The sequence below is a fragment of the Nonomuraea sp. NPDC051298 genome, assembly GCF_055586305.1.
Window position 1 is genome coordinate 47185 of the sequence record NZ_JBVJIM010000033.1, and the last position, 46647, is coordinate 93831.

Annotated in this window: 51 protein-coding genes, 2 tRNA genes and 1 CRISPR repeat array (1 of these 54 only partly in view); of the genes, 20 read left to right on the top strand and 33 right to left on the bottom strand. The window is 65.9% G+C overall.

The features are described from left to right. The 10 genes from ACZ6S0_RS47750 to ACZ6S0_RS47795 all read right to left on the bottom strand — a co-directional run. Positions 1-3 carry the beginning of a hypothetical protein gene (locus ACZ6S0_RS47750; RefSeq protein WP_465926827.1) on the bottom strand. 666 nt of this gene lie to the left of the window's left edge, so 3 of the gene's 669 nt are visible here — the first part of the coding sequence; its start codon is at positions 1-3; its stop codon lies off the left edge, out of view. Further along, positions 3-410, bottom strand: a complete 408-nt coding sequence (locus ACZ6S0_RS47755; RefSeq protein WP_465926829.1) for a hypothetical protein — start codon at positions 408-410, stop codon at positions 3-5. Before ACZ6S0_RS47755 ends, ACZ6S0_RS47750 begins: the two co-directional genes overlap by 1 nt. Further along, entirely contained in the window at positions 407-1006 is a 600-nt protein-coding gene (locus ACZ6S0_RS47760; protein WP_465926831.1) for a hypothetical protein, read from the bottom strand. The genes ACZ6S0_RS47755 and ACZ6S0_RS47760 overlap by 4 nt, the downstream gene beginning before the upstream one ends. Then, positions 999-1493 (bottom strand): hypothetical protein, encoded by a 495-nt coding sequence (locus ACZ6S0_RS47765; RefSeq protein ID WP_465926833.1) that lies wholly within the window; start codon positions 1491-1493, stop codon positions 999-1001. Before ACZ6S0_RS47765 ends, ACZ6S0_RS47760 begins: the two co-directional genes overlap by 8 nt. 93 nt (positions 1494-1586) lie before the next feature. After that, on the bottom strand, positions 1587-1733 hold the full coding sequence (locus ACZ6S0_RS47770; RefSeq protein WP_465926835.1) for a hypothetical protein: 147 nt from the start codon (positions 1731-1733) through the stop codon (positions 1587-1589). A gap of 16 nt (positions 1734-1749) precedes the next feature. After that, positions 1750-1905 (bottom strand): hypothetical protein, encoded by a 156-nt coding sequence (locus tag ACZ6S0_RS47775; protein WP_465926837.1) that lies wholly within the window; start codon positions 1903-1905, stop codon positions 1750-1752. Then, positions 1902-2189, bottom strand: a complete 288-nt coding sequence (locus tag ACZ6S0_RS47780; RefSeq protein ID WP_465926839.1) for a hypothetical protein — start codon at positions 2187-2189, stop codon at positions 1902-1904. Before ACZ6S0_RS47780 ends, ACZ6S0_RS47775 begins: the two co-directional genes overlap by 4 nt. Further along, a complete protein-coding gene (locus tag ACZ6S0_RS47785; RefSeq protein ID WP_465926841.1) occupies positions 2189-3034 on the bottom strand; it encodes a hypothetical protein in 846 nt (281 codons plus the stop codon). The genes ACZ6S0_RS47780 and ACZ6S0_RS47785 overlap by 1 nt, the downstream gene beginning before the upstream one ends. After that, positions 3031-3402, bottom strand: coding sequence for a helix-turn-helix domain-containing protein (locus ACZ6S0_RS47790; RefSeq protein ID WP_465926843.1), 372 nt, complete (start codon positions 3400-3402; stop codon positions 3031-3033). Before ACZ6S0_RS47790 ends, ACZ6S0_RS47785 begins: the two co-directional genes overlap by 4 nt. Before the next feature lie 91 nt (positions 3403-3493). Continuing rightward, positions 3494-3739 carry a helix-turn-helix transcriptional regulator gene (locus ACZ6S0_RS47795; RefSeq protein WP_465926845.1) on the bottom strand — a complete coding sequence of 82 codons (246 nt, stop codon included), beginning with the start codon at positions 3737-3739 and terminating at the stop codon, positions 3494-3496. A 194-nt stretch (positions 3740-3933) separates the two neighbouring features. Here ACZ6S0_RS47795 and ACZ6S0_RS47800 point away from each other — a divergent pair, with 194 nt between their 5' ends. The 3 genes from ACZ6S0_RS47800 (at position 3934) to ACZ6S0_RS47810 (ending at position 7430) form a co-directional block, all read left to right on the top strand. Next, the gene (locus tag ACZ6S0_RS47800) at positions 3934-4380 is read left to right on the top strand and encodes a helix-turn-helix domain-containing protein (RefSeq protein ID WP_465926847.1); all 447 of its coding nucleotides are present in this window, start codon (positions 3934-3936) and stop codon (positions 4378-4380) included. Positions 4381-4681: 301 nt separating this feature from the next. Beyond that, positions 4682-4924 carry a hypothetical protein gene (locus ACZ6S0_RS47805; RefSeq protein WP_465926849.1) on the top strand — a complete coding sequence of 81 codons (243 nt, stop codon included), beginning with the start codon at positions 4682-4684 and terminating at the stop codon, positions 4922-4924. An 832-nt stretch (positions 4925-5756) separates the two neighbouring features. Continuing rightward, on the top strand, positions 5757-7430 hold the full coding sequence (locus tag ACZ6S0_RS47810; protein ID WP_465926851.1) for a hypothetical protein: 1674 nt from the start codon (positions 5757-5759) through the stop codon (positions 7428-7430). A 103-nt stretch (positions 7431-7533) separates the two neighbouring features. On the opposite strand, the gene ACZ6S0_RS47815 is transcribed toward ACZ6S0_RS47810, so the two are convergent. From ACZ6S0_RS47815 to galU, 7 genes are all read right to left on the bottom strand, one after another. Further along, positions 7534-7610: transfer RNA gene (locus tag ACZ6S0_RS47815), tRNA-Ala, on the bottom strand. Between the two features lie 49 nt (positions 7611-7659). Next, a complete protein-coding gene (gene sepX / locus ACZ6S0_RS47820; RefSeq protein ID WP_465926853.1) occupies positions 7660-8247 on the bottom strand; it encodes a divisome protein SepX/GlpR in 588 nt (195 codons plus the stop codon). Between the two features lie 124 nt (positions 8248-8371). Then, positions 8372-9025 carry a GNAT family N-acetyltransferase gene (locus tag ACZ6S0_RS47825; RefSeq protein ID WP_344880761.1) on the bottom strand — a complete coding sequence of 218 codons (654 nt, stop codon included), beginning with the start codon at positions 9023-9025 and terminating at the stop codon, positions 8372-8374. Between the two features lie 71 nt (positions 9026-9096). Continuing rightward, entirely contained in the window at positions 9097-9573 is a 477-nt protein-coding gene (locus ACZ6S0_RS47830; RefSeq protein ID WP_465926855.1) for a MogA/MoaB family molybdenum cofactor biosynthesis protein, read from the bottom strand. Continuing rightward, complete coding sequence (gene moaC, locus ACZ6S0_RS47835) at positions 9573-10007, bottom strand: cyclic pyranopterin monophosphate synthase MoaC (protein WP_425568626.1); 435 nt, start codon at positions 10005-10007, stop codon at positions 9573-9575. Before moaC ends, ACZ6S0_RS47830 begins: the two co-directional genes overlap by 1 nt. A gap of 105 nt (positions 10008-10112) precedes the next feature. Then, positions 10113-11300: a molybdotransferase-like divisome protein Glp gene (gene glp / locus ACZ6S0_RS47840; protein ID WP_465926858.1), complete on the bottom strand. Its 1188-nt coding sequence runs from the start codon at positions 11298-11300 to the stop codon at positions 10113-10115. Next, on the bottom strand, positions 11287-12189 hold the full coding sequence (gene galU / locus ACZ6S0_RS47845) for a UTP--glucose-1-phosphate uridylyltransferase GalU (RefSeq protein WP_465926860.1): 903 nt from the start codon (positions 12187-12189) through the stop codon (positions 11287-11289). The genes glp and galU overlap by 14 nt, the downstream gene beginning before the upstream one ends. A 24-nt stretch (positions 12190-12213) precedes the next feature. On the opposite strand from galU, the gene ACZ6S0_RS47850 reads away from it, so the two are divergent. The 4 genes from ACZ6S0_RS47850 to ACZ6S0_RS47865 all read left to right on the top strand — a co-directional run bounded on the left by ACZ6S0_RS47850 (position 12214) and on the right by ACZ6S0_RS47865 (position 15622). Beyond that, entirely contained in the window at positions 12214-12783 is a 570-nt protein-coding gene (locus ACZ6S0_RS47850; protein WP_465926862.1) for a 5-formyltetrahydrofolate cyclo-ligase, read from the top strand. 24 nt (positions 12784-12807) lie between these two features. Next, positions 12808-14313 carry a potassium/proton antiporter gene (locus ACZ6S0_RS47855; protein ID WP_465926864.1) on the top strand — a complete coding sequence of 502 codons (1506 nt, stop codon included), beginning with the start codon at positions 12808-12810 and terminating at the stop codon, positions 14311-14313. A 79-nt stretch (positions 14314-14392) separates the two neighbouring features. Then, the gene (locus ACZ6S0_RS47860; protein ID WP_465926866.1) at positions 14393-14683 is read left to right on the top strand and encodes an FmdB family zinc ribbon protein; all 291 of its coding nucleotides are present in this window, start codon (positions 14393-14395) and stop codon (positions 14681-14683) included. 633 nt (positions 14684-15316) lie between these two features. Next, positions 15317-15622, top strand: a complete 306-nt coding sequence (locus ACZ6S0_RS47865) for a hypothetical protein (RefSeq protein WP_465926868.1) — start codon at positions 15317-15319, stop codon at positions 15620-15622. Positions 15623-15790: 168 nt separating this feature from the next. Here the strand turns inward: ACZ6S0_RS47865 and ACZ6S0_RS47870 are convergent, their stop codons facing one another. Next, the gene (locus ACZ6S0_RS47870) at positions 15791-17758 is read right to left on the bottom strand and encodes an MDR family MFS transporter (protein ID WP_465926870.1); all 1968 of its coding nucleotides are present in this window, start codon (positions 17756-17758) and stop codon (positions 15791-15793) included. Positions 17759-17868: 110 nt separating this feature from the next. On the opposite strand from ACZ6S0_RS47870, the gene ACZ6S0_RS47875 reads away from it, so the two are divergent. From ACZ6S0_RS47875 to mscL, 3 genes are read left to right on the top strand one after another with little or no spacing between them, the layout of a single operon-like run. Next, entirely contained in the window at positions 17869-18675 is an 807-nt protein-coding gene (locus ACZ6S0_RS47875) for an S-methyl-5'-thioadenosine phosphorylase (protein ID WP_465926872.1), read from the top strand. Then, positions 18672-19256, top strand: a complete 585-nt coding sequence (locus ACZ6S0_RS47880; RefSeq protein ID WP_465926874.1) for a CpaB family protein — start codon at positions 18672-18674, stop codon at positions 19254-19256. The genes ACZ6S0_RS47875 and ACZ6S0_RS47880 overlap by 4 nt, the downstream gene beginning before the upstream one ends. Before the next feature lie 29 nt (positions 19257-19285). Beyond that, complete coding sequence (mscL, locus tag ACZ6S0_RS47885; protein WP_465926877.1) at positions 19286-19684, top strand: large conductance mechanosensitive channel protein MscL; 399 nt, start codon at positions 19286-19288, stop codon at positions 19682-19684. A 9-nt stretch (positions 19685-19693) separates the two neighbouring features. Here mscL and ACZ6S0_RS47890 read toward each other — a convergent pair whose 3' ends face one another. Further along, positions 19694-20758 carry a D-alanyl-D-alanine carboxypeptidase family protein gene (locus tag ACZ6S0_RS47890; RefSeq protein ID WP_465926879.1) on the bottom strand — a complete coding sequence of 355 codons (1065 nt, stop codon included), beginning with the start codon at positions 20756-20758 and terminating at the stop codon, positions 19694-19696. A gap of 829 nt (positions 20759-21587) precedes the next feature. Between ACZ6S0_RS47890 and ACZ6S0_RS47895 the strand changes: the two genes are divergently transcribed. The 5 genes from ACZ6S0_RS47895 (at position 21588) to ACZ6S0_RS47915 (ending at position 25814) form a co-directional block, all read left to right on the top strand. Next, a tRNA-Arg gene (locus ACZ6S0_RS47895) sits at positions 21588-21660 on the top strand. A 209-nt stretch (positions 21661-21869) separates the two neighbouring features. Beyond that, positions 21870-22541 (top strand): HAD family hydrolase, encoded by a 672-nt coding sequence (locus tag ACZ6S0_RS47900; protein WP_465926881.1) that lies wholly within the window; start codon positions 21870-21872, stop codon positions 22539-22541. A gap of 327 nt (positions 22542-22868) precedes the next feature. Further along, on the top strand, positions 22869-23102 hold the full coding sequence (locus ACZ6S0_RS47905; RefSeq protein WP_465926883.1) for a hypothetical protein: 234 nt from the start codon (positions 22869-22871) through the stop codon (positions 23100-23102). Beyond that, positions 23099-25216, top strand: a complete 2118-nt coding sequence (locus ACZ6S0_RS47910; protein WP_465926885.1) for a hypothetical protein — start codon at positions 23099-23101, stop codon at positions 25214-25216. The genes ACZ6S0_RS47905 and ACZ6S0_RS47910 overlap by 4 nt, the downstream gene beginning before the upstream one ends. Positions 25217-25265: 49 nt before the next feature. After that, positions 25266-25814 carry a hypothetical protein gene (locus tag ACZ6S0_RS47915; protein ID WP_465926887.1) on the top strand — a complete coding sequence of 183 codons (549 nt, stop codon included), beginning with the start codon at positions 25266-25268 and terminating at the stop codon, positions 25812-25814. Between the two features lie 898 nt (positions 25815-26712). On the opposite strand, the gene ACZ6S0_RS47920 is transcribed toward ACZ6S0_RS47915, so the two are convergent. From ACZ6S0_RS47920 to ACZ6S0_RS47955, 8 genes are all read right to left on the bottom strand, one after another. Further along, on the bottom strand, positions 26713-28074 hold the full coding sequence (locus ACZ6S0_RS47920) for a tyrosine-type recombinase/integrase (RefSeq protein ID WP_465926890.1): 1362 nt from the start codon (positions 28072-28074) through the stop codon (positions 26713-26715). Then, positions 28071-28262, bottom strand: a complete 192-nt coding sequence (locus ACZ6S0_RS47925; RefSeq protein ID WP_465926892.1) for a helix-turn-helix transcriptional regulator — start codon at positions 28260-28262, stop codon at positions 28071-28073. Before ACZ6S0_RS47925 ends, ACZ6S0_RS47920 begins: the two co-directional genes overlap by 4 nt. Next, positions 28255-29589, bottom strand: coding sequence for a replication initiator (locus ACZ6S0_RS47930; RefSeq protein ID WP_465926894.1), 1335 nt, complete (start codon positions 29587-29589; stop codon positions 28255-28257). The genes ACZ6S0_RS47925 and ACZ6S0_RS47930 overlap by 8 nt, the downstream gene beginning before the upstream one ends. Before the next feature lie 250 nt (positions 29590-29839). Next, positions 29840-30001 carry a hypothetical protein gene (locus tag ACZ6S0_RS47935; RefSeq protein WP_465926896.1) on the bottom strand — a complete coding sequence of 54 codons (162 nt, stop codon included), beginning with the start codon at positions 29999-30001 and terminating at the stop codon, positions 29840-29842. 12 nt (positions 30002-30013) lie between these two features. After that, a complete protein-coding gene (locus tag ACZ6S0_RS47940; protein ID WP_465926898.1) occupies positions 30014-30343 on the bottom strand; it encodes a hypothetical protein in 330 nt (109 codons plus the stop codon). A 9-nt stretch (positions 30344-30352) separates the two neighbouring features. Then, positions 30353-31051, bottom strand: coding sequence for a DUF2637 domain-containing protein (locus tag ACZ6S0_RS47945; protein WP_465926900.1), 699 nt, complete (start codon positions 31049-31051; stop codon positions 30353-30355). A gap of 22 nt (positions 31052-31073) precedes the next feature. Next, positions 31074-32408, bottom strand: a complete 1335-nt coding sequence (locus ACZ6S0_RS47950; RefSeq protein WP_465926903.1) for an FtsK/SpoIIIE domain-containing protein — start codon at positions 32406-32408, stop codon at positions 31074-31076. After that, positions 32401-32730, bottom strand: a complete 330-nt coding sequence (locus ACZ6S0_RS47955) for an SCO3933 family regulatory protein (protein ID WP_465926905.1) — start codon at positions 32728-32730, stop codon at positions 32401-32403. Before ACZ6S0_RS47955 ends, ACZ6S0_RS47950 begins: the two co-directional genes overlap by 8 nt. A 148-nt stretch (positions 32731-32878) precedes the next feature. On the opposite strand from ACZ6S0_RS47955, the gene ACZ6S0_RS47960 reads away from it, so the two are divergent. The 3 genes from ACZ6S0_RS47960 (at position 32879) to ACZ6S0_RS47970 (ending at position 35077) form a co-directional block, all read left to right on the top strand. Further along, positions 32879-33250: a winged helix-turn-helix domain-containing protein gene (locus ACZ6S0_RS47960; RefSeq protein ID WP_465926907.1), complete on the top strand. Its 372-nt coding sequence runs from the start codon at positions 32879-32881 to the stop codon at positions 33248-33250. 544 nt (positions 33251-33794) lie between these two features. Continuing rightward, positions 33795-34526 carry a P-loop nucleotide/nucleoside kinase family protein gene (locus ACZ6S0_RS47965; protein WP_465926909.1) on the top strand — a complete coding sequence of 244 codons (732 nt, stop codon included), beginning with the start codon at positions 33795-33797 and terminating at the stop codon, positions 34524-34526. Beyond that, a complete protein-coding gene (locus tag ACZ6S0_RS47970) occupies positions 34523-35077 on the top strand; it encodes an AAA family ATPase (protein ID WP_465926911.1) in 555 nt (184 codons plus the stop codon). Before ACZ6S0_RS47965 ends, ACZ6S0_RS47970 begins: the two co-directional genes overlap by 4 nt. A gap of 299 nt (positions 35078-35376) precedes the next feature. Here ACZ6S0_RS47970 and ACZ6S0_RS47975 read toward each other — a convergent pair whose 3' ends face one another. The 6 genes from ACZ6S0_RS47975 to ACZ6S0_RS48000 form a co-directional block, all read right to left on the bottom strand. Continuing rightward, the gene (locus ACZ6S0_RS47975; RefSeq protein WP_465926914.1) at positions 35377-35610 is read right to left on the bottom strand and encodes a hypothetical protein; all 234 of its coding nucleotides are present in this window, start codon (positions 35608-35610) and stop codon (positions 35377-35379) included. 61 nt (positions 35611-35671) lie between these two features. Beyond that, positions 35672-36910: a helix-turn-helix domain-containing protein gene (locus ACZ6S0_RS47980; protein ID WP_465926916.1), complete on the bottom strand. Its 1239-nt coding sequence runs from the start codon at positions 36908-36910 to the stop codon at positions 35672-35674. An 850-nt stretch (positions 36911-37760) separates the two neighbouring features. Next, a complete protein-coding gene (locus ACZ6S0_RS47985; RefSeq protein WP_465926918.1) occupies positions 37761-39188 on the bottom strand; it encodes a DNA-methyltransferase in 1428 nt (475 codons plus the stop codon). 117 nt (positions 39189-39305) lie between these two features. Then, positions 39306-40454 carry a ParB N-terminal domain-containing protein gene (locus ACZ6S0_RS47990; protein WP_465926920.1) on the bottom strand — a complete coding sequence of 383 codons (1149 nt, stop codon included), beginning with the start codon at positions 40452-40454 and terminating at the stop codon, positions 39306-39308. Positions 40455-40484: 30 nt separating this feature from the next. Beyond that, positions 40485-41294 (bottom strand): hypothetical protein, encoded by an 810-nt coding sequence (locus tag ACZ6S0_RS47995; protein WP_465926922.1) that lies wholly within the window; start codon positions 41292-41294, stop codon positions 40485-40487. A gap of 214 nt (positions 41295-41508) precedes the next feature. Further along, a complete protein-coding gene (locus tag ACZ6S0_RS48000) occupies positions 41509-42558 on the bottom strand; it encodes a ParB N-terminal domain-containing protein (RefSeq protein WP_465926924.1) in 1050 nt (349 codons plus the stop codon). An 879-nt stretch (positions 42559-43437) separates the two neighbouring features. On the opposite strand from ACZ6S0_RS48000, the gene ACZ6S0_RS48005 reads away from it, so the two are divergent. Together ACZ6S0_RS48005 and ACZ6S0_RS48010 are read left to right on the top strand one after the other, a co-directional pair. Next, positions 43438-43896 carry a transposase gene (locus ACZ6S0_RS48005; protein WP_465926926.1) on the top strand — a complete coding sequence of 153 codons (459 nt, stop codon included), beginning with the start codon at positions 43438-43440 and terminating at the stop codon, positions 43894-43896. A gap of 8 nt (positions 43897-43904) precedes the next feature. Continuing rightward, the gene (locus tag ACZ6S0_RS48010; protein WP_465926928.1) at positions 43905-44933 is read left to right on the top strand and encodes an IS3 family transposase; all 1029 of its coding nucleotides are present in this window, start codon (positions 43905-43907) and stop codon (positions 44931-44933) included. A gap of 1184 nt (positions 44934-46117) precedes the next feature. Next, positions 46118-46511: a CRISPR direct-repeat array (repeat unit 28 nt; unit sequence CCGGTCCCCACGCCCGTGGGGGTGATCC). The last annotated feature ends 136 nt before the right edge of the window (positions 46512-46647 follow it).

Here is a 46647-nt window from a genome sequence, read left to right on the forward strand (position 1 = left end):
CATCAGTGCTCGTCTCCCTCGTCGTTGGGGGTGTCGTCGTAGTCGCCTCGATCGGCGAACGAGTCAGGTTCGTGGGCCCGGGTCCAGTGGCCCACGGTCGGCTTCGAGTCCTCCGCCGCCGGCCCGTTGCCGCTGACCGCCCCCGTCAGGAAGGCGATCAGCCACTCCGTGACGACCGGCGAGTAGTGGCGCATGTGCTCGACCTCATGGGCGGCCTTCTCCGCGCTCGGCCACGCCCCGTGGAGCGCTTTGAAGGAGCCGTCCGGCTCGTACCGGTAGGCGGCGAACGTGGTGTGCCGGTGGCCCTTGCGGCGGTAGGCGACGACCAGGTCGACCGCTCCCCCGCAGCGTTTCCGCTGTTCGACCACCGAGTAGGTGCCGTTCGGCCGAGTCAGGGTGTAGGCCGTCATGACGCCGCCTCAGCCTTCGGAGCGGCCTTCGCGGCGTCGTACTGCTGGATCCCCCACACGATCGCGTGGCAGCACCAGAGGAACGACCAGTCGTAGTCGTGGAGGTCCCACTCCCACGCGTCCTCGAAGGTGACACCCTCGTGTTCGAACTGCTGGATGGCCTCGCGCGCCTCGTCCTCGAAGTGGATGCCGTCGAAGATGTCCCGCTGAACGGCCAGGAACAGGCCGGGAGGACGCTCCTCCAAGTCGCTGATGTCCCGAAGGACCTGGGCCTTCGCGAACTTCTCCGAGTACGACATGCAGGCCCGTCTGCCGCCCTCGGTCTTCTCCGACCAGTAGTGCGGGTTGATCCGGCCCTTGTCGCTGCGGAAGAACTCGAACATGTCCGTGATCCGCGCGAACATGTAGCCGTCCACGTCGCCACGGATGGCGAGGCTGCCCGGCCAGGTGACGATGTCGAACCAGTAGAAGCTGGTCCCTGGCTTCTGGAAGCGCAGGTGGCGGTACGGGCCGTCATCGTGCAGGACGGTCATTTTGTGCTTGGCGGTCTCATTGGCGAACCGCTCGGCCATCTCTTGCTCGCGGCGCCTACGCATGTGCCGCTCCCGCCTTCTCAGCGAGACGGGCAGCCTCCGCCATCAGGGCAAACACATGCGAGTTCGCGGGCGGGCTGACGTATGACTTGGCGTCCTCGCTCAACGGACCGTCGTGCCAGTCGCCGATCACCGCGATCAGGTCCTCAGCGTCCAGATGGCCCGAAGCGGCGCCACCCCGAATCACGCTCGCCAGAGCACGCCCGGCCTGTAGAAGCTCTTCGTCGCCTGGCTCCAGCCAGTGCGGAAGCCGCCCTTGAAGCAGCTCCCAGTGGTCGGCGCCCTTGCCTATAGCCACCGCCATGGAGCCCAGGGCGCACACCTCGCCGTGCTGGGAGTCGTAGTCTCCGAACGACCGGCCACGCGCCTGCATGATGGTGATGGCGTCGGCGATGATCTCAGCCGGTTTGAGCGGTGTCCTCACTGCTCCCGCTGCGCGCTCCCCGAGTTCCAGAGAGTTCATCTCCGCTTCAGCGGTTATCGTGTCCATGACTGCCTGCTCCTGTCTGATCAGTCGTCGTCTTGAGCGGGTGGTTCATCGCGAGGTCAGCCCTGGACGGCTGGCCTCGCGGCATTCCTGGGGCTACTTGGCGCGCGGTGCGGCACCCTCGCGGTAGGCGCGGGTCCGCTCCTTCGGGGTGCGGGCGTTCCGCTCCTCCGCCTGGCGGCGCTTCTCGGCGCGGACGGTCTGCATGTAGCCCTTGCCGTGCTTGCCGTTCCAGCGGTACATGGGGGACCCCCTTAGGTCAGGTCTGGGGCTTACGGCTCGCGTTCTCCTGCCGCACCTCATCGGCGATCTCTTCGGCCAGGAGGGCGGCCAGCTCGATCAGGTCGGGTTCCCGCTTTCCGCTGTGCGGCTGGCGGGGAGTGAACGGCACCACGCGGGCGACCAGCGGCCTCATGACGCGCCACCAGTAGTGCGCCCGGACTCGGCGGCGAGGTAGTCGATGCATTCGTTCATCCCGGCCTCGTAGCCGAGGGCGGCCTGCACCTCTTTGCGGATCCGGTTGCCCTGGCGAGACCAGGCGCGCGGCATCCGAAACGAATCCGACCCAGGGTTCTCGGCCCGCTGGCGCTCGATCTCGGCCTTCACACGCTCGTACGGAACGCCGATGAGCAGGGCCATAGCTTCCGCCGACACCATCGGCTCGCCGTTGACGTTCGAGTAGAGGGGCTTGTCGGTCATCAGGAGTACGCCTCCTCGAACAGCCCGGCGTGCTCGTCCCGGGCATACTCGCCGGAGTAGTAGACGTCCCAGACCTCCTCGAACAGGCGAAGGTCCTTGCGGGTCCACGCGTACGTCTCACGAACGGAGCCGGAGGCGGTGTCCTCCGCACGCTTGTCCGGCAGCGTCCGCCCTTCGGCCTGCGCGACCTTCACCAAGCGGCGGCCGAACCAGGACTGCGCCGACTTGATCTGAGCCTGAGTGAGACCCTTCTCCTTCAGGAAGTCGGGCACGTACAGCGGCATCGCGGCGTGGTCCACCTCTGGCTCCTCGCCGAGGCCGATCGCGGTCTGGACGCGGATCTTCAGCCGCAGCCAGTCCGCATCGAGATAGCCGTCGCCAGCCTTGAGCATCTCGATCCGGGCCTTGGCGAGCTCGACACGGTCGATTGCCTCAGAGCGCTGCTCGTGGGTGGCGACCTCCTCCAGGTTGAGGAGGTAGGCGCGGACGTCCCTGGCCACCGTGGAGTCTTCGAGGAGTTGGCCGACGTTGAGGATGGCCTTGCGGGTGAAGAACGTGCCCGACCGCGACATAGAGTTTGTGATCTTCAGCGCGACGGTCGCAAATTCGCGATACGCCTCACCCTTGAGGACCTGCATGCCGTTCGCCTCAAGCTCGCGGCGGTTCCGCCGGATCAGGCTCTCGATCGTGCCGACGCCCACCTCGTAGTACGCGGCGACGCCCGGGATGTCGGCGTGGACGCTGTCAGGCAGCAGCGCCAACGCTTTAACCTTGTTGAGCACGTCGACCCGGTCGGCGTACTGAGCACGCAAGGACGGGGACTCCGTGAGGGCAAGCTCGTTCACACTGGCCTCCCGATGCGGTTGGGCCGGGGTTTGGCGACCAGTCGGCGGACGTTGCTGCCGGGCTGGATCGCAGGCGCGGGCGCCTGAGGGGTGCGGCGCTGCCGGGACTGCTTGACTGGCTGCGGCTTGGGCGCAGGCGCGGCCTTCGGCTCGTTGTTTGGCCAGCGCTCGTGCTGCTGGTCGATCCATGCGACCATCTCTTCGGTGAACCGGTACTCGCCGAGCACCTTCCGGGAGGGCCAGCGGCCGAGGGAGGCCATGCGGGCGATGGCTCGTCGCTCGCGGCCATAGCGTTCGGCGAGGTCGCGAGTGGTGTAGAGCTTCTCCATGGCGCTCATTTCGGCCTCTCCGTTCTGCAGGAGATGCACGTGGTGCGGTGGTCCTCGTTGCCCCTGCCGCACTTGGGGTTGGGGCACTTCCACAAGGGCTTCCGTGGCGGGTATGGGCTCATCGAGCTGGTCACTGTGCGACCGCTCGGGTGTTGGTGATCAGGAGTTCTTCGCGCTGGACGTTGAGAACGCGAGCGATGGCGTCGAGCAGGGTGGGGCTGGGCTGGGCGTGGCCCAGTTCAATGTTCCGGATGGTGTCCGGGTGACGCTGTACGTCTTCGCGCTCGGCGAGTGCCTTGACCAGCTCGTTCGTCGTGAGGTCCGCAGCCTCACGGAGGGCGCGAATCTTTTTTCCGTCGACTTTGGTGACCTGCATGCTCCGCAGATTAGTACAGATCTGTATGCAGAGTCTAGGGAGTGTTGGAGAAATCTGTACAGATCTGAGATGCAGCTCTGTACAGACCTGCTTGACAGGTTGGCCTTACCATCGGTAGACCTGTACAGGTCTGTAGTCCATGATGAGGGACCGTGAGCCCAGCACCACTTCCCCACGAGCGACTAGACGCCACCATGGACGAGCGGCGTCAGGCTCTCGGTATGACTTGGGCCGAAGTCGCCACCGAAGCAGACATCACAGTCGAGACTCTGCGCGCCGTCAGGCGCGGTAGAAACGACCCCAGCAGTCTCACCAAGCGCGGGCTTGACCGCGCCCTCCGGTGGGAGCCCGGCAGCGTGCAACGCGTGCTGTCCGGAAGCCAGCCGCGTCCCATCGACAGCCTCCCGGCTCCAGCCATCGAGATGCACGGCACCGTCAAGAAGGACGTGGGCGACGAAGAACACGAGTCGCCGATCACGGCTCACCTTGAGGCGCTTCTGGCGCAGGCTCAGCAGCGGACCGAAGAGAAGCTTGCTGAGCTGACCAGGAAATTCGACGAGGAACGCGCGATTCTGTCCCAGAAGGTCGACGAACAGCGCGAGATGATCCAGCAGCTTTTGGATGAGCGCAGAGGCGCGTAGCGCAAGGGCCCGCCATAGTTAGGCCGCCCCTATTTAGGACACCCTAAGATAACGGATTGATTTCACGGGGCCATAAGGTCTGTTCATACACGCCCAAAAAGCGTCTTATGTAGACCCGGCAGTCCCAAGGCGAGGGATCTGAACCGCACATCTCCAGCAGCACCAGGAGGCGTCCGGAATGGCATCCCCTAACAGCACCCCAGCTCAAACGCACCACGAAGGGAACAACAGCACGCCCAGCAAAAGAATGATCGCAAACGCGATCCGTTACGCCCGCGCAGAACTCAAGATCCGCGTTGTCATGCGGCAGCTCCTCAAGGAACTCGACCGGCACGCCGAGATCGAAGAAGGGTCCGCCGTACCGCCGCCAGCGTTCCGCACGGCGTTGCGCAGGCCCATCGGATCGCGCCGCAAGGTCATCGCCGTGATGATCGACGGCAAGCAGGTGCGACTCCTGCTCAACCCCCAAGGAAAGACCGACCCCGACCGCGAACAGTGGCTGTGGGACTACGTCCGCGCCCGCGTCCGCCAGGAGACGCCATGAACCGTGACGTGAGACCTCTGCCCGAGCGGGAGGAACTACCGACCGAGATCGCCGCCATGGCGATCCCTCACGACAACGAGGACCACCCGCTGGTGATCCTCAACTCCAGCGAAGAGGACGCCGCGCTCACCTACCGAGACTTCCGGCTCGGCGTCCTCATCCCGATGGTGACAGGTTGGGCCGTGGAACGGTCCCTTCGTGCGGCGCGGGACCACAAACTTGCCGCCGTTGCTGTGACGAGTTCGATCAGCGCCACACTCCTCGTCACCGGTTTACACGCCGTCCTGGACGGCGACCCCAGCCCTGTCGCCCAACCGGCCCCCGCCGTGGCCACCGTCACCGTGGCGGCGCCACCCACCTCCGCACCCCGTCCATCAGACACTTCCGAGCACAGCAACCCACCCGCCGAAACCCCCCGAGCGACCCACCCACCTGCCCGGCCGGTCGACTTCCGGGAAGTACGGGAAGCGGCACCGCCGCAACCGCGGCGGACACCCCCGCGTGCGGAGTCGTCCCGGCCGCCGGAACGACGTACCTCACCGCGACCCGAGCCCACCACCAGCTCCCCGCCGGAAGACCCAGGCGGCGACGCTGTCTCGGCACCACCCCCGCAAACCGCCGCGCCCAAGGAAGGGCCACCGGACGATCCCCCCACAACGAGCCCCACGGCCGCGACACCGCCACCACCACCAACCCCCGACCCCGGCGATGCGGTGCCAGCGAGAAACTGCGCCATCCGCGTGGATCTGGACCCGCTCATCGACGTTTGCGTGCTTTCCTAGTTGAACCCCTGCACCCCGGCTCCCAACCCTCACACTTCAGGAGGCCGCCTATGGGCTGGTCTGAGAAACGCGGCAAGTTCTGGCGGGCCCGTTGGCGCGACCCCGCAGGCAAGCTGCAGAGCCTGTCCGGGTTCCTCACCGAGAAGGCCGCGGACAAGTACTGGCAGCGGCAAGAGGCCGACATCGACGCCAACCGCTACGTCGATCCGAAGGCCGGCCAGATCCTTTTCGAGGACTGGGTGAACACCTGGTATCCGACGCTCGATCTTGAGCGGACGACGTTGGAGAACTACCGCTACCACCTCGAAACCTGGGCGCTGCCCGGCTTCGAAGGCCGCTCCTTGGCGGCGATCGCGAGCACGCCGGAAGAGGTCGACGCGTGGGAACTCGCCGTTGCGGCCGAGACGTCGAAGCGGACCGCCAAGGATGCCCGCTCAACCCTGGCCACCTGTTTGCAGGCGGCGATCCCGCACCGCATCCAGATCAACCCGGCCATCAGGAAGCGGGCCACCGGGAAGAAGGCCACCCGCCGCATCGCGCGCAAGCAAACCCGCCGCAAGGCGTGGGCGACCCCGCTGGAAGCCTTCCTCGTCGCCGAGCGGGCCGCCGTCCTGAGCGGGCGGGATGACGAGTTCGTCAAGCTCATCACAAAGGCGTACACGGGCGCTCGCTGGTCGGAGATCCTCGGCCTCGATCCCGGCCTGCTCCATGAGGGGAGCTGGGATCTCGACTGGAAGCTGTACGAGCTGAACGGCCGCTTCTACCGGCAGTACCCGAAAGACGGATCCATCCGGACGATCGACACCCCGCCTTTCCTGGACACGCTCGTCGGAAAGCACCTGGAGCGGATGGGGTCAACCAGGTGCGCGTGCGACCCGGAGACAGAGGAGCCGTTCTGCGCCGGCGGCGCCTTCACGTTCCTCGGCCCAGGCCGCACGCACGCACGCCGGTCGGACTTCTCGCGGCGGGTGTTCCGCCCAGCGGCAGACGGCCGGATCCCGGCACAGGGAGGCCAGCGGCCCCGCCCCGCAACCCCGGTACTCGCCGATGTGTCCACAACCTGGCCTGGGATCGCGGCGCCGGCCAAACACACGGACGGGGTGTTTGAGGTGCCGTCGCGGGGCGTGCTGCGCAGACCGGAGCGGCTGCCAGTGAACAGCCGGTCGAAGCGGGACGCGCTCATCCTGTACGCGGTCGATCGCGGGATGACGCTCGATGCGGCCGAGGCACTCACGCGGGAGCAGCTCCTTGACCGGTTCGTACGCGCCTCCTACCTTCCCGAAGATCCGGTGTGGGGTGCCATGTGGCTGCCGGTCAAACTCGGCCTGACCCCGCACGGTCTGCGCCGGAGTCACGAAACGTGGATGGCCGAGGACCGGATCGCCGACGTTCTCCGCGACGACCGGATGGGGCACGTCGGCGAGGACGACGACCCGGAGACCAAGCGCAGCATGCGGGATCGCTACACGGAGATATCCGACATGATGCGCGGCGAACTTGTGGACTCCCTCCAGAAGCGCTGGGAGCAATCACTCGTGGAGAGGGTGGCTCTTGAAGCGGTCTGGTTCCGCGACAGCGGGCAGACGCCGCGGTCTCCGGCGGGGATCGTGAACGAGGTCTTGGAACCGTACCGGGCTGAGAGCGTCAGCGGGATCGTACGACCGGCTCGGCGTCTGCGCGCTGCCCCTCACGGGCGGCGGCGGATCGCCTCCGCGGCGGGGTGAGCCGGGCTCACCTTTTCAAGGTCCACTCCCATTTCGCTCCCGCAATCGGACATTGATCTACCAAAAGAGGCCGTTTCCCGGCTGGGAAACGGCCTCTGACCTGTGGTGGAGATGAGGGGATTCGAACCCCTGACCCCTTCGATGCGAACGAAGTGCGCTACCGGACTGCGCTACATCCCCAAGGACTCGACCAGGTTAGCAAACTCCGGAGGGTCCTCGCGCCACCGATTCAGTCGCCCACTGCCCGCCTGGGCGGCTCGGCGTACTGATCGAACAGGACGTCCCGGTGGTGTGTCGTGAGATCGATGATCTCCGCCTCCGCCTCCGCCGCGGCCCGGCGCTGCTCACGTTGCCGCCGCAGGCGCTCAGCGCGCGCCTGGCGGCCGCGTTCGCGGCGTTCGCGGTCCACCTGTACGGCGATGCGGAGAAACGCCATGTACGCCAGCGTGATGACGACGGACGGCGCCACCCCCCACCACGGGATCATCTTCACAGCGGCCGTCACGATCGAGGCCAGCACCAGCAGGGCGGTGAAGAAGAGCAGACGCCGGCGGCGGGCCACGATGATGGCGCGGCGGCGCAGCCGGAAGAGGCGGACGTCTACCTTCTCGACCTCGACGGGCGGTGTCCCGTCGTCCTCGTCGGTCTCCGGAGGAGGCGCCAGGTTGTCGAGATCGGGCAACTGGTGCTCGCCGGTGTAATACTCTTCGAGCTCCGCCAGTTCGGCGAGATTCGTCTTGTCCCTGCGCAACCACATGGGAATCAGGACGCAGAGCCACATCACGACGATGGCCAGGTAGAGGAGGACGCTGCTCACGACCACCTCCGGGCAGCACAAAGACGCAGTTGTGCTCGTCGCGCCTTGAATGTGCTCACGTCACGCACCGTAAGACCGCGTGTCACTAATTGACGAGCATTCGGTGCGGTGTGTCGCGAGATCGTCAAACCTCTTCGACAGATGGCCCCCCGTGAGCCGCAGACTCACGCGCGCGACGCCACTGCACGAGCAGGCCGGCGGGGATGTCCTCGACGGTCAGCGCGTAGCAAATGTGGTCGCGCCAGGCTCCGTCGATGTGGAGTTGGCGCCGCCGAATGCCTTCTTCCCTGAATCCCAGCTTCTCAACCACTCTACGGCTGGCCTGGTTCTCGGGGCGGATGTTCGCTTCCAGCCGATGCAATCCGGTGGTGAAAAAGCAATGATCAACGGCCATGGCGAGCGCGGTGGGGATGATCCCTTTGCCCGCCAGCGCCCCGTCCACCCAGTAGCCGACCTGGGCCGAACGGGCGGATCCCCACACGATCGCACCCACGGTGAGCTGCCCCGCGAAGCGCCCGCCATACGTCACCACCCACGGCAGCGCCAGCCCCTGCCTGGCCTCGCGCCGCAGGGTGCCGACCATGGAGACGTACGGGCCGAGCCCCGTCCTGAACAGCGGTGTCTCCGGGTTGCTCGGCTCCCAGGGACGCAGCCAGTCGGCGTTGCGCAGCCGCGTCTCGCGCCACACGCGCACGTCGCTCAGCCGCAGCGGCCGGAGGGCGACCGGGCCTTCGTTCAGAGTCGCCGGCCAGCCACGAAGTCGATCCACGTCTCTCATCATCCCCCTATCGGGCACGATGTCGCCACGGATCAGCGAGGACCGCTGCGATCGGCGTCCGGTGGCGTCGCTCAGCGCGGGTGATCGCCGCCCCGAATCTGGTCGACCGCATGCCGCAGAATGGGCGCGAGTACGGCGACGCCATCCCTTACGCCACCGGACGAGCCAGGCAAATTTATGATCAAGGAATTTCCTGCCTGCCCCGCCAGCCCGCGGGACAACACAGCGGTCGGTACCTTGTCCCGATTCGCCAGCCGAATGGCTTCGGCAATACCGGGAATTTCCCGAGAAATCACTCGGGCCGTCATCTCGGGGGTCAGGTCCAGGGGGGTCAGCCCCGTCCCTCCGGTGGTGACGATCACGTCGTAGCCGTCCGCCACCCCGTCACGAAGCGCGCCCTCCACCGCCTCGCCGTCAGGCACCACCACGGGGCCCGCCACCTCGCACCCGGCGTCCTGGCGCAGCAGGTCGGCCAGCAAGGGCCCGGATTTGTCGGCATAAATCCCGGCGGAAGCCCGGTTCGACACCGTGATCACCAACGCGCGCATCAGGCCCCGTCCCGCGTCCACCGCCCGGTCTTGCCGCCCAGCTTCTCCTCCACCCGGACCTCGGTGATCACCGCGGCCGGGTCGACCGCCTTGACCATGTCGATCAGGGCCAGCGCCGCCACCGAGACCGCGGTCAGCGCCTCCATCTCCACCCCGGTACGGTCGGCCGTCTTCACCCGGCACGTGATCGCCACGCCCCAGTCTTCGACGTCGAGCGTGACCTTCACCCCGTGCAACGCGATCGGATGGCAGAGCGGAATCAGGTCGGGCGTACGTTTCGCCCCCATGATGCCCGCGACCCGCGCCACCCCCAGCGCGTCGCCCTTGGGCACCTCACCCGACCGCAGCAGCGCCACCGCCTCGGCCGACAGCAGCACCCGCCCGGTCGCCGTGGCCGTACGCGCCGAGACCTCCTTGGCCGACACGTCGACCATGCGCGCGGCCCCGCTCTCGTCGATGTGGGTCAGCTCGCTCACAGCCGGATCGCCTCCACCGGTCCGTTCGCTCACAGCCGGATCACCTCCACCCGGTCAGTTCGCTCACAGCCGGATCACTTCCACCGGCGCTCCGCCGGCCACCTCGGTCACGTCTTCCGGCACCACGATGAGCGCGTTCGCCGAGGCCAGCGCGGCGAGCTGGTGAGAGCCCTGCCCGTGCGCCGGCGTCACCGTGCCGTCGTCGGACAGCACCCCACGCAGGAACGACCTGCGCCCGAACGGCGACCGCAGCGCCCCCGTGGTGTAGGCGGTGACGGTCTCGGGCCCGCCGCCGGGAAGGCCGCGCATCTTGTCGAGCGCCGGGCGTACGAACAGCATGAACGACACGTACGACGACACCGGGTTGCCGGGCAGCGCGAAGATCGGCACCTGGTCGTCCCCCAGGACGCCGAACCCCTGCGGCATCCCCGGCTGCATCGCCACCTTCTCGAACCTGACCGTGCCCAGCGGCGCCAGCGCCTGCTTGACCGGCTCGTACGCGCCCATCGACACCCCACCGCTCGTGACGATCGCGTCGGCGCGCATCAGGTGGGTGTCGAGCAGGTCGAGCAGCACGCCCGGATCGTCACCGACCGAGCCGACGCGGAAGCCCTCGGCCCCCGCCTCCCGGACCGCCGCGGCGAGCGTGTAACTGTTGGACTCCCAGATCTGGCCGGGAGACAGAGTGTTGCCCGGCTCCACCAGTTCGGCGCCGGTGGAGATGACCACGACCCGGGGCCGCGGCCGGGCCCAGACGCGCCGACGCCCCACCCCGGCGATGATCCCGAGCTGCGCGGAGCCGATCAAGGTGCCCGACTTGAGGACGATCTCACCGGCCTGTACGTCTTCACCCGCGCGCCGGACCGCGTTGCCCGCCTCGGCGCGGCGGTCGATGCGGACGGAGACCGTCCCCCCGTCCGTCCACTCCACCGGCACCACCGCGTCGGCCCCGGCAGGCAGGGGCGCGCCGGTCATGATGCGTACGGAGTGACCCGGCCCCACCGCCCGCAGCTCCACGGACCCGGCCGCGACGTCGTCGATCACCGGCAACGTGACCGGGACCTCAGACAGGTCCTCGGCCCGCACGGCGTATCCGTCCATGGCCGAGTTGTCGAACGGCGGCAGCGGCACCGGCGACGACACGTCCTCCGCCAGCGTCGCGCCCAGAGCCTGCTCCAGCTCCAGCTCGAGCGGGGCCAGCGGACGTACAGTGGCCAGGATCTCGGCCAGATGCCCGTCAACTGATTTCATCGAGGAACTCCCGTAGCCACGGCACGAACTCCGGCGCCAGGTCCTTCCGATCCGCCGCGAACTTCACCACTGTCCGCAAGTAGTCCAACTTGTCACCCGTGTCATACCGCCGGCCCCTGAAGAGCACGCCGTGCACCGGTCCGCCGTCCTCGGAGCCGCGCCCGGCGAGCGTGCGCAGGGCGTCGGTGAGCTGGATCTCGTTGCCGCGCCCCGGCGGCGTGCTCTCCAGCACCTCGAACACCGCCGGGTCGATCACGTAGCGCCCGATGATCGCCCAGTTGGACGGTGCCTCGTCGGCCGGCGGCTTCTCGACGAGGTCGGTCACGCGGACGACGTCTTCCTCGTCGGTCGGCGCGATGGTCGCCACGCCGTACAGCGAGACCTGCTCCTTCGGCACCTCCATCAGCGCGATCACGCTTCCGCCGAACGTGTTGCGCACCTCGATCATGCGCCGCAGCAGGTGGTCGCGGTGGTCGATCAGGTCGTCGCCGAGCAGGCAGGCGAAGGGGTGGTCGCCGACATGGTGTTTGGCGCAGAGCACCGCGTGGCCGAGCCCCTTCGGCACGCCCTGGCGTACATAATGCAGGGTCGCCAGGGAGGCGGGCTCGCGAACCTGGGAGAGCCGGTGCTCGTCGCCCTTGGCCTCAAGGGCCTCCTCCAGCTCGAACGCCCGGTCGAAGTGGTCTTCGATAGAGCGTTTGTTCTTGCCGGTGACCATGAGAACGTCGAGCAGCCCGGCGGAGGCGGCCTCTTCGACGACATACTGGATCGCGGGCTTGTCGACAATGGGCAACATCTCTTTCGGTGTCGCCTTGGTCGCCGGAAGAAACCGGGTGCCCAGACCCGCGGCGGGCACGACGGCTTTCGTCACAGGGTCAAAGTCAGCCATGAGTAGACCCTAGTGGAGGGACCTGTGGACAAGCTGAACCTGCGCCGTCAACTGAATGAGGCACGCGCGGCCCTCTCCCCCGAACAACTACACGCGAACGCCGTCAAGGTTCGCGAAACTCTGCTCGAACAACCCTGGGTCCAGATGGCCGGCCTGGTGGCCTGCTACTGGTCAACGGGGTCGGAGCCGGAGACGCACGGGCTCGTGTTCGCTCTCTGGAAACATGGAGCCACAGTCATCCTCCCCGTCCTGAGGCAGGACAACGACCTGGATTGGGCGGTGTACGACGGACCTGACACGCTCGCCCCGGGACGCCACGGGATCATGGAGCCGGTGGACACCCGGCGGGGCGTGGACGCCGTACGCACGGCCGCCCTCGTGATCGTGCCCGCCCTGGCGGTGGACCGGCGGACGGGAGTACGCCTGGGGCGCGGCGGCGGCTCGTACGACCGGGCCCTCGCCCGGGTCGGGCCGAACGTTCCAACGGTGGCGTTGCTGCACGACGGCGAGCTGATCGACGGTGTTCCCCACGAGCCGCATGACCGGCAGATCCGCTATGCGATGACACCCTCGGGACTCACTAGGCTTATGTGAACGCGGGTACGAGAGGGGAGCCAGATGACGCTGAACGCCTGGCTCCTCGTCGGCGCCGGGATCGTCATCGCGGCCATCGCGTCCGTACGCCTCGCGCATCGCAGCGGCCTGCCCAGCCTGCTGGTGTTCCTGGGCTTCGGGCTGGCCGTGGGGCCTTCCGGGTTCGGCATCCCGTTCGAGAGCCCTGAGCTCGCGCAGCAGATCGGCCTGTCGGCGCTGGCGGTCATCCTGGCCGAGGGCGGTCTGACCACGAACTGGTCCCACGTGCGCCGTTCCGTCCCCTTGGCCCTGGTGCTGGCCACCGTGGGCGTGACGGTCAGCATCGTCGTGGTGGCGCTGGTCGTTCAGGGACTGCTCGGGATCGACGGCACGACGGCGCTCGTCCTCGGCGCGGTGCTGGCGTCCACCGACGCCGCGGCCGTCTTCTCCGTCCTGCGCCGGCTGCCGCTGCCGCCGCGCCTGGCGGGGGTGCTGGAAGCCGAGTCGGGCTTCAACGACGCGCCCACGGTCATCGCCGTGGTGCTGCTCAGCGGGGCGTCACGCTCCCAGGCGACGCTGGGAACGTTCCTGCTGGAGACCTCGATCGAGCTGATCATCGGCGCGGCGATCGGGCTCGCCGTCGGCCCCGCCGGCGCGTACGCCCTGCGCCGCGTCGCCCTGCCCGCCTCGGGCCTCTATCCCATCGCCGTGCTGGCGCTCACGTTCGTCTCGTACGGCGGCGCCGTCCTGCTGCACGGCTCGGGTTTCCTGGCCGTCTACCTGACGGCCCTCATCCTGGGCAATTCGCGCCTGCCTCACCGCGCCGCGACCAGGGGTTTCGCGGAGGGCGCAGCGTGGCTGGCGCAGATCGGCCTGTTCGTCATGCTCGGCATGCTGGCCGACGTCGTGGAGATGCCCTCGGCCATCGTCCCCGGCCTGATCACCGGAACGGTCCTGGTGCTCCTGGCCCGTCCGCTCTCGGTCGTGGTCAGCACGTTCTTCTCCTGGGCGCTGCGGCTGGGCTGGGTGAGCTGGCGCGACCAGGCGTTCCTGTCGTGGGCCGGGCTGCGTGGCGCCATCCCCATCGTCCTGGCCACCATCCCCTGGGCGGCCGGCGTCGAAGGCTCCAAAGCGCTGTTCAACCAGGTCTTCGTGATCGTCGTCGTGTTCACCCTGCTCCAGGGGCCGACGCTGCCGTTCGTGGCGCGCCTGCTGGGCGTCTCCGCGCCGGGCGAGGCCCACGACCTGTCGGTGGAGTCGGCGCCTCTGGAGGAGCTCAAGGCCGACCTGTTGCAGGTCAAGGTCCCGACCGGCTCGCGGCTGCACGGTGTGGAGGTCTTCGAGCTCCGCCTGCCGGCCGGCGCCGCGGTGACCCTGGTCGTACGCGACGGCAAATCCTTCGTACCGACCACCACCACCCGCATCCGCGTCGACGACCAACTCCTCCTCGTCACCACCGCCGCCTGCCGCGACCAGGTCGAACGCCGCCTGCGCGCCGTCAGCCGCAGCGGGAAGCTGGCCGGCTGGTACGGCGAGCGGGGTTTGGAATAGCTGTTTGACCCCATCGGTTACCATTAGCAGTCGCATCGCTCGAGTGCCAAAGCTGGTAAGTACTTGTAAGGAGGAGCGCGTGCCGACGTATCAGTACGCCTGCAACGACTGCGGTGAGCAGCTCGAAGTCGTTCAGAAGTTCACCGACGATGCGCTGACGGTCTGCCCGAACTGCCAGGGCAACCTGCGGAAGGTGTTCTCCGCGGTCGGCATCGTGTTCAAGGGCTCGGGCTTCTACCGGACCGACAACCGCTCGTCGTCCTCGGCCACCTCTTCTTCCACCTCGTCCGGGGAAGGCAAGTCAGGCGAGAGCAAGTCGACGGAGAGCAAGTCCACCACCGCCCCGGCGCCGGCGGCCGCCTCCAACTGAGGACAAGCCCCGGTCCGTACGCGGGAGACGCCACCTCGCCCCACCCGCGAACTCCACCGGGGCCCGCTCCCGGCGGCCCACCGCATCGGCACTGACGCCCCCCACCCGCGAACGCACAAGGCCCGCCGCGCCCGTTCCAGACCATCTAAGCGGGTCGGGGCGGTCAGGAGCGCCACGGCGGGCACCGTCGGGCTTCCAGGCCCCGCAACGGCCCATCCAACGATCGGCCGGAACCCGCACCGCGCCGCACTTCCGCCGTCTCTGCCGTCTCTGCCGCCTCCCGCGACTACGCACGCCGGTCACCCGGCAGCAGGCTGCGACTCCGTCAGGATCCGCGGACACCGCCGCCAGGCCCGCACTCGGCACTCCCCGGCAACTCCGCCTCAAAGAATCACACCCAGGGGATTGCTTTCCTCCCCCAGACAAAGGCGGACCCATCCGCGCCGCACCGGACATTTCCCCGCATCGCGGCAACAACCCGGTGGAGAAAACCTCACCCGCCCGACGGCGGTCCTCTCAACCCCCGCCCACACATGGCCCCGAGCTTGCCATCATGTGCTCGCACACCTGTGGAGACCAGGGAAGATCAACAGCCCGGCCTCCCTCCCAGCTAATGCAAAGGCACAGTTGTCCGTGGACGTAGAGGCAGAGCTTCTCGACCTGAAGCGTCGTATGCAAGCAATCGAAGCAATCATGCACTCCGGTGACGCCACCCCGGCCTCGGTCATCACCGAGCTGAAGAAGATGATCACAGCCATCGAGACAGGGGTCAACGACGACCTGGCGGCTCACGGCGTGGAGATCGCAGGTCTTCGCCATCAGATCAACGACTGCTTCACCTCCGCGCACAACCAGGTACTCGAACGATTCGACTCCCTCAGAATCGACCTCATGCACCTCAAGCTCATACTCGAACAACAGCTCAAGAGCAGCGCATAGAGCCGCTCACCGGCAGCGCCCTCGACACCACGTCAGAGGGCGCAGCCCGCCCCCGCCGAACGTCGAACGTGCCACCCGCCTTCACCCCACAACACCACCCCGGCCACCCATAGCCACTCCAAGAACGGCCGCCCCAAGAGCCACCCCTCAGAACGGCCACCCACCCCGCTACCGAGGCCGATCAACCTCCGCCCCCAGCAGCTCCTCCGCGATCCGATCCGCGAGCCGCGCGAGCTGCGGATGCGCCCCCCAATCCGCCACCAACAACCTCAACCCCTCACACGCGCAGTGCAAAAGCCGCGAAGCCGCCCGTTCTCCCGCCTCCGTGAGCCGCAACGCCTCCCCGTCGTCCGACCGCCGCACCAGCCCCACGTCCACCAGTTGATCGACGTACGGCCGCCCGTATTCCTTGCTCACCCTGGCCCGCGCGGCCAGCTCCGCGCAGCGCACCCATCCCTCCCCGCCCAGCCTGGCGACGATCCACACGCCCTGCGGCGCGATCCCGCCCAACCCCGCCACCTCCCCGAGCCGGTCGTAGTAGCCCCGCCGCAGGTCGGCGTCGGCCAGCCGGACGAGCCCCCGCTCCACCTCCGCCAGCGAGGACCGCTCCGCGGACGTCGCCCCCAGCCCCTCCCCCAGATCGGCCGCCTTGGTCGTCTCCCTGAGCCGCGCCTGCGGGATGAACCAACTGAGGAGGAACGCCCCGAACATCACAGGCGCCGCGACCCGGAAGACGGCCACGATCGCGTCCGCGTAGACATGCAGGAACCCGTGCGCGAGCCCCCGCGGCAACCGCTGGATGACGGTCGGATCCTCCCGGACCCCCGCGGGATCGAACCCGGGAGGCAACCTGGCCCCGCGGAGCACCCGCCGCAGATGGTCGTCCAGCGTGGCGGCGAACACCGCCCCCAACGCCGCCACCCCGAACGACCCTCCGATCGACCGGAAGAACGTCGCCCCCGACGTGGCCACGCCGAGATCCTTGAAGTCGACCGCGTTCTGCACCACGATCACCAGCACCTGCATGGTCATCCCCAGCCCGGCCCCGAGCACCAGCAGGAAGCAGCCCATGACCAGCAGACTGCTGTCCTCCGTCATCGTGGACAGCAGGAACATCCCCACACTCGCGGCAGCGGTCCCCCCGATGGGCAGGAACCGGTATCTCCCGGTCTTGGAGATGATCTGCCCGCTCACGATCGACATGCTCAGCATGCCCGCCATCATCGGCAGCAGGTACACCCCCGACAGGGTCGGACTGACCCCGTGCACCACCTGCAGGTAGAGCGGCAGATAGGTGAGCGCCCCGAACATCCCGAACCCCACCACGAACCCCACCGCCGACGACATCGCGAACGCCCTGACCCCGAACAGCCCGAGCGGCAACACCGGCTCGGCCACCCGCCGTGCGGCGATCACCCATCCGGCCAGCAGCGCGACCGCCGCTCCTGCCAGCCCCACGATCACCGGATCGTTCCATCGGTACGTCACCCCGCCCCATGTCGTGATCAGCACCAGGCACGAGGTCGCCCCGCCGAGCAGCACCACCCCCGCGTAGTCGATCGTGTGCCTGGTACGCGAGCCGTCCCCCGGCAGCACCGTCACGATCACGAACAACGCGACGGCCCCCAGCGGCAGGTTGACGTAGAACACCCAGTGCCACGACAGATGATCGACGAACAGCCCGCCGAGCAACGGCCCGACGATGCTGGACACGGCGAAGACCGCGCCGAAGAACCCTTGGTACCTCCCTCTCTCCCTGGCCGAGACGACGTCGCCCACGATGGCCTGGGCCAGCACCATCAGCCCGCCCCCGCCCAGGCCCTGAAGGGCGCGGAACGCGATCAGCTCCCCCATGTTCTGACTCAGCCCGCAAAGGGCCGACCCGACCAGGAAGATGCAGATGGCGCCGATGAAGAGCCGCTTGCGCCCGTACTGGTCGCCCAGCTTCCCCCACAGCGGCGTGGAGACGGTCGAGGCGAGCAGGTAGGCGGTGACGACCCACGACAACTCCTCCAGCCCGCCGAGGTCTCCCACGATCGTCGGCAGGGCCGTGGACACGATCGTCTGATCGAGCGCCGCCAGCAGCATGCCGAGCATGAGCGCGACGATGACGAGGGTGAGGCCCTGTTGCCGCATGCGGCGATCCTACTCTTCGTACTGGTGTGCCCACGCAGCGCAATCGAGTTATCCACAGAACGCCATTCGGGTTTCCCTGCCCTCACACCACTCCGGCTACCCTCAGCGCCATGGTCACTCGCGCAGACATCGGCGTCATCGGCGGTTCAGGCTTCTACTCCCTGCTCGACGACGCGGAGGAGATCGAGCTCGCCACGCCTTACGGCCCCCCGAGCGATGTCGTCACGGTCGGACGCATCGGCTCGCGCTCCGTGGCGTTCATCCCCAGACACGGGCGGGATCACCGCTTCCCGCCACACCGTATCCCCTATCGCGCCAACCTCTGGGCCCTGCGCTCGCTCGGCGTCCGCCAGGTGCTCGCACCAAGCGCCGTAGGCTCGCTGAGAGCCGAGTACGGGCCGGGCGCCATCGTCGTCCCCGACCAGCTCGTCGACCGCACGTCAGGGCGCGTACAGACTTACTACGACATCGACGGCGCGGTCCATGTCTCCTTCGCCGACCCCTACTGCCCGTCCGGCCGCTCCACCGCCGTCCGGACGGCCCGCGAAACCGGCTGGGAGACCGTCGACGGCGGCACGCTGGTGATCATCGAGGGCCCCCGGTTCTCGACGCGGGCCGAGTCGCAGTGGTTCGCGGGCAACGGCTGGTCGATCGTCGGCATGACCGGCTTCCCCGAGGCCATCCTGGCCCGTGAGCTGGCCCTCTGCTACACCTCCGTCTCCCTGGTCACCGACCACGACGCCGGGGTCGAGGCGGGCCAGGGCGTCACCCACGACGAGGTCCTGGAGTTCTTCGCCCAAAACGTGACACGCATGCGCACCCTGGTCTCCGAGGCCGTCCAGTCGCTCCCGGAAGAACGCACGTGCCCCTGCGGCCAGGCCCTCGACGGCATCAAGCTCCCCTTCGAGCTGCCGTGATCCGATCCTGGCTGTCGCGCTACGGCCGTCGCCGCCGCCTCATCGCGGCGGCGCTCGCCGCCCTGGCCGTCATCTCCGCGTTCATGGCCACCCGTCCCGCCGCCTCCGCGCCCACGGTCCTGGTCGCCTCCCGTGACCTGTCTCCCGGCCCCCTGCGACCGGGAGACTTCCGCCTGGCCGCGCTCAACCTCCCGCCGAAAGGAGCGATACGCACCCTCGCCGCCGGCCAGACCCTGGCCGCCCCCATGCGCATGGGCGAGCCGCTGACCGACGTCCGCCTCCTGGCCTCCTACCCGATGCCGCCGGGCATGGTCGCCACCCCCGTACGCATAGCCGACGCCGCCACCGCCTCGCTCCTCGCCCCCGGCTCCACCATCACCGTCCTCGCCAGCCACGACCCGACCGGCCCGGCCCACGCGATCGTCACGGACACGAAGGTCATCACCATCCCCACCCCCCCGGCCCGATCCTCGTCGGCCGACGGCACTCTCCTCGTCCTCGCCGCGACCCCGTCCCAGGCCACCGAGCTGGCCACCGCCCAGGCCCACGCCCGCCTTTCCATCACGATCACAACTAACTAAAGGTAATCGTTCGGCTACGATCTCTTTCCGTGAACGGATTCAAGAAATTCCTCATGCAGGGCAACGTCATCGACCTGGCCGTGGCCGTGGTCATCGGGGCCGCTTTCAACGCGATCGTGCAGTCGTTCGTGGCCGATCTCCTGACGCCGCTGATCTCGGCGTTCGGCGGCCTGCCCGACTTCTCCTCACTCAAGATCACCGTCGGTCAGTCCAACTTCATGTACGGCAACTTCATCAACGCGGTCATCTCGTTCCTGATGGTCGCCGGGGTGGTCTACTTCCTGGTGGTCAAGCCGTACACGCATTTCCGCGACCGCACCGCCGCCAAGATCGAGTCGACGACCCGCGAATGTCCCGAATGCCTGTCGGAGATCCCCAAGGCCGCCTCCCGCTGCGCCTTCTGCAGCTCAGAGGTGGTCACGGTCTGACCGCCGGCCTCAGAGCGGCGAATCGAGCTTGGGGTCGTATTCCCAGTGCCAGGGCTCGAACGGGCCGCTGTAGGCCCAGGCGGGGTGGAACCACCCGTACCGCTTGGAGTTCTTCTCCATCCACACGAACTCCGCCGACCCCGACCTCTCCACCCCGCCACACAGGTCCACCGCCAGCCCGAGCCCGTGGTTGCTCCGCCCCGGCACCGCCGCGAACCCAGGCCGCCGATAGTAGACGGACTGCTGCTCGGCAAGGCTCCGATACGCGTCCGTCACGCACATCGCCTTCCCGAACCGCTGCCGGTAGGCCTCGTTCAGGCTCACGAAGGCGATCGTGGCGTCCGCCCTGAGACTGTGGCCCTTCTGCTGCAGCGGACACAGCATGCCCTTGGGAATCAGCCCATTGGGGTAGCTGTCGGCCGTCGCCGCCCGCAGCGGATTACACCCGAGCGCATCCCGTCCGACCTTGTCGATCTTGATCCCCAGCTTCACGAGCGCCTCGGTCAACGACTTCACGATCTTGTCCGAACGCTGCCGCAACGTGTCGACCTCGGCCGCGAGCTGCGCCTCCCCCAGCAGATTGCCGGCCCGAAGCTCCTGCGCCTCACCGGCCAGCCGCTCGGCCTCTTCGTACAGGGCGCTGGTCTGCTCGACGGCGTGCTGGCGATCGGACACCATCTGGTTCGCGTCCATCATGGCCCGCAGGGTCTTCTCATCGGCGCTGCCCGACAGGAACGGGATGATCCCCCCGCCCATGAGCGGCTGCTGATACATCAGCTCGGCCATCTGCGACACGGGCTGCCGCATCACCGCAAGCCGCCGCTCGAGCTCCTGCAACGCGGCCAGCTTGGTCTTGAGTTCCTTCTCGGAGGCGGCGATGTCGGCCCGCCGCTTCTCCAGAGCCTTGGTGGCGTCCTCGAGTTCCTTGGCCGACCGCTCGGCCTCTTTCCGCAACTCGGTCAGATCCGCCGGATCCTGCCGCTCGAGCGCGTACCGGCCGTCCTGCGCCCGTACGAACGCCTGAGCCTGCACCGGCGCCTGCCCACAGGACACGAAGAGAGAAGCCACCGCCATGACAACCGCGATCAGACCCGCTGATCGAGGGGCTGGCACGTTCGACTCCTCCGTTTGCAAACTCGTTACCCAGGTCAGGCACGCACGTTACTACAGCCCCCCGCATGCCCGGACCGAACTCCGAAGAGCTGCTATGAGACAAATAGCCCACTTTGCCAACCCAGCCACATCCGCAAACCCGCCAACCCACCCTCAAGAGGAGGTACGCCACACAGACCCCCCAAGTTCACATCCCCGGCACCAAACTCTCCCCAGCCATCCCCTCCTGCTCCCGATCCCGACACAACTCCCACAACCACGTATCCACCCACTCCCCCGGACACCCATCCTGAGTACGCACAGGAACCGGCGTAACAGGCTCCTCCACCACCTCCGGACGAACCTCCTCATCAACCACTTCCCGCTCCTGCTCTCGCCCCCGCTCCTGCGGCATCGATCGCACCGGAGCAGGCACAACCCCCGCATACCGCCGATCAGGCCGCGCCGGCGCAGGCACGATCACCGGCTCGAACGCCACACTCGCCGCCCCACCACCCACCGCGCCACCCCGCTGGCGCCCCTCCTCGAACCCACGGATCTCCCCCGCCAACAACCCACCCGCAAGAATCGCCGGCGCCAGCAACGCACCGAACAACACCACGGGCCGCCGACGGGCTTGCGTGCTTCGCCTCCTGCTCACAGGCAGACGCTATCCACGCACGATGCCCACGAATCTGATCACTTGTCATGCCTTTACCGCAGCTCAGACCACCCATAACCAACCCCGCCCAACAGATCGCGCCCCCAGGTCCCACACAGTGCCAGACTTTCGCTAGGCTTACGAGAGTCCGCCTCCGTAGCTCAGGGGATAGAGCACCGCTCTCCTAAAGCGGGTGCCGCAGGTTCGAATCCTGCCGGGGGCACGCATCTCAACCAGGCATTTTGGCCTCTGACCTGCGGTTTCTCTGCCGCAGGTCTTTTGCTTTCCAGACCCCTGTCAGGCCGCCAGAGGCACCCGAATGCAGCCGTAGGACAGTGTTCTGGGGACATACGGGGGATGATCTTGAAGGCGTTTCCCGAGGTCAGCCGCAGATAGATAGAGGTGGCTGGCACGGCCGAATCGCTGCTTTCTATGATCGACGGCGTGCAGCGCCTCGCCCTCTTTGACCTCGACAGAACACTCATCGACCTTGATACCGCGTTCCGCCGGTGGACCGAGGAGTTCGCCGAGCAACACCACCTGGACTCCGAGGACGTCGCCTGGCTTGCCTCCCAGGATCGAGTGACACAGCCGCACCGAGAAACCTTCTTCACCAAGGTCCGCGAGCACTTCGCCCTGCCCGAGCCGGTCGAGGAACTATGGGCCGGCTACCGCCACCGCATGCCTCACCTCGTGCAGTGCTACCCCGGCGTCCTCGCCGGGTTGGCCGGCCTGCGCGCCGCGGGATGGCGGGTGGGGATCGTCACCAACGGCATGGCGGACAATCAACTCGGCAAGCTCCGCCGAACCGGCCTCGCCGACGCAGTCGACGGCTACGCCGTGTCGGGAGTCGAGGGCATCAGGAAACCCGAGACCGGCCTGTTCGAGATCGCCGCCCAGCGATGCGGAGCCAACCTGGCTCAGGGCGGCTGGGTGATCGGCGACAGTCTCATCGCCGACATCGAAGGGGGACAGGCGGCCGGACTTCGCACGATTTGGATCGACCGGGGGGCATGGCCAGACCGCGAGCACCATGCCGACCACGTGGTCGCCGACGTCGTAGAGGCAATCGCGATCATGCACGAGGCTATGCCGCTTCAGTAGTTCGACTCGGCCAAGGTTCTTTCCGAGGGTGACTGCGCGCGCAGGTGCCTACGTCGGACGCGGCCGCGCGAGCAGCGTCGACGATATCGCGGTTGAGCCAGGGTGAGAGCAGACGAGCCACTGGGATCGGGTTCGAGATGGCCGGCTGTGCACGGCGGCTATTTCCAGTGGTGGGCGTCTGCAGCTCTTCGTACGTGTACGTGCGGGGCATGCCGTCTGGGTCGACATCTCGGGAAGAATCGCAAATTGGTTGGTTCGCGGGGTAATCCATTCGACCGGGGTTATCGTCAGTGGGGGACCTTAAGAGCTGCACGAGGAGAGATCGGCATGCCTGGTCTTGATCGCGAGGCGATGCAGGCAGCGATGTTACGCATCCAGAAGCTGTCCGACGACAACTGGTGGGCCCTGCACGCTTCCTGCACCTTGATGGAAGCCCAAGCATGGGTGGGGCCGACCGGGGACCGCTTCGGTGACGCGGTTCACCAAAGTCAGCGGGAGTTACACGCGATGCTGGCCCAAGCCGTCACTATGGCCAAGGACGAGCTGACGAGGGCGAAATGAGTTTCACCGGGGTCAAGCTGCCGGAGTTCGACACCCTCGTCACCCGCCACACGGCAGCCGCCCTGCAAATCGAGGAACTGGCCTCGCTGCTATACGGGGAACTCACCAGTGCAGGTCTGGACACCGCTCCGGCGGAACGGATCAGGCGATTAGCAGCGCAGATCGGCCAGGAGGCCGAGGACTTGCGCAAGCGGCAGGGCATCGTCCGGGAGATCGAGCGGCTCAAGGTCTCCATCGGCCTGTCCGCGGCGACGGGAACTCTCATCGCGATGCCGGACTCTCTCCCACAGGCTCAAGGGTTACTCGATGGCACGGTCGCAGCCAGGGCAGCCAAAGCCGCGGCGGCCGGGGACAAGAACGCGTTGAAGCAGTTGCAGGCGTACGCATCGAAGGCTCGTGACGCCGAGTTCGTCAAGAATTTCCTCTCCCAGTTAGGCGCCAAGGGAGTCACGGAGTTGCCCGCCGCAATCGCCGCTCAACTCCGTGCAGCAGCCTCCGCAGATGACACCGGCCAGACGGCCAAAGAAGCCCGGGAGGCGATGCGGCTACTCGCCACAGCGGTGGCCAAGGGAACCAACCCCCGCGATCCCGCGTACATGGGCGACGACTTCCTCACCGACTTGGTGAAGCACGGGCGCAGCGAGTTCAAGGTGAACGACACGTCCTACTTCGGATACCAGGCACAGGCGATGATCTGGCGGGCGAGCGAGGGCAACCCGCCGTTCTCCGAGAAGTTCATGCAGGTGGTAGGTCGAGACGCCATCGTGTTCGAGAAGGAGACGTTTGGGGACCGCTGGAAGGCGTCCAAGGACGCGATCGGGAGCGCTCTGGGCAGCCAGCAGGTGCCCATGGCCGACCTCGCCACCGTGCTCGGCGTCACCCAATGGATGACTCCCGGAACGCCCTCGGCGGGACCTGCGAAGCAGCCTGTCGACGAGTCAAGCAAGGGGCGCGGCTCGGCGGTCATCGATGACCTGTTCCATGCGGCGGCGAGTGATGCGAAAGCCTCGCAGGCCCTGCTCAACTACAAGCCGACCGGATGGAAGCAGTCGGTCCTCTCCTACATGCTGACCGAGCGCCTCGCCGCATTCCAGTTCCACGGCAACACCGACCCGTTCGGCCAGGCGCTGCAAAAGGCGCTGGCCGGCAAGGACCCCGTCTCACTAGCCCTGACCACGGAGGCCCTGAACACCCTCAAGGAACCCGTCAAGAAGGTCTTCGCGAAGGACAGCAACGAGAGACTCTCCATCGCCGATCGAAAGCTGTTCGATCAACTGACCTTCCTCAGACATCCCATGGGCAGCGCCATGGCCGCCCATATCGACCAGGTATACGGCACGTTCGAGACGAAGACCGAAGGCTTCTCAGGACTCGACAAGAAGGACATGGATCGACTGCTCGTCCTGGTCAGCGGTGATAGGAACGCCGCCACGGAACTTCAGGCCGCTGAAGCAGCGCACATGCTTGGGACGATCAATGCCTCCTTCAAGGCGAACGGCGGGGAGAACGTGGATTCTGCTCTACGCCCCGAGGCCAGGGTCTTCGGGCACCTGGTGGAGGCCCGCAGGCTGGCCTTACTCGCCAACGCGTGGAGCGATGAGCAGGCCAAAAAGGATGCGAAAGACACGGTTAACGCCGCGCTTTCCTTCCTTGTAGGACCAACCGGCCAGCTTGGCACCAGGATGGCGGGAGGCATCGGCGCGCAAGTCACCGAGAAGGGCGCCGCAGCAGGGTTCGACAAAATTGCTGCGCTGGCCGCCGAGCACTTGATTAAGGTAGGAGTTACCTCAGGTGAGGCGTTGAAGACCTCCAACGACCAAAGCGAGATGATCGCGTGGCTGATGAAGAGCGGACTTACGAGTGCGAAGATCGCCACCGGGGATTGGTCTGACGCAGCCATGAAGGGCGCCGAGAACGCCCGCTTCGTCACTAACGGACAACCACCCACCATCAAACCGATACAGGAAATTGCCGCCGATCCCGTGACGTTTGATCACTTTATGAAGTGGGCGCTCCGGTACACCAACATCGAAGAGATCACAAGCAACGCGCACAACACCATGAACACGGAAATGGACAACGTGCACGGCAACTTAGGAATCACCAGGTACTGACATGCCGCTTCCATCTGTCCGGCACCCCCCGGGTGCCTTCGTCGGGCTATTGCTTACCTTCGTGCTGGTGACCGGTTGCGCTGGTACGGCCTCGCAGCCATCACAGAGCCCGGGCAACAAGACCACCCCCAGCCCGGTCTTCGACTCCTCGCCCTACTGGTGCGATTTCCTCCCTCAACAAGCGGTACGCACGATCAGTGGTCTCACGCTCCCACTGGAGGAGAACAAGAGCGGGGTGCCAACAACCCACGGGTTATGCACGCTTCGCAATGAATACACCCGGCTCTCCGTCGTGTGGTCTGTGCGGGACGGCGATGGCACCATGGAGCTTGCGCGCAAGAACTTCGGCGAACATCAACTGGCCGCGTTGCCGACGGACCTCGGCACAGGACTCATCGCGTACACCGGCCGATTGCCGCGTACCAACCCGTACTACACCATGATGTTGTTCCGGTGCGGCGACGAGCGACCGTGGATCAGCGTTGATCTGTCCGAGGTGGGCACGGGGCGTGACCCGGTGGGCGACTTGACGCAATTGCTCAGCATCGCCCGCAAACGGTACGGCGAACTCCACAAATGTACCCCGAAGCCGAGCTAACAATCGCTGCCACGATTCGAGCTGTTTGATCACGTATCACAGGCACCGATCACGGGCCATCCAGCTCGTAGCTCGCCCCTTCCGACCTGAAAGTTGCCGCGTTATCCGTAAATCAGGTGGCAGGCACGGTTGCGGATTCGGAACTCGGGATGGGAAGGTGGGAACAGTTCGTCACACTTCGCGGCGATCAACGGGACTGTCCCTCTCCTGTCTCTGGCTTGTGAGCCGTTGTCCCCGATCTTGCTCCCGCGGTCAGCAGGGACCACAGTTCTCGTAGACGCAGCAGGCGGCTGGTTCCGATGACGCTGCCGCGGCGGAGCCGAAAGCACTGATCGACGCTGGGACCTTGGCGCTTTCACCAGCCCCTTCGACGCATTGGGGGTCGAGCTGGGCGTCGTCGAGGGCAGTGCCCGGGGCGAGGGCGTCGGCGACGAACTGGGCACGAGCGGACGTCCGACAACGCTCGCGGCGGGCGGCATCGTAGGGGCGCTGGATCGTGACGCAGCGCTGTTCGTTCCTGAGGAACTCAGCCACGTGCCGACAGCCACGCAGGCCAACAGACCGGTGACCAGCGCTGGCCGGGCAAGCCGTGCTCGGCCTCGACGGAATGGCCGATCGGGTGGGGTTGGGGTCGAGTACCTCCGCCAGCCGAAGGAGTCGGAATCGGCGCGAAGCCGGGGCCGGTCCCGGGGCGGCGTTCCGTATGGCGGGCGCCGCATCGGACGGAGTTCTTGAGGTGTCAGATGGTCCCGGTCTTCACGCATGATCCTCCCTACTCCGCTGTCCGTGCCTGTCAGCGTGCCGCAGGGCACCCACATCCAGCGGAACGACTCGGCAAAGACAGCGGTACAAGACGAACCGGCCCCGGGGATACTCGGGGCCGGAGTGGATGAAGTGGCTAGGTATCGAGGGCGTCGTTGATCTTCCCGTTGATGTGCTCCTGCTGGCCGTCCATGCACTTGGCATAGACCCGCAGCAGGACGTCAACACTGTGCCCGGCCCTCTTGGCGACTTCCGGGGCCGGAACGCTCGCGTTCAGCCAGAGGGACACCGCCGCGTGCCGGAGGTCGTACGGCCGGGCGGCCAGCGACGAGGCGACCTGCGCCGGGGTGAGAGCCAGTTTCCGGGCCTCCTGCCAGACGTACGAGTGCGCTGAGCTGGAGTAGGTGCCGCCGGTTGCGGTGCTGAAGATCCTCCCGTCCTTGGCGGTGCCGAACTCGGCGACGTGCTCGTGGAGCATGGCGACCAGGACAGGCGGGATCGGGATCTCTCGTGTCTCCTTGTCCGCGCGGTGCTTCAGACTGCGCGACTCGTGGGTCTGACCCGAGTCGGTCCAGCGCTTCGTTGCCTGGGGTCGTGCCCTCTCCAGGACGATCAGGCCCCAGCCCGTCTCAGGGAGCGTGCAGTTCGTGAGCCGCAGGTCCGCAGCCTCCTCTGGACGGAGCGCCGCGTAGTAGATACAGGCGAACAGCGCCTTGAGCCGCCGACCGCGCTTGCGCCCCACCTTGGGCACGGCGTCAAGAAGTTGCCAGGCTTGGGCCGGGTTGACGACGGTGCGCGGATCGACGACGGTCACGGCTTTCGGTGCCGTCCATTTGATCTCGTCCAGCGGGTTGCTGCCGAATACCTTCTGCTCTACGGCGTGTTCCAGCAGGTGATGGAGGATGGCGCGCTTGCGCCGTACCGTGTTCGCTCCGGCTGGAGTGCCGGCGAAGGTGACCGAGATGGCGTCGAGCGCCGTACGAAGAACATGCGACTCCTTCAGCGCGGACAGCGGAAGAGAAGCCCGCTCCAGCCAGCCCAACGTCGCGGTCTGAGCCGGGGTCAGGGCCGGGCGCCTCCTCTCGGGAATGAGTGCGTAGGTGCGGAGGACTTCCCGCAGTTGCTCGGCAGTCGGACGCCGCGGCGCGTCGGTGACCAGGGCGGGGACCAGCGACAGGAGCGCGTAGGCGTCCGTCTCTCGGGTGCGGGCCGCCGAGGTGTTCCAGCGGCGAAGGACGTATGCCTGAGCGAACTCGAAGAACGTCGGGCCGGAGGACACGCGTGCCAGCATCGACACCGGCAACCCGGTGGCGAGGTCGAACTCCTCCCCCGCCTTCGCCGCCTGCCGCAGATCGGACATGAAGGCGTTGGCCAGTCCCTTGGTACGGAAGCTCTTGGACTTCTGCTTGCCTGCGACGCGCCAGCGGGCGATGAACACAGGCGTGTCGCGGTCCGCACGGTGTTGGATCGCGCCGAGCTTGACGTCGTACGTGTTCACACCGTCTCCCGTCGCGAGTCCAGCCAGGTCATGAGGTCGCTCCGCCAGACGCGGAGTTCGTGGTTGGGCAACTGGACGCAGGCAGGCGCACGGCCCAGTTCGCGCCAGCGGTAGAAGGTGCGGCGGGACACGCCGCCCAGTTCGGTAAGCACCTGCGGGACGGTCAGCAGCTCGTCGCGCCTACTCATTGGCCATCACCGCCGACCCTGGTAGACGGGTGCCGGTGAGCGCAGCCGCGAGGACCTGTTCTCCGATGGAGAGCCCCTGACCGGCGTACTCCCAGTGGGCGATGACCAGGACGGTGTCCTCGTCGAAGAGCGGCAGCCGTCCGGTGGTGATCTCCTCTGCACGCATGTGTTCCTCACGTGCTGCGCGGAGTTCGCCGAGGGTGGTCGAGTAGCGGCGGCTCTTTGTAGAGAAGTGGCCGCGGAACCCGAGCATGTGGGCCCAGCGGCTGAGCCCGAGGTCGGCCAGGCCGGACCGGTTGCCCAGGCGCATGCAGGCCGCGATCAGCCGGCGGGCGTGCTCGCGTACGGGCAGGGCGTTGAGGTTGTCGAGAGGTTGGACGCGGCGGTCCAGGGTGCCGACGCATTCGGCGGCTTTGGTTGCGTATTTCGCGATGTAGGCGGCGACGGCCTGCTCGGTGAGATTGCCGTCCATGGTGATGCGGCGGACGTCGAGTTGCGTCCCCCAGCGGAAGATCCGGCCGAGCGGCTTGATTTCCGCGGTGACGGCCGCCGCCGCGTGCTGGGCGGCCTCCGTCAGAGCACCGGCGTTCGCCCAGGCCGGTGGCGGCGAGGCCGGACCGTCAGGGCCGTCGAGGCGGATCACCGCGTGGAAGTGAACGACGCCCCGGCGCTGGTACTCGGCGACCTTGGCGAAGGAGATCATCGCCTGTTCGCGCAAGGCTTTGACGGTCAGGCCGTTGAGCCTGGCGAAGCGTCGGCGCAGGGCCAGGGTGAAGCGACGCCACAGCTCCGGGCTGATCGCGTTGAACAGGACGGAGCCGTCGTAGTCGTAGCAGTCGGGGCACAGCGGTTCCCCGAGCCGCGGGTCGTCGGCGCTGTGCCGGTTGGTGCAGGACCTGACGTGTCCGTGTGGGCACGTCTCGGCGTTGCGGCGGGCGTGGCAGGGCAGGACCTTGCCGTTCTTCTCCCGCCGCATGTGGACCGCTCCAAATGATGGTGCGGTGAGGGTGACGAACAAGCACGGGTGAGCGCTGACTGTCTCGGGCACGCCCTTGCCACCGACGAGGCCGGCGCGGACGAGTTGGTAGGTGTCGGCTCGGTAGACCTCGGCGCAGGCCGGGCAGCGGGAGGCCCGTCGGGTCTTGCACGGCACGCGCAGGACGCCGTTGGGTTCGGTGCGGGTGGTGTAGCGGTGGAGAAGTTGGCCGGTGGCCTGGTCGTAGTGTTCGACGTTGCCGCGCAGGTGGATGGGCTGGCGGCAGCCGCCGGTGCGCTTGATCTGGCGGGCCCAGCGGTCATAGTCGGGCTGGTTGAGCCGGTGGATCATCCCGGCTACAGCGTGTGGGTGGGCAAGGTGGGGCAAGATGGGTTCCGTCCTATCCAGTGACGCTGGTGTGGATGGCCCCCGGCCTGGCGGACGTCTTGGCGGATGTGTGGCCAGGCGGGGGGCGCTACGCGTTATGCGCCGCGGTTGTCGATGCCGCTGCCGTCGCAGTCGGCGCAGGTCTGGTCGTCGGTGATTCCGGTGCCGTTGCAGGTGCAGCAGCGGTAGTGAGCGAGCGTGGCGTCCATGGTGATCACCTGTTGTCGCGCGGGACGACGCGGATGTAGACGCGGTACTTGCGTGGGTGGGCGCGGTCGGGGAACGCCCGGGACATCGCGGTGACGGTGAAGACTTCCCGCAGGTGGATCATGCCGAGCGTGATCTCCGCGCGGTTTCCTTCGAGGCGGATGCGCATGGTGGATTCCTCCTAGTTGGCGTCGGGCTTGATGCAGCCGCGGTAGCTGTTCTCGGCGTCGTGGCGGGCACGGGCGGTGGCGAGGATCGCCACGGCGCGGTACTCGACCGGCCCGAAGGAGACCGAGGTCGCGTAGTGGCCGTACGGGGAGTCCTCGAAGTCGATGTCGGAGCCGATTCGAGCGGCGATCTGGTCGATCTCGGCGCGTAGGTCGTCGTCGTTGTCGCGGTCCGGGAAGTGGTGGAGGGTGACGTTGGACGAGGCGGGTACGTCGGGATGGGTTTCCAGGAAGATGGCCAGGTTGAGCAGGCCGTTGATGAGGGCTCTGCGGTGGTCGTGCATGGTTCTCCTTCAGCAGGTTTCCGGTGTGGTCCGCATAGTGCGGAGGAGGTCTGAGGCGAGTTGGTTGGATACGCCCAGGCGGGCGCGGAGGAGGTCGCGGGTGATGGGCTTGCCGTGTTTGGCGTGGTGTTCGTCGGCGACACGGCGGGCGTAGTCGATCAGTTGCGGGTCGGGGGTGGGCCCGTCGTCCTGGCCGTCCTCGTCGGCGGGGACGAGTGCGGGACGGTCGGCTTGCGGAACGGCCTGCGTCCTGTCCGGGACGGACGGGGACGCCGTCGCCCAGGACGAGGACGTCTGCGGGACGTCCGGGGACGGTTCGGTACGGGTTACGGTGGCGCGGCGTTCGAGCATGGAGATCGCGACGAGGAAGGCGCCGGCCGGGGTGGCTGCGGCGATCCAGCCCCAGACGGTCGGGGCGGCCTGTTGCAGGTTGGCGGCCAGCGACAGGACGATGCCGCCGGTCAGGACGAGGACGGGCCAAGAGACGAGGCCGCGCGGCGCTTTGCCGTTCTTCTTGTCGCGCTGGCGCTCACGGGCGGCCATGACGCAGGTCAGGTCGATGCAAATGGCGATGGCCCAGGCCATCCAGCCGTCCTGACCGTTCTCGGTGGCGGTGTCGCGGATGTGGGTGAAGGAGCCGGCGCCCGCGATGGCGGCCAGGACGAGGATGGGTCCGGTGTCGAGCAGCCAGGCGGCGAAGCGGAGCATCTCGTTCCTCCTCTCGATCGGTCTAGGCGGTCTGCGAGTCGGGGGTCTGGTGAGGCTGGGCTGCCATGACCTCGTCCCAGGACGGCGCGAGGTCGGCGTAGGCGCGGGCGGCGTGTTCGGCTGCTTGTTCGCTGACGTAGAAGGAGCGGGCCCGGTACCACTGGCCGTCTTGTGAGGCGATGATGGCGACGCCTGGCGTCTCAGCGGCGATGGCGCGGGCGGAGTCGAGGGCGGCCGGGTCGAGGTCGCCGAGGGTCATGGTGGCGGTTTCGGGGTCGTTGACGCGGTGGCAGATCCGCCCGGAGCACTGGGCGCGCAGGGCGGTGACACCGGGGCCGAGGTCGGAGCCGATCCGCTGGCCGCAGCAGAACAGGTAGATGCCAAACGCCCGTCCGAGTTGCGCCACCCGAAGGAGCGCGGTCGAGGTCTTGGCGATCTCGTCCTTCTCCGACTTGTCGGCCATCAGGTACAGCTCGGCCAACTCGTCCACCAGCACCACGACCGGTATCGGACGCACGCCGGGTGGGAGTTGCCAGATGTTGCGTGCCGAGGCCATCCGGCACACGCCCATGCGGTCGGCCATGAGCGTGACCAGGTCGTCCAGCAACCCGCCGCACTCGGCCCGGCTGGTGGCCAGGGCGGACAGTCGGGGCTCGTACGGGGTGAACTCGACGCCGCCCTTGAGGTCGAAGCCGACCAGGGCGACGGGTTGTGGGGCCAGGCCGACGATGAGCGCGTTGGCGAGGTTGGACTTGCCGGACTGGGTGGCTCCCGCGTTGATGTAGTGCGGGACGGTCTTGAAGTCGATGACCCACGGCCCACCTGTCTCCAGCCGTCCCACAGTGACCTTGAGCAGTTCGGTGGAGGGCGGGAGTTCGTCGACCCTGACCAGCGGGTCCCGGACGGTGGCGGCCAGCCGTACCCGTCCTGGTTTGTCGGAGGAGACGCGCACGGCGTGCACGCCCCAGGAGTGGGCCAGCCGTTCGGCGACGTCGGCGTAGTCGGCGGGGATCTGTCCTTCGAGGGTGTGCAGGGTGACGCGCCAGCCGTGCCGGGTCGGGAGCGGAATCCACATGAACGGCTTGGTGTCCACGGCGATGCGCTGCCACTTGCGCCGGACCCGGACGACACCGGTCGAGGCCACCAGCCCCGGCACGGTGGTGAACCAGAAGCGCTGCCGCTTCTTGGTCAGGCCGCAGCCGAGCGCGACCTTGCGCCAGCTCGCCCGGATGCTGATCGCGGTCAGCGGGAAGCCGATCACGAGCCAGAACGAGCGGTAGTGCCAGCGACGCCAGGCCCAGAGCCCGGCCGCGACCGCGGCCAGGACTCCGAGCGTCCAGTAGAACTGGTCAGACACTGGCGGCCTCCTGCTGCGGAAGCAGGGCGGTGGCCCGGTAGGAGATGCCCCAGCGGCCGGCCATCTCCCAGACGTAGCCGAGCAGGCCGACTGCTTGGACAGCGTCTCCAGCGGTGATGGGCGGCTCTCCGGTGATGCCGATCTTCACGAGTTCGATCCGGCCGAACTCGTCTTCCACCGACACGGTCACCTCGTAGACGGTGTTGCCGTTCTTGTCGGTCTTGATCTCGCCGGTGTCGCGGTTGAGCACCCGCGGGCGCGGGGCCTTCACGCAGGTGATGGCGAGCTTGCTGGTGTCCACAGGGATGGGGACGGTGCGCATGGTGTGGTTCCTTCGTCCGTTCAAACTCTTAGAATACATAGAACGCTTAGAATTCTAAGTTGTCAAGGGCTTCCACGAAGACTTGGTTGGCATGTCGTACGAGCTGTGCTGAACTGGAGGGGCACGCAACCTTCGCGGAAGGCCACGGATGGTCGAGAAGACCGGTCGCCCCGGCTACCTCCAGATAGCCGACGACCTTCGTACGCAGATCAGGACGGGCTCACTCGCGTCCGGCGCTGCGCTCCCCTCGACCGCTCAGTTGTGCCAGCGTTACGACGTGTCCGCCAGCGTGGTCAAAGCAGCGATCAGCGTGCTTCGCACCGAGGGACTGATCGTCGGCCAGCAGGGCAAGGGCGTGTTCGTCCGCGAGGACGCGGCAGCTTCGGTCGAGGAGCCGGCCGACACCTCGTCGGAGGTCATGGAGCAGCTCGCTCAGATGCGGAGCACCCTGGCGACTCTCGGCGAGCGGATCGCGGATCTGGAGAAGGCCGTGTTCCAAGGGCCGAAGCGATCTCGCTGACCCGGCAGGCCAACTCCTCCATTTCAGACCGAATGGCCTGAAGTTCGTTGATGATCCGCTGATTTTCGGTCACCCCGGCACCCCATTTCTGATCGCTCGTTATCCCGGCGGGGATGCCGTTAGTTCATCGCGCATCGGCGCGGTTGAGTATCACGGAGCGTTAGCTAAGCTTCTGCATTGCTGCCTGCACGGCGGTTACACATGCGCTTACACATTGCACGCCCCTTGAAGTGCGCAAAAGGATGCGATGAAGATAATTCACCGCCCTGGATGGCAACCACTGGCCCTCCGCCGACACCGCGAAGCACACGGACTCACCCTGGAAGCCGCAGGTGACCAGCTACGCCAGGTCGCCGCGCGCCACGGCCTCACCGCACCAGCCGCCAATTTCCAGACACTTTGGTCACACGAACAGGGAGCGGTGTATCCCGGACCTCACTACCGAAGAGCGTACTGTCTCCTATATCAGGCAAATGAACCCGCTCTGGGTTTCCGGCTACCGCTCCCCGGTGAAATAACCGAAGTGGAAAATTCCATCTCGGATTTGCCCCAACCCACCGATCCCGCCACCGACAACGCCGCCGCACAGGTGATCGAAGAAACGCTGCTCAAAGTCTCGGGCGCCCCGTCCAGCGCCGAACAGAACGCGCTTCTCAACCGCGTCGTGGACGCTTGGCGACGCCGCCATGGACAGGGCAGCCCGAAGCCCATACTCACCCTCGTCGGCGGCTACGCCGGGTCCGGCAAGACAGAGTTCTCCCGCTTCCTGTCCGACATCACCGGCTGGGCCTTCCTGGACAAGGACTCCCTCACCCGCGCCATGGTCGAACGCCTGCTCATCTCCCTCGGCGGCGACCCCCACGACCGGCACACCGACCTCTACCTACGCGAAGTCCGTCCCCTGGAGTACCGGTGCCTGATGGAGACCGCGTTCGACAACCTCAAGGTCGGAACCTCGGCGATCCTGTCGGCCCCGTTCATCGCCGAGCTGGCGGACCCCGACTGGGTGTCCCGCCTGACCAACCGGTGCGCGGCCAAGGGCATCGACGTGGCGGTGGTATGGGTGCGCTGCGACCCAGAATCCATGCGGGAATACATCGAGTTCCGCGGAGCCCCCCGCGACACCTGGAAGCTCGGCAACTGGGACAAGTACGTCAACAGCCTCAATACCGAGACCAGCCCATCCACAGCACACATCACCGTGGACAACCGGCTGGGCGCAGCGATCAGCCTGGCCGACCAGACCCGCGAAACCCTCAAACGGATCCTCACATGATGGGCATCGTGCTGTACGGCCCACCGGCCAGCGGCAAGAGCACCATCACCACCGCCCTCGCCCAGTTCGACCCGCGGTTCACGCTGGTCCGCAAGCTCAAGTCGGGGAACCGGCGCGGCACCGAATACGACTTCGTCAGCGCGGAGGAACTGGCCAAACTGCGGCGCGACGAACGGTTGATGGTCGAGTCCCAACGCTACGGCAACACGTACGCTATCGACCGCGACCAGGTCGACCAACTCGCCGCCGCCGGTCGAGTGCCGGTCGTCCACCTGGGCGACATCTCCAGTATCCGCCGGCTGGTGGGGGCCGCCCCGTGGCTCGTCGTCCTGCTCTGGATCCCGCGCGAAGTATGCGAGCAGCGCTCGCGCAAACGCGGGGACCACGACACCACCCATCGCCTCCAGGCATGGGACGAGGCACTGGCCGACCTGGACGCCAACGACGACGGCCTGTTCGCCCGTCGCTTCCACACCGATCAGGCCACCCCACAGGAGATCGCCGAGCAGACCGCCCGCGTCTTCTTCAACGGGCGCGCGGACACCCCATAGTCATCGTCATCGCGCCTGACCACTGAGGATCTGCAACCACAACTCCTGCGCAGCCCGAGCGGACATCCACGGACTGTCCAGGATGCACGCAGGATCCTCAACCGAGTGGCGCCGGACGAACCGCAACCGACCAGTCGCGCAGAATTCGAACATGGGGTACGTACATGCGCACGTATGATCGCGAATCCGGAGGCGGTCAGCTCGACGCCTGCTCGGCGTCCACTCCACGCGTACAGCCCCCGCCTGGGAAGGCGTCACGTGCGGACCGTGATAGCCGGAGTGCGGGGGCGGCCAACCACTCACAACCCCACCGCCATCCGAGTCTGGTCTCGGAGCAACGACACGAAGGCCTCCGCGTCGTCCGCACTCACGGTCTGCTGCAGACCCTTGTCGATGTCGGCCTCCCGGAGGTGCACACCACGCCGGGTCGCGTAGAACACGCCCGCGTCGCTACAGAACAGCACCCAGGCTGGGAACGCCGCGCGAAGGACGTCGAGGTCGTAGCGCTCTTTTGAAACCTGTTCAGGTGACATGCGACGACCATAGAAGCCGTAGTGTAAGCGAAGGGACACACTCTGTATCCCTTCGCTTCTGTCAGACCATCAAACCGATATGGTCCGCGAGTTCCCGTGCCTGCGGCCGCAGAGCGGCCGGACCCGTCTCGCACAGGCCAAGGGTCATGCGGCGTGCGTAGCCGTTGTAGCGGATGGTCTCCGGTGCGGCTTGGTACGCGAGCTGCAGCGTACCGAGGACCGCCGCGTGGTCTCGCTGCAGCGAGTGGGCACGAGCCACCTCGATCAGATGCCGGCCACGTCGCGGACGGGACGGGATAGGTACGGACTCGGCGTGCTCGCTCTGCCGCGCCGACTCCCCACCCTGATGGAGCTCAACCGCGAGGGTGACGGCGTGCGGACGCATGATCACCCGCGAGAACGAGGTCCACGGCTGGTAATAGCCGTCAGGAAGCCGATCCGCGACCCGCGCCGCCTCATCCCAATGCCGCCATGCCTCACCGATGTCGCCGGTACGTGCCGCGGTGAACGCCAGCTCGAACAACAACGCCCCCCACATGGCGAGCAGGTCCGTGCCCGGGTCGTCCATATGCGGCTCGATGGCCGTCATTCCCTGCCTGTTGATCTCATGTGCGGCGTCGAAGTCGGCGGCGTCCCGATGCGCCTGAGCGAGGAACCACACCGCACACGACAACGCCAGCGGATCCTCTGACTCCTGCGCGGCGATCAGCGCCCGGTCGGCCACCCGCCACAGCAGGTCCGGCGCGGGCTGGTAGGCGACGAACATCTGAGTCAGCCCGTAAGTCTCCGCGAGCAGCGCCTGGGCGGTGCGCCGGTGCTCGCCTCGGTACATCCAGGCGGCCAGCTGGGCATCGCGAATCAGGTCGGGCAGCAGAGCACCGAGGGCAGTGCGGTGGTCCGGAGAGGCATGCCTGATCCGCCACGCCGCATTGAGCCGCGCCCGAAGGCTGGTGAGCGGTTGCACGGTGCCGTTCGGCTGGATCGGTACGGCGTTGACGGCCTCCCGGACAGCGCTCAGCGCCGGATGACCAGAACCGGTGAACATCCGCACAGGTATGGACTGATCGCCGGTAAGCTCGCTCAGGTCGCGAACGCGCAGTGCCTCAGCGAGTTGCAACAGGATCGGCAGCCGGGGGTTCTGCTGACGGCGGCCGTGCTCCACGGCCTTCAGCCAACTCTCGGACTTGCCGACCAGGCCGGCGAGGACTTCACGAGTCATGCCGCGACGCTCACGCAGGTATTGAATGCGCTGGCCGATAGTGCGTACTGGTGCACTGGAACCGCTGGTGTCGTCGTCCACAGCCCGCCTCCCGAAAGGTGACATCCTCAGGCTACGACGCACCCCCCTTTGCCTGCCAGCGAACAACTGACGTGCATGCCCCGGGAACAGGACAAGATCGATGATCGACCGGATGAGAACTTTCTCCACGGTTTCAAGGGCCGAGCCGCCTGCGGCGCCTCGGCCGCACGTGGGCGGCAAGCTGGCCCGGCTGCGGCTCTTCGGCCGGTCCGGGCCAGCACCACCCACGCGCACATTGATCCCAGAGACGCAGACCCGCAGACCCGCAGACCCGCAGCGATCAGGAATCACCATAATCCCGTTCGGCTTCTCGTTGCATCTCTTCTGTTTCAACCGCGCCCAGCTCCAAGAACGTTACGCCAAGGTTTGGTCAGGGAGTTGGCGAGGTCGGGGCAGCAGCAGTCGGGGGGAGGCAGCCATCTACCGGCGGATGGCCGTGGCCTCCTGCTCGACCGGCAGGGCCTCGGCCAAGCAATCCCGTTGCGCAATCGCTCAGTCCGGCCCTGACGATCGCTCACTTCGGTACTCGGCGCACGAGCTGGGGCGATCGGCTGCCGCGGACCGGCTCCGCCGGCCCTTGCCATTGAGCATGAGGGCTGAGGTCAGTGCCTGCTAACGGATACGCTAACGAGTCCTGGACGATCACGATGGATAACAATACTGGATTACCTATACGCATGCTCAACACGGCTCGCAAAATAGGCCGGGCCTCGAGGAATCTGAACCCATGGATCACCCATGAACCAGATACAGTTTGTCGGGACAGCGAATATTTGACCCTAATCGAACATCCACCAAAACAGGGTGATTCGGCTCGATCTCAACTGCATGCCTCCTTGCAGACAAATATCTACTCAGCTGCAGAGATCCGGCTGACCTCGCCGTTAGCATCGAGCAAGTCGTCAAACATCAGCGCTGCTCCAGCAGACGGAGTACGTGAGAAGTCCCCATCTGAACGGCGAACACGCAAAGCGCGCCCTCGCGCTGGCGGTTCTGGCTTAGACACATCGACGATCGCCGCTTTTGTCTCGCTCAGACTCTCGTCAAGGATAGGCTGGTGCTCAAGCGTGCCAGCTTTGAGGCGGCGTTCTGCCACGTCGATGTACTTCTCGCTTATGTCGTACCCGATACACCGACGATCGAGTTCGACGGCCGCGAGCGCTGTAGTCCCCGAGCCCACAAACGGATCAAGTACAAGGTCACCCTTGCGGCTTGTCAGGGCGATGCAACGCCCGGCGAGGGCAAGTGGGAACTCCGCGCCGTGCCCGTTCCTACCCGTCGAGGTCGGCAAGTACCACACATCAGTGATCTTCTCCGATGATTCGAATTGTGTGCTCGGCCCACCTAGCCTTGGATCAAGAGTCTGCCATGCACTCCTGTCGAACAACGGTGTTCGACTTACTGACAGGTGCAGAAGGTACTCAGCCTGCCGGGAAACTCGACTCTTGGCCGACTCTGGCACTGAGGCGTGCTTACGCCAAGTTATAAAGCTCTTGAGTTTATAGCCGACGCGTGACGCACGCTCAGCGATCCGAGAGGGTATAGAACTTAGCTCAGTGTCGTCGAGATACATGTGGCCCGCGCTGTGGCGGCATGCGCCGTGCTCGGTCCATCCCTTCCGGCTGCCAGGTATCTCGGCCATGGCATCAAGCCGTTCACGCGCGTTGCCCCGAATCGGTGTCCTGGTGTTGTGCGTGTCCATGATGTTCCACCAAACCGAGCCGCGTGTCGTCAAGGCAGGTTTCAAGAGCCAAAGCAACTCAATTGTGTGGCGAATGAAGCCCTCAGGGGTTTGCTCGAAACCAAATGGGCAACTTTCGCCATCGGCCCACTGAATGTTTCGCTCATTGTCGTACACGCGCATGCCCCAATAGGGCGAAGAAGTTACTACGCATTGCACCGAACCAGCTGGAATCCTGGGCAGCAGCTCTCGTGCGTCACCAACCATTAAGGTCGTGTCTGCAATCTTCTTCGCCGAACGACACAGTGCAGGTATCTCGCTGGGCGTCGCCGAGTAATCAAGGAGATATCTAGGGATTCGACTGCGAGGAACAAACGTCTCCTGGAACCCGTCGATGTCAAGGAACATCAGAACCTGAGCAAGCGTGAACGTCTTGGGACGAGTTCCCGCTCGGTCAAGCGCACGCGCCATGAAGGCTCGGCTCATACCGACCACCGCAGCCACAAGGTCGGCGTCAAACTCGGCCTGAAGCTCCTTCTTGGGGTAGTCCCGCTTGAGCCTATCGACCGGAGATCTCGGGATGATGTCGTTGATCATGACTCGTATCGTCGCTCCACCGGAGCGACGATACACGCCAAGGTAGCGTCAGTTCACGCTTACGCCAGAAGATCGCCTTATGCTAGAGTCAGCTCCTCACGGGCCCCTGACAGAGCCCTAGGCCACCTCGAAGGTGCGGATGAGCCATTGGCGGATCTGCTCCCACTCGGGGTCGACCTTACGCTTGCTGGCTTGGCGCTCTTGTTGCATCGCGGCGATGCCTGGAATCAGGTCCTCAACGCGTGCGAACACTGCCTTCCGGCCGGCGCTATGTGCGCTACGAGCGCGCTCGAAGGGTACGTGGTCCTCAAGCATGGCTATCTTGTAGTTCGATAGCCCTCCAGCTTCGATCAAGGACCGCAGCTGTATCTTTCCATCCGACGTAACCTGGATCTTTGCCTCGTCACCTTCCCGGAAAGCAACCCTTTTGACGTCGAACCTCGGCGAATACGCATACTCAGGGTCGATCGATTGCCGCCAGCCCCGTGTGAGAGCGAGATCAGCAACGGTCTCCTCCCAAGGGCGACCGGTAACGTCCTCGACACTGGCATAGAGAGCGGTCACGATGTTGTCTGGCAGGCGTCCAGAATTGCTGTGAACAGCGACCAATATACGATTCAGTGGCGTATCGCGACGTCGTGCCATCTTTCGGCCTTTGCCCGCGCCGTATTTGAAATACTCCACTTGTAGGCGTAGTTTCGTGGCGGCTTGAATCCGGGCTCTGCCATCGATAACAACATCATCTTCGGACTTGACGACAGGGAACTGCTTCATAAACCCATGCTCGCTCATCGATGCGAGCAGCGCCTGAAACTGAGGTCCCTCAGGGTCATCTGCGATGCTTGGAATGTGCTGCCGCACATCGAACCAAGCCGCTCGCAGATTAGCATTGTCGTGATCAATCCTCTCCCTTGCAAGCTCGAGCCCTGGCGTATAGTCACGAATCCCCCCGTCGGGATAACGCACCATCGGAAGGCGACTAGTTAGAGTTAGGAGCTTCCTTCCATTGTCGGATTTCGTGGCGAAGAGCCCGCCCTTCACGCAGGCTTCAATCTTCTCCTGTACATACTCTCGTTCCCCGGCGAGGTGCAGTTCGCGCGGCACCAATATCCGGAGGCGACCGATTACCCTCTCGAAGAGCTCGTCTTCAGTAATCCCCGGCGCACCTGTCGAGATGAAGTACTCGTGAAGGGCGTCATAAATTGCTAGCCGTGACGCGTTGTCGCGAGGGAGATCATGGGTCTCCTCGGCTTCTAGCCTTGCCATCTTCTATCACACCTGCGTGAGATCATGTGCCTACGACGAGTTCCGGGCTATTCCCTCACTGATGCCATCGAGATTCCACTCGGCGCGCGCACGCGTGAGCGCGCCGTCGAGTCGCTGCCAAAGGCAGGTCATGCGAATGAACATCTCCATTTGTTTGTCCGGCGAGACATCCAGGAGGTCAGCCACCTCGAAGCGTAGCAGCCCGCCGATGTGGAGCGCTGCCCTTGCGCTCTTACGGCGAGGGTTCTTGAAACCCGCCGCGAACGCCTTGACATCCTCTGATCTGTCGGCACGAGCCCTAGCAACGACCGCAAGCGCGTCTGCCTCGGAGGAAGCCGCGTTTGCCTCCGTAATGATTGTCTTGAGCTGCGAGACGGGGATCTGTGCGTCAACGGCAAGGGCCGTGACCTGGTGAAACACGGCTCTAAGCCTGGTCACCTGTAGCGCCGCCCGTACTCCGTCAGACAAGTTCTTGAAGCGGTCGGGGGCGATGCCATCCCTCGCCGCCCGCATCTCGAAATTCTTCGCTGCAACCCACCGTGCAAGCGTAGACGGCTTAACGCCCGTCATGCGTGAGTAGGCCTTAGCGTCGAGGACCTGCCCTCCTTCGACTGCGCTCGTGACGAAGGCACGGATTTCCTCGTCTGTCATCGAGAGGCCATGCGACTGATTGAGCTCCACGGACAACGACCGCGCTTGTAGGGCCGAGAGGTCCGAGCAGATATAGGCCGCGATGGTTTCCTTTTTGATGCGCTGAGCAGCCATCCAACGACTGTTACCATCCACGATCTCACACCGATCGTTTACGACGATGGCCGGGAAGATCGCGCCAGCCTTCATTTGCTCAGCGTAACGATCAACCATCGCCTTCGGAGCTCGGTGCTCACTCAAGCGAACTTGATTGCCCTCGACATCGCGGATTTGGTTAATGTCGAGGTTCGGCTCGAATGTAAAGCGCACGTGGCGGGCTGTGAGCTTACTCTCTATCTGAGCCGAAGCCGACAAGTGCATGGAGTGTCCTTTCTCGGAGTTCTCGCGTTGCACAGGCCGGATCCTAGCTTCTGGTCTCAGTCGAGGCGCTGATTGCGCGCCCCGTCTCGTCAGCTGCCGCTCCTTGCTGCTCCTCGGCCGGCGGCGTCAGGTCCCACTCGCTTTCTGCGCGAGCGACTACCTGGTTGAAGCGGTCCCTAAGTAGCCTCAGTCGCTGATAGGTCTCGAATTGCTTCTCCGGCGCGACGTCCAGCAGGTCCTCGACCTCAAAGCGAACCAACCCGCCGATGTGCTGTGCCGACCCCTTGGAACGTCGATTGTCGCGCGGGCTGAAGCCGGATCCTACAGCCCGGATCTCATCCACGCGAGCATCTCGCTCGACGTCAACGATGGCGAGTGCGTCCGACTCGGACGCGGCGGCATTCGCCTGCGCAACGATCTTCTTGACCTGTGCTGACGGGATCCGTGCTTCGGCGGCGAGCTTCGTGATCTCTCGAAAGACTGCGGACAGGCGGGTGGCGTGCAATGCGGCGCGAGTACTTGCAGGCAGCGCAGCGACATGACGCTCATCAGCGCCCTCGCGCGCCGCCCGGGTTGTGAATTGCGTCTCGGCGACCCAGCGTGCGATCTTGCTTTCGCGGATACCGGTCATTCGAGCCAAAGTCCGAAGGTCTGCGTGCTGGCCTTCTAGTACGGCACCGTCCACGAACCGGCGGATCTCCTCTTCAGTCATGGCTAGGCCATTTGACTGATTGAGCTCGACCGACAGAGAGCGCGCCTCCAGCGGTGTAAGTCCATGACAGATGTATGCAGGGATCGTCTCGTCGCCATTCTTGATGCGAGCTTCAAGGCGCGTGTTGCCATCGATGCGCTCTAGGCGGTCATTCAAGACGATGGCAGGAAACGTGGCGCCGTGCTTCATCGCGACGGCGTACTTGGCTACCTGATCCTTCGGCGCGCGGTGCTCGGTCAGGCGAACCTGATTACCTTCGGCCTCGCGGATCTCGGAGATCTGAACGTTGGGCTCGAAGTCAAAATCGATGCTTCGCGCCTTGAGCATCTGTTCGATCTGCTGGGAGACGGCTGGATGCGCCGTACGGGAGCGGGGGGGCATGTCGCATCATCCTTGCCTGTGTGGAGTTTTGCAAAAGGCTAGCGGATTGCGAGTCTGGAACGCAAGCCATTCCTGCGAAGAACTTCGGAACTAGCCGCCCATTCTCGTGATTCATTCCCCTCTAGGACGCCATGTCCGAATTGTCCTCACCCTACCCAAGCAGACACTTAGTCGGCAGATTGAGAAGATTTCTAGCCTAGGCTGCAGAGTAGACCTGGAACATACTTTGCTAGGCATATGAGCGTTTGAGGCTGCTCCTGACCTGTTGATGCATACGCTCGCAAGCCTGACAGGGACACAGCAACTGCCTAGGCTGACCATCGACATGAGCCTGTCAGTCCGCGAGCATCCGTCCGACCTCACAAGTGGGCCGTCATCAGACCATGGTTACCAAGGCGGACCACCACACCCCCCACAGGCAGCTCGTACTGCAGCAGACCATCAGAGCTGCTCACCTGCTTCACGAATAGCATGCAGACGAGCAGGAGATGACCTGTGCCGAACTTCGGCCACTGCTTTGCACCGAAAAGGTAAGAGACGTAGCGATCACTCACCCGAGTGCTCGCCTGCCACACCTGAGGGCGGTCGCCCACACCTGCGTCGCTTGCCCTTCACTCAGCCGAGCCGTCCGTCATCGGCGAGTTCGACCGTGAAGGTGTGCCTGCTGTGGATCACCAATGTGATCAAGCGTTGCTCGTGCCGCTGCAACGTGCAACCCGGCGACCGCCTCAAAGGCGGTCTCCCCAACTTCCTTCTGACAGCCGTGAGCGAACGCATCACAGACACCTTGACCACCCCCCTCTCTGTCAGACTGCTGTGATACATGGGACGCATGAGTCCTTTTGATGCGAAGCAGGGCGAGACAGGACGATCGAGACAATGACGATGACCCTCGCCGACCAGACCGCCATGACGGGGCAGGATGGTCGGGTGACCGATGAGCAGCCGACCCGGCCCAAACGGCGGACGTTCACCAAGGCATACAAGGCACGGATCCTGACCGCCTTCGAGGCACTGCCCGAAGGCAGCCCCGAGCGGGGTGCGCTGCTCCGCAAGGAACGGCTGTACCACTCCCACATCGTGCACTGGAGAAAGCAAGCCGAGAACGGAACACTCCCAGCCTCGACCGGCCGGCCGGAAAAGAGCGCCGAGTCGGAGGAACTGGCCCAACTGCGAGCCGAGAACAAGAAACTCAAAGCCGACACCGCAAAGCTCGAGTCCCGCAACGAGAAACTGGCCGGCGAGCTGGGTAAGACCAAAACCGCGCTGGACATCGCGGGAAAAGCATTCGCGCTGCTTCAGGACATCTCAAGCAGCGCGGACTCCGACACGAACTGAACCGGGTCCTGGACGAGTATTTCCCGGCCCTGGAGAAGTCGGTCGGCACGGTGAGGGCGTGCGCGGTGTTCGGGAAATCCCGGGCTACGGTGCACCGGCACCGCAACCCGCGCCCGCCTGTGCAGGGACCGCGACGCCCGTTCCACCACCCCGCCGAGCTCTCCGACTACGAACGCGAGCAGGTCCTGGCAGTGCTCGACTCGCCCCGCTTCGCCGACAAGTCACCCGGCCAGGTGTGGACGATCCTGCTGGACGAGGGCGTCTACCTGTGCTCACAAGCCACCATGTACCGACTCCTTCGCGAACGCGGCCAAAGCGGCGAGCGACGCGCCCAGGCCGTACGCCCGCCGACCAGCAAACCCGAACTGGAGGCCGACCGGCCCAACCTTGTGTGGTCCTGGGACATCACCAAACTGAAAGGCCCAGTGCGGGGCGTCTACTATCTGCTGTACGTCATCATCGACATCTTCTCCCGAAAAGTCATCCACTGGGAGATCTGGCCCACCGAGAACGGCACCCTGGCCAAAGAATTCATCCAGAACGCCATCGCCGCCAACGACACCACCGCACCCCGCTCCATCCATGCCGACCGCGGTACGTCGATGACCTCCAACACCGTCACCGGTCTGCTCGCGCTGCTCGGCATCGACCAATCTCACTCCCGCCCGCACGTGTCCAACGACAACCCCTACTCCGAAGCGCAATTCAAGACACTCAAATATTGCCCGGCATTTCCCGGCCAGTTCGGGTCCATCGAAGACGCCAACGTTTTCTGCAGCCAGTTCTTCCGCTACTACAATCACGAGCACCGCCATTCCGGGATTGCGATGCACACGCCCGCCTCCGTGCATGACGGCACCGCCGTTCACATCCAGGCCAGGCGGATCGCCACTCTCCACGCGGCCTTCCAGGCGCATCCGGAACGGTTCCGCGGCCGGCGACCCTACCCACCGGCACTGCCGACCAAGGTGTGGATCAACCAGCCGCCCGTAGCCTCCGGGACCAGCACCTCACCACAAAGCACGCAAGTAGCCTGACGTCTCACCAGGTTTGACAGGTTCCGCCCACGCAGATGGTGGCGTAGCCTCGCGGCTCACTGCATAGTTCCGTCCATGGGTTCAGACGAAAGCAGTTGCGCAGACCTAGTTCCCTCCGCCACGGGGACATTTGCGAGATGATCTTGTTGCGCGTATGGGCGAGTAGCGACGTTTACGCAGGTCAAGGTATCGACTGCTGCCGTGTCGCCTCCCCTCTCCTAAAGCGGGTGCCGCAGGTTCGAATCCTGCCGGGGGCACAGACGTCGACCAGGCAAAACAGGCCCCTGACCAGGAGAAACATCGGTCAGGGGCTTCGTCATCTATCCGATGATGCACGGCTGTCACCGATCGTTTGCGGCCAGTCTTTCCCAATGCCTTCCCACGGTGCCCACGGGACCTCCAGCCTTGCTTGACCAAGGAGCCACGTCCCAGCGGGTCGTTAGAAGCCTCTCCTACGAATTCATTCCGCCTAACCAGCGCTTCACTTGAAGAGACCCCGTTACAGACAGGAAAGACGGTCAGCTCCGAAGGAGCCGAGCGGGCACATCCGCCTCATCGACCGTACTGATCTGCGCCCCGCCCTCCCCACGGCCGCGGGGAACGGGAACAAGGCCAGCACGGGCCTCGGCCAGCCTCCGGCTCACCCCCCACGGACGTGGGGAACGGATCACACCCATGACCGTAGTGAGCGAAAGCGACGGCTCACCCCCACGGACGTGGGGAACGGTCGCTGGAGGAGGTCATGTCGTGGCTGAAAGACGGCTCACCCCCACGGACGTGGGGAACGGTCGCTGGAGGAGGTCATGTCGTGGCTGAAAGACGGCTCACCCCCACGGACGTGGGGAACGGTGGATGAACAGCCGGACCAGGGGTGGTCCACCGGCTCACCCCCACGGACGTGGGGAACAGTCCTCGTCGAACGCCCACCGCACCCTGTGGGGCGGCTCACCCCCACGGACGTGGGGAACGGTGGAGGAGGCGGAAAGGAAGATCAGCGTGTCACGGCTCACCCCCACGGACGTGGGGAACGGCTCGGCCAGCGGTTCGGGCAGCGTCTCGCCCGGGGCTCACCCCCACGGACGTGGGGAACGGGACAGAACGATCGCGCTCTTCGAGATGCGCATTGGCTCACCCCCACGTGGGGGTGATCCGTCGCTGACCTCCACCGACGATGACGAGAAGTTCCGGTCCCCACGCCCGTGGGGGTGATCCGGCGTTGACCGCCGTGGCCGCCGACTTCGAGACCCGGTCCCCACGCCCGTGGGGGTGATCCGGTCTTCCAAATCCCGATCGCGAGGTCGCCCCGCCGGTCCCCACGCCCGTGGGGGTGATCCGGTGCGGGCGGCCAAGGCGGCGCTGGCCAGCATCCGGTCCCCACGCCCGTGGGGGTGATCCAAGAGGATCGCCCCCAACCCCCTCGCTACACCCCCGGTCCCCACGCCCGTGGGGGTGATCCGTCGGCCCAGGGCCAGGCCACGCTGAACACCGTCCGGTCCCCACGCCCGTGGGGGTGATCCGCTTGTGGTGATCCCAGAACCGGGGGGCGAGCGCCGGTCCCCACGCCCGTGGGGGTGATCCGGCGTTCATTCACAGGTTGTCAACATGGAAGGACCGGTCCCCTGTCAACGGACACGCTGACTTCCATGTAGGCGGGCATTGGTTTGCCAGGTGCGCGGACATCGGTTCTCCAGGCGTGGCCATGGTTTTCCAGGTG

Bases quoted from the DNA above. Each gene is read 5' to 3' on its own strand.
- ACZ6S0_RS47910 (WP_465926885.1), top strand. From the start codon at position 23,099: ATGAGTTTCACCGGGGTCAAGCTGCCGGAGTTCGACACCCTCGTCACC.
- ACZ6S0_RS47760 (WP_465926831.1), bottom strand. From the start codon at position 1,006: ATGCGTAGGCGCCGCGAGCAAGAGATGGCCGAGCGGTTCGCCAATGAG.
- ACZ6S0_RS47900 (WP_465926881.1), top strand. From the start codon at position 21,870: ATGATCGACGGCGTGCAGCGCCTCGCCCTCTTTGACCTCGACAGAACA.
- ACZ6S0_RS47770 (WP_465926835.1), bottom strand. From the start codon at position 1,733: ATGTACCGCTGGAACGGCAAGCACGGCAAGGGCTACATGCAGACCGTC.
- ACZ6S0_RS48005 (WP_465926926.1), top strand. From the start codon at position 43,438: ATGACGATGACCCTCGCCGACCAGACCGCCATGACGGGGCAGGATGGT.
- ACZ6S0_RS47925 (WP_465926892.1), bottom strand. From the start codon at position 28,262: ATGAGTAGGCGCGACGAGCTGCTGACCGTCCCGCAGGTGCTTACCGAA.
- ACZ6S0_RS47945 (WP_465926900.1), bottom strand. From the start codon at position 31,051: ATGCTCCGCTTCGCCGCCTGGCTGCTCGACACCGGACCCATCCTCGTC.
- ACZ6S0_RS47930 (WP_465926894.1), bottom strand. From the start codon at position 29,589: ATGATCCACCGGCTCAACCAGCCCGACTATGACCGCTGGGCCCGCCAG.
- ACZ6S0_RS47830 (WP_465926855.1), bottom strand. From the start codon at position 9,573: ATGCGCGCGTTGGTGATCACGGTGTCGAACCGGGCTTCCGCCGGGATT.
- moaC (WP_425568626.1), bottom strand. From the start codon at position 10,007: ATGGTCGACGTGTCGGCCAAGGAGGTCTCGGCGCGTACGGCCACGGCG.
- ACZ6S0_RS47875 (WP_465926872.1), top strand. From the start codon at position 17,869: ATGGTCACTCGCGCAGACATCGGCGTCATCGGCGGTTCAGGCTTCTAC.
- ACZ6S0_RS47940 (WP_465926898.1), bottom strand. From the start codon at position 30,343: ATGCACGACCACCGCAGAGCCCTCATCAACGGCCTGCTCAACCTGGCC.
- ACZ6S0_RS47905 (WP_465926883.1), top strand. From the start codon at position 22,869: ATGCCTGGTCTTGATCGCGAGGCGATGCAGGCAGCGATGTTACGCATC.
- ACZ6S0_RS47810 (WP_465926851.1), top strand. From the start codon at position 5,757: ATGGGCTGGTCTGAGAAACGCGGCAAGTTCTGGCGGGCCCGTTGGCGC.
- ACZ6S0_RS47890 (WP_465926879.1), bottom strand. From the start codon at position 20,758: ATGGCGGTGGCTTCTCTCTTCGTGTCCTGTGGGCAGGCGCCGGTGCAG.
- ACZ6S0_RS47765 (WP_465926833.1), bottom strand. From the start codon at position 1,493: ATGGACACGATAACCGCTGAAGCGGAGATGAACTCTCTGGAACTCGGG.
- ACZ6S0_RS47985 (WP_465926918.1), bottom strand. From the start codon at position 39,188: ATGATCAACGACATCATCCCGAGATCTCCGGTCGATAGGCTCAAGCGG.
- ACZ6S0_RS47955 (WP_465926905.1), bottom strand. From the start codon at position 32,730: ATGCGCACCGTCCCCATCCCTGTGGACACCAGCAAGCTCGCCATCACC.
- ACZ6S0_RS47795 (WP_465926845.1), bottom strand. From the start codon at position 3,739: ATGCAGGTCACCAAAGTCGACGGAAAAAAGATTCGCGCCCTCCGTGAG.
- ACZ6S0_RS47825 (WP_344880761.1), bottom strand. From the start codon at position 9,025: ATGAGAGACGTGGATCGACTTCGTGGCTGGCCGGCGACTCTGAACGAA.
- ACZ6S0_RS47775 (WP_465926837.1), bottom strand. From the start codon at position 1,905: ATGAGGCCGCTGGTCGCCCGCGTGGTGCCGTTCACTCCCCGCCAGCCG.
- ACZ6S0_RS47805 (WP_465926849.1), top strand. From the start codon at position 4,682: ATGCGGCAGCTCCTCAAGGAACTCGACCGGCACGCCGAGATCGAAGAA.
- ACZ6S0_RS47870 (WP_465926870.1), bottom strand. From the start codon at position 17,758: ATGCGGCAACAGGGCCTCACCCTCGTCATCGTCGCGCTCATGCTCGGC.
- ACZ6S0_RS48000 (WP_465926924.1), bottom strand. From the start codon at position 42,558: ATGCCCCCCCGCTCCCGTACGGCGCATCCAGCCGTCTCCCAGCAGATC.
- ACZ6S0_RS47960 (WP_465926907.1), top strand. From the start codon at position 32,879: ATGGTCGAGAAGACCGGTCGCCCCGGCTACCTCCAGATAGCCGACGAC.
- ACZ6S0_RS47975 (WP_465926914.1), bottom strand. From the start codon at position 35,610: ATGTCACCTGAACAGGTTTCAAAAGAGCGCTACGACCTCGACGTCCTT.
- glp (WP_465926858.1), bottom strand. From the start codon at position 11,300: ATGAAATCAGTTGACGGGCATCTGGCCGAGATCCTGGCCACTGTACGT.
- ACZ6S0_RS47935 (WP_465926896.1), bottom strand. From the start codon at position 30,001: ATGCGCATCCGCCTCGAAGGAAACCGCGCGGAGATCACGCTCGGCATG.
- ACZ6S0_RS47970 (WP_465926911.1), top strand. From the start codon at position 34,523: ATGATGGGCATCGTGCTGTACGGCCCACCGGCCAGCGGCAAGAGCACC.
- ACZ6S0_RS47995 (WP_465926922.1), bottom strand. From the start codon at position 41,294: ATGAAGGCTGGCGCGATCTTCCCGGCCATCGTCGTAAACGATCGGTGT.
- ACZ6S0_RS47780 (WP_465926839.1), bottom strand. From the start codon at position 2,189: ATGACCGACAAGCCCCTCTACTCGAACGTCAACGGCGAGCCGATGGTG.
- ACZ6S0_RS47855 (WP_465926864.1), top strand. From the start codon at position 12,808: ATGACGCTGAACGCCTGGCTCCTCGTCGGCGCCGGGATCGTCATCGCG.
- ACZ6S0_RS47990 (WP_465926920.1), bottom strand. From the start codon at position 40,454: ATGGCAAGGCTAGAAGCCGAGGAGACCCATGATCTCCCTCGCGACAAC.
- galU (WP_465926860.1), bottom strand. From the start codon at position 12,189: ATGGCTGACTTTGACCCTGTGACGAAAGCCGTCGTGCCCGCCGCGGGT.
- ACZ6S0_RS47755 (WP_465926829.1), bottom strand. From the start codon at position 410: ATGACGGCCTACACCCTGACTCGGCCGAACGGCACCTACTCGGTGGTC.
- ACZ6S0_RS47800 (WP_465926847.1), top strand. From the start codon at position 3,934: ATGGACGAGCGGCGTCAGGCTCTCGGTATGACTTGGGCCGAAGTCGCC.